General features: G+C 64.6%; 39 protein-coding genes (1 of these 39 cut by a window edge). 31 read left to right on the forward strand and 8 right to left on the reverse strand.

The features are described from left to right. Window positions 1–1,043, reverse strand: partial view of an ABC transporter substrate-binding protein gene (locus H8A95_RS02575; RefSeq protein ID WP_229181654.1) — the 5' portion only. The gene continues 169 nt to the left of window position 1, outside the view; only the first 1,043 of its 1,212 coding nucleotides appear in the window; it begins with the start codon at window positions 1,041–1,043; the stop codon falls past the left edge of the window. A 151-nt stretch (window positions 1,044–1,194) separates the two neighbouring features. Here H8A95_RS02575 and H8A95_RS02580 point away from each other — a divergent pair, with 151 nt between their 5' ends. From H8A95_RS02580 to H8A95_RS02590, 3 genes are read left to right on the forward strand one after another with little or no spacing between them, the layout of a single operon-like run. After that, window positions 1,195–1,896 carry a TetR/AcrR family transcriptional regulator gene (locus H8A95_RS02580; RefSeq protein WP_229181655.1) on the forward strand — a complete coding sequence of 234 codons (702 nt, stop codon included), beginning with the start codon at window positions 1,195–1,197 and terminating at the stop codon, window positions 1,894–1,896. Further along, a complete protein-coding gene (locus tag H8A95_RS02585) occupies window positions 1,874–2,431 on the forward strand; it encodes a carboxymuconolactone decarboxylase family protein (RefSeq protein ID WP_229181656.1) in 558 nt (185 codons plus the stop codon). The genes H8A95_RS02580 and H8A95_RS02585 overlap by 23 nt, the downstream gene beginning before the upstream one ends. Before the next feature lie 4 nt (window positions 2,432–2,435). Further along, window positions 2,436–3,299, forward strand: a complete 864-nt coding sequence (locus H8A95_RS02590) for an SDR family NAD(P)-dependent oxidoreductase (RefSeq protein WP_229181657.1) — start codon at window positions 2,436–2,438, stop codon at window positions 3,297–3,299. Window positions 3,300–3,555: 256 nt separating this feature from the next. On the opposite strand, the gene H8A95_RS02595 is transcribed toward H8A95_RS02590, so the two are convergent. After that, complete coding sequence (locus H8A95_RS02595) at window positions 3,556–4,551, reverse strand: LysR family transcriptional regulator (RefSeq protein WP_229181658.1); 996 nt, start codon at window positions 4,549–4,551, stop codon at window positions 3,556–3,558. 184 nt (window positions 4,552–4,735) lie between these two features. On the opposite strand from H8A95_RS02595, the gene H8A95_RS02600 reads away from it, so the two are divergent. The 11 genes from H8A95_RS02600 to H8A95_RS02645 all read left to right on the forward strand — a co-directional run bounded on the left by H8A95_RS02600 (window position 4,736) and on the right by H8A95_RS02645 (window position 17,962). After that, window positions 4,736–5,668, forward strand: coding sequence for an ABC transporter permease (locus H8A95_RS02600; protein WP_229181659.1), 933 nt, complete (start codon window positions 4,736–4,738; stop codon window positions 5,666–5,668). 75 nt (window positions 5,669–5,743) lie between these two features. Continuing rightward, entirely contained in the window at window positions 5,744–6,769 is a 1,026-nt protein-coding gene (locus H8A95_RS02605; RefSeq protein WP_229181660.1) for a sugar ABC transporter substrate-binding protein, read from the forward strand. Window positions 6,770–6,874: 105 nt separating this feature from the next. Next, window positions 6,875–8,191 carry an ABC transporter permease gene (locus tag H8A95_RS44055; protein WP_338027763.1) on the forward strand — a complete coding sequence of 439 codons (1,317 nt, stop codon included), beginning with the start codon at window positions 6,875–6,877 and terminating at the stop codon, window positions 8,189–8,191. Then, window positions 8,164–9,018 (forward strand): strictosidine synthase family protein, encoded by an 855-nt coding sequence (locus tag H8A95_RS44060; RefSeq protein ID WP_338027764.1) that lies wholly within the window; start codon window positions 8,164–8,166, stop codon window positions 9,016–9,018. Before H8A95_RS44055 ends, H8A95_RS44060 begins: the two co-directional genes overlap by 28 nt. Then, window positions 9,018–10,139, forward strand: a complete 1,122-nt coding sequence (locus H8A95_RS02615; protein ID WP_229181661.1) for an SMP-30/gluconolactonase/LRE family protein — start codon at window positions 9,018–9,020, stop codon at window positions 10,137–10,139. Before H8A95_RS44060 ends, H8A95_RS02615 begins: the two co-directional genes overlap by 1 nt. Window positions 10,140–10,150: 11 nt before the next feature. Beyond that, entirely contained in the window at window positions 10,151–11,674 is a 1,524-nt protein-coding gene (locus H8A95_RS02620; protein WP_420839318.1) for a sugar ABC transporter ATP-binding protein, read from the forward strand. Between the two features lie 411 nt (window positions 11,675–12,085). Continuing rightward, window positions 12,086–14,401: a bifunctional salicylyl-CoA 5-hydroxylase/oxidoreductase gene (locus H8A95_RS02625; protein ID WP_229181663.1), complete on the forward strand. Its 2,316-nt coding sequence runs from the start codon at window positions 12,086–12,088 to the stop codon at window positions 14,399–14,401. Further along, a complete protein-coding gene (locus H8A95_RS02630; protein ID WP_229181664.1) occupies window positions 14,398–15,177 on the forward strand; it encodes an SDR family NAD(P)-dependent oxidoreductase in 780 nt (259 codons plus the stop codon). Before H8A95_RS02625 ends, H8A95_RS02630 begins: the two co-directional genes overlap by 4 nt. 10 nt (window positions 15,178–15,187) lie before the next feature. Then, window positions 15,188–16,027 carry an enoyl-CoA hydratase family protein gene (locus H8A95_RS02635; protein ID WP_229181665.1) on the forward strand — a complete coding sequence of 280 codons (840 nt, stop codon included), beginning with the start codon at window positions 15,188–15,190 and terminating at the stop codon, window positions 16,025–16,027. A 1-nt stretch (window position 16,028) separates the two neighbouring features. After that, a complete protein-coding gene (locus tag H8A95_RS02640) occupies window positions 16,029–16,424 on the forward strand; it encodes a RidA family protein (protein WP_229181666.1) in 396 nt (131 codons plus the stop codon). A 296-nt stretch (window positions 16,425–16,720) separates the two neighbouring features. Continuing rightward, window positions 16,721–17,962 carry a flavin-dependent oxidoreductase gene (locus tag H8A95_RS02645; RefSeq protein ID WP_229181667.1) on the forward strand — a complete coding sequence of 414 codons (1,242 nt, stop codon included), beginning with the start codon at window positions 16,721–16,723 and terminating at the stop codon, window positions 17,960–17,962. Between the two features lie 364 nt (window positions 17,963–18,326). Here H8A95_RS02645 and H8A95_RS02650 read toward each other — a convergent pair whose 3' ends face one another. Both H8A95_RS02650 and H8A95_RS02655 read right to left on the reverse strand, forming a co-directional pair. Continuing rightward, complete coding sequence (locus H8A95_RS02650; protein ID WP_163152590.1) at window positions 18,327–18,779, reverse strand: cupin domain-containing protein; 453 nt, start codon at window positions 18,777–18,779, stop codon at window positions 18,327–18,329. 80 nt (window positions 18,780–18,859) lie between these two features. Beyond that, on the reverse strand, window positions 18,860–20,026 hold the full coding sequence (locus H8A95_RS02655; RefSeq protein WP_229181668.1) for an ABC transporter substrate-binding protein: 1,167 nt from the start codon (window positions 20,024–20,026) through the stop codon (window positions 18,860–18,862). 293 nt (window positions 20,027–20,319) lie between these two features. Here H8A95_RS02655 and H8A95_RS02660 point away from each other — a divergent pair, with 293 nt between their 5' ends. The 3 genes from H8A95_RS02660 to H8A95_RS02670 all read left to right on the forward strand — a co-directional run bounded on the left by H8A95_RS02660 (window position 20,320) and on the right by H8A95_RS02670 (window position 23,444). Further along, window positions 20,320–20,814, forward strand: coding sequence for a MarR family winged helix-turn-helix transcriptional regulator (locus H8A95_RS02660; RefSeq protein WP_163152594.1), 495 nt, complete (start codon window positions 20,320–20,322; stop codon window positions 20,812–20,814). Between the two features lie 3 nt (window positions 20,815–20,817). Further along, a complete protein-coding gene (locus tag H8A95_RS02665; protein ID WP_229181669.1) occupies window positions 20,818–21,633 on the forward strand; it encodes an alpha/beta hydrolase in 816 nt (271 codons plus the stop codon). Window positions 21,634–21,800: 167 nt separating this feature from the next. Beyond that, window positions 21,801–23,444: a benzoate-CoA ligase family protein gene (locus H8A95_RS02670; protein ID WP_229181670.1), complete on the forward strand. Its 1,644-nt coding sequence runs from the start codon at window positions 21,801–21,803 to the stop codon at window positions 23,442–23,444. 36 nt (window positions 23,445–23,480) lie between these two features. Here the strand turns inward: H8A95_RS02670 and H8A95_RS02675 are convergent, their stop codons facing one another. After that, on the reverse strand, window positions 23,481–25,082 hold the full coding sequence (locus H8A95_RS02675; protein WP_229181671.1) for an MDR family MFS transporter: 1,602 nt from the start codon (window positions 25,080–25,082) through the stop codon (window positions 23,481–23,483). A gap of 8 nt (window positions 25,083–25,090) precedes the next feature. Further along, entirely contained in the window at window positions 25,091–26,278 is a 1,188-nt protein-coding gene (locus tag H8A95_RS02680; RefSeq protein WP_229181672.1) for an HlyD family secretion protein, read from the reverse strand. 157 nt (window positions 26,279–26,435) lie between these two features. Here H8A95_RS02680 and H8A95_RS02685 point away from each other — a divergent pair, with 157 nt between their 5' ends. Continuing rightward, window positions 26,436–27,140, forward strand: coding sequence for a TetR/AcrR family transcriptional regulator (locus H8A95_RS02685; RefSeq protein WP_229181673.1), 705 nt, complete (start codon window positions 26,436–26,438; stop codon window positions 27,138–27,140). Further along, window positions 27,140–27,562, forward strand: coding sequence for a hypothetical protein (locus H8A95_RS02690; protein WP_229181674.1), 423 nt, complete (start codon window positions 27,140–27,142; stop codon window positions 27,560–27,562). The genes H8A95_RS02685 and H8A95_RS02690 overlap by 1 nt, the downstream gene beginning before the upstream one ends. A 10-nt stretch (window positions 27,563–27,572) precedes the next feature. On the opposite strand, the gene H8A95_RS02695 is transcribed toward H8A95_RS02690, so the two are convergent. Then, the gene (locus H8A95_RS02695; protein ID WP_420839317.1) at window positions 27,573–29,324 is read right to left on the reverse strand and encodes an ATP-binding protein; all 1,752 of its coding nucleotides are present in this window, start codon (window positions 29,322–29,324) and stop codon (window positions 27,573–27,575) included. Between the two features lie 94 nt (window positions 29,325–29,418). Then, on the reverse strand, window positions 29,419–30,345 hold the full coding sequence (locus tag H8A95_RS02700) for a LysR family transcriptional regulator (protein ID WP_229181675.1): 927 nt from the start codon (window positions 30,343–30,345) through the stop codon (window positions 29,419–29,421). Window positions 30,346–30,500: 155 nt separating this feature from the next. Between H8A95_RS02700 and H8A95_RS02705 the strand changes: the two genes are divergently transcribed. From H8A95_RS02705 to H8A95_RS02760, 12 genes are all read left to right on the forward strand, one after another. Continuing rightward, complete coding sequence (locus H8A95_RS02705) at window positions 30,501–31,532, forward strand: class 1 fructose-bisphosphatase (RefSeq protein ID WP_420839319.1); 1,032 nt, start codon at window positions 30,501–30,503, stop codon at window positions 31,530–31,532. A 10-nt stretch (window positions 31,533–31,542) separates the two neighbouring features. Further along, window positions 31,543–32,418 carry a phosphoribulokinase gene (locus H8A95_RS02710; protein ID WP_163152611.1) on the forward strand — a complete coding sequence of 292 codons (876 nt, stop codon included), beginning with the start codon at window positions 31,543–31,545 and terminating at the stop codon, window positions 32,416–32,418. After that, complete coding sequence (gene tkt / locus H8A95_RS02715; RefSeq protein WP_229181676.1) at window positions 32,415–34,439, forward strand: transketolase; 2,025 nt, start codon at window positions 32,415–32,417, stop codon at window positions 34,437–34,439. Before H8A95_RS02710 ends, tkt begins: the two co-directional genes overlap by 4 nt. Before the next feature lie 15 nt (window positions 34,440–34,454). Continuing rightward, complete coding sequence (gene fba, locus H8A95_RS02720; RefSeq protein ID WP_229181677.1) at window positions 34,455–35,537, forward strand: class II fructose-bisphosphate aldolase; 1,083 nt, start codon at window positions 34,455–34,457, stop codon at window positions 35,535–35,537. Between the two features lie 30 nt (window positions 35,538–35,567). After that, on the forward strand, window positions 35,568–37,031 hold the full coding sequence (locus H8A95_RS02725; RefSeq protein WP_229181678.1) for a form I ribulose bisphosphate carboxylase large subunit: 1,464 nt from the start codon (window positions 35,568–35,570) through the stop codon (window positions 37,029–37,031). A gap of 12 nt (window positions 37,032–37,043) precedes the next feature. Beyond that, window positions 37,044–37,469, forward strand: a complete 426-nt coding sequence (locus tag H8A95_RS02730; protein WP_163152619.1) for a ribulose bisphosphate carboxylase small subunit — start codon at window positions 37,044–37,046, stop codon at window positions 37,467–37,469. A gap of 110 nt (window positions 37,470–37,579) precedes the next feature. Beyond that, a complete protein-coding gene (cbbX, locus tag H8A95_RS02735) occupies window positions 37,580–38,500 on the forward strand; it encodes a CbbX protein (protein WP_229181679.1) in 921 nt (306 codons plus the stop codon). Beyond that, on the forward strand, window positions 38,497–39,213 hold the full coding sequence (locus H8A95_RS02740; RefSeq protein ID WP_229181680.1) for an HAD family hydrolase: 717 nt from the start codon (window positions 38,497–38,499) through the stop codon (window positions 39,211–39,213). The genes cbbX and H8A95_RS02740 overlap by 4 nt, the downstream gene beginning before the upstream one ends. Before the next feature lie 614 nt (window positions 39,214–39,827). Beyond that, entirely contained in the window at window positions 39,828–40,895 is a 1,068-nt protein-coding gene (gene chvE, locus H8A95_RS02745) for a multiple monosaccharide ABC transporter substrate-binding protein (protein WP_274617364.1), read from the forward strand. Between the two features lie 164 nt (window positions 40,896–41,059). Beyond that, window positions 41,060–42,640, forward strand: a complete 1,581-nt coding sequence (gene mmsA / locus H8A95_RS02750) for a multiple monosaccharide ABC transporter ATP-binding protein (protein ID WP_229181681.1) — start codon at window positions 41,060–41,062, stop codon at window positions 42,638–42,640. Next, the gene (gene mmsB / locus H8A95_RS02755; protein WP_229181682.1) at window positions 42,637–43,827 is read left to right on the forward strand and encodes a multiple monosaccharide ABC transporter permease; all 1,191 of its coding nucleotides are present in this window, start codon (window positions 42,637–42,639) and stop codon (window positions 43,825–43,827) included. Before mmsA ends, mmsB begins: the two co-directional genes overlap by 4 nt. Before the next feature lie 57 nt (window positions 43,828–43,884). Then, complete coding sequence (locus H8A95_RS02760; protein ID WP_229181683.1) at window positions 43,885–44,718, forward strand: inositol monophosphatase family protein; 834 nt, start codon at window positions 43,885–43,887, stop codon at window positions 44,716–44,718. Window positions 44,719–44,763 lie beyond the last annotated feature (45 nt).

The following is a 44,763-nucleotide window of genomic DNA, read 5'->3' on the forward strand; positions in this document are numbered from 1 at the left end:
GCGCGGGTAAGGTCGTTGCCGGCGGCCTTCAGCACCGCGACCAGCGTCTGCGCGATGGTGTAGCCGTAGACATTCAGCCAGTCGCTCTTGTTGGCGTCGGGCAGATACTTGTCCATGAAGGCGACCCATTCCTTGTAGCCGGCGTCGTCCTTCAGCGCCGGATCGGTCGAGTCCTTCAGGTACTGGCTCGAGATCACGCCAGTGGAATTGTCCTTTCCGGCGGGTTCGAGCACGCCGCTGATCGAGGCCGAGACATTGGAGATGATGGTAGTCGGCTTCCACCCGATCTCGCCGATCTTGCGGATCGCCTGCGCCGCGAATTTCGGCGTCGCCGCGACCAGCACCACGTCGGCGCCGCTGCTCTTGAGCAGCAGGATCTGCGTATCGACGGTGGGAGCGGTGGTCTCGTAGGCCGCCCGCGCCACGATGGCCTCGGTGCTGCCGAGGCCTTCGTCCAGCGCTTTTAGATAATCCTTGCCGAGGTCATCGTTCTGATAGAGCACACCGACCTTGGCGTTCGGGTGGCTCGCCTTGATGTATTTGGCGTAGGCGATTGCCTCGTCGCGATAGGTCGGTTGCCAGCCCACGGTCCACGGAAAATTCTTCGGGTCGTCCCACTTCGCCGCGCCCGAGCCGAGGAAGAGCTGCGGCACCTTCCTGTCGTTGAGATATTTGTGCACGGCGCTGTTGGTCGGCGTGCCGACGCCGCCGAAGATCAACAGCACCTCGTCGCTCTCGACCAGGCGGCGCGTCTGCTCCACCGTTTTGGGCGGGCTGTAGGCGTCGTCGGCGATCATCATCTGGATACGCCGGCCGTTGATGCCGCCCTCGTCATTCACCTTGCGGAAATAGGCCTCCGCCGATTTCGCGATTTGCGCGAAGGCCGAGACGGGGCCGGACAGCGGCGCGGTGGTTCCGATCTTGATCGTCTTGTCGTCGGCGCCTGAGTCATATTTCGGGCTTTCGGCTTGTACGGCGCCGGCGGCGATCAGCGGCAGCAGCAAGAGGGCCGCGCGCAAATGAGAGCGGACGAAGCACGCCATGACGGAATCTCCCCAGATTGCTCCCCGCCTCTTCGGGCGGAGTTGAAACGCGAATACTTCGCCCGCCGCTTGCGGGCCGGACCGCCGCCGTGCAGACGAACGATCGTTCGTACGGTTGACTAGCGAACGATCGTTCGTTAGTCAAGGCGCCATGGCGGCTTCCACATCCAGCGCGGCCGACGCGGTCGTGACCTCTACCCGCGAGCGCATCCTCAGCGAGGCGCTCAGTCTGTTCGCGCAAAGCGGCTATGGTGGCGCGTCGATGCGCGAGCTTGCGCGCCGCGTCGGCATCCGCGAGAGCAGCCTCTACAATCATTTTCCGGGCAAGGCCGCGATCCTCGAAGCGATCGTCAGCGAGCACGGTCCGGCGAGTTCGGCCGACCGGCTTGAGGCGCCGCGCTACCGGCAGCTCGCGCAGCAGCCGGCGGCGTTCTGCCGCCAGTTCGCGCTTGACCTCGTCGAACAATGGTCGGATCCGCGCGAGCATCAGTTCCAGAAGGTCATCACCGCCGAACGCAACCGTGTGCCCGGCATCCGCGCCAAGTTCGCCGACCACTTCTATGCGCGCGAACAGAATCTGATGACGGACTACTTCCGCGGCTTTGCGCTCGCCGGACTGATCACGACTACAGACCCGCGCGAGGCGGCGCGGCTGTTCGCCGCCGGCCTGATCTATGTCAGGCTCGAACATTATGTGATGGGCGCACAGGCCTCGCCGCGACCGAAGGTGATCGAGGCGATCGACCGCTATCTCGCATTCTTCCTGTCGCTGATTGCGGCAAAGGACGCAGACATCTCGGACAAGAAGCAACGAAAAAAGGGAGAGACGCGTGGCAAGGCTGCCTCTGATTGATCCGGACACCACGAGCGGCGATATCCGCGCCGCGTTCGACCGCATGCCGGTCAAGCTCAACATCTTCCGCATGATGGCCCATGCCGAGGCCAATGCGATGCCGCTGATGCGGCTCGGCAACTCGATCCTGCACATGCAGAAGCTGTCGGCGGTCAACCGCGAGCTTCTGATTCTGCAGGCCGCGCAGCTCGAGGGCGGCGCCTATGAATGGCGGCAGCACGTGCCGATCGCGCTCGGCGTCGGCGTTGCGCAAGCGCAGATCGATGCCGTCGAGCGCGGCAATTACGATGATCCCTCGCTCAACGCCGCCGAGCGCGCACTGCTCGGATTCGGCCGCGAGGTGGTCGAGAAGGTCCGCGTCGGCGATGCCGTCTTCGCAGGGGTGCGCGAGCATTTCAGCGATCAGGAGATCGTCGAGGCGATCGTCACGCTCGGCTTCTACATGATGATGGCGCGGCTGACGGAAGCGACCGAGACCGATCTCGATCCGGCCGCCGGCATGGTCGTGTACGAGGCCAGCAAGAAGCGGGGTTGATGGGATGTCGGAGACTCCGCAAGGGACCTCGCAAGACACGAAGCCTGACCGCCATGTCCGTCCGCTGAGCGCGGAGTCCTCAGGCACCGCGCCGGGCAGGGGCCGTCTCAACGGCCGCCGCATCCTTGTGGTCGGCGGCGGCCAGCGCGTGTTCGATGCCGCGACCGATCCGGTCGGCAACGGCCGCGCGATGAGCCTGCTGTTCGCCCGCGAGGGGGCGCATGTCGCGGTTGCCGACCTCAACCGCGGCTCCGCCGAGGACACGGTCGCGCGCATCGCGGCTGACGGCGGCCGCGGTTTCGCGATTGCCGCCGACGTCACCCGAGAGGCCGATGTCATCAGAATGATTGATGAAGCTCATCACGCCATGGGCGGGCTCGACGGCATGGTGCTGAACATCGGCACCTTCGGCAAGACCGGGCTCGACAATGTCAGCGCCGAGGAGTGGAACAGGATCTACGACGTCAACGTCCGCGGGCCGATGCTGTGCTGCCGCGCGGCGTTGCCGAAATTCGAAGACGGCGGCTCGATCGTCTTCATCTCCTCGATCGCGGCGCTGAAGGCGGGATCGCAGATGGCGGTCTATGATTCATCCAAGGCGGCGCTCGGCGGCCTGATGCGCAACATCGCGCATACCGGCGCGCGGCGCGGCATTCGCGCCAACCTGGTCTATCCCGGGCTGGTCGACACCCCGAACGGCCGCGAGGCCGGTGCGGGCCGGCCGTCGCGCGGCAAAAGCCATGTTCCGTTCGGCCGCCAGGCGACGGCGTGGGAGATCGCCTATGCGGTGCTGTTCTTCATGTCGGATGAGAGCGTCTACGTCACCGCGCAGACGCTGGCGGTAGATAGCGGCCTGAGCGGGATGTGAGCGGCGCGGCGCAAGCAGGTCGAATAGCGACGGTGCGCTCCCTCGCCCCGTTCTTACGGGGTCGAGACAAGCGAAGCTTGCTCTTAGAGGGTTGGGGTGAGGGGCTGTTTCCCCGCATACGGTGACAGCTGGAATCGCGGAAGCTCCCCCTCACCCGAAACGCATCTGACGATGCGTTTCGACCTCTCCCCGCAGGCGGGGCGAGGTGAAGTGGAGTCCGCTGCTCGCATCGGAGCAAAATTGACTGGTCGCTCCGCTATTCCGCAGCGAGGCTGGTCGGGACGGGGATGCCAACCTTGGGGCGCGTCTTCGCGGCGCGGCGGTTCTTCTTGCTGAAGCGGCTGCCCGCCAGCAACGCTGCGGCGGCGCGCAACTGCTCGCGCAGCCATTGATTGGTGGTGTCGCCCTCGGCGGTGGCGTGCCAGTAGAGATAATTGACGTGCGGGCTGATCGGGAACGGGCAGGGGAAGCACTGCAACAACCCGGGGTCCTCCAGCACCGAGGCGGCGCTCTCCGACGCCGTCAGCAGCATGTTGCTGCGGCTCACCACATGGCAGGCGGTCGCGAAATTCTGGCAGGTCAGGCGCACGGTGCGGGTCAGGCCGAGGCGCTGGAGCTGGAAGTCCTCGAATGACACGCCGCTGCGCCGCGATGTCACGCAGACATGCTCCATGCGCAGATAGGCCTTCTTGTCGAGCCGGGTGCCGAGCTCGGGATGACCGCGCCGGGCGAACACCGCGATATGCTCGGTCAGGATCTGCTCGCGCCGCACCTCGGTCGAGAGCGGCAGCAGCGTATCGATCGCGACATCCAGCGTGCCGGCGGCAAGCTCACGCTCCAGATTGTTGCGCTCGCTGCGCACGGTGGCGATCTCGACCAGCGGCGCGACGGCGCTGATCCGGTTGATCAGCGCGCTCAGCATCGGCGCCTCGAGATTGTTGCGCAGGCCGATCACGAACCGCTTCGGCGTTCTGGCCGGATCGAAGCGGTTGGTATGGGTCAGCGTCGTCTCGAGGCCATTGAGGGCCTGGCGCACGGTCGTGATGATCTGGCGCGCCAGCGGGGTCGGCGTCATCACGTGATGGCGGCGCACGAACAGCGGATCGTCGAACATCGCGCGCAGCCGGCCCAGCGCATGGCTCACCGCGGGCTGTGTCAGATTGAGGCGGAAACAGGCGCGGCTGACGCCGCCCTCGGTGTAGATCGCGTCGAACACCACGAACAGGTTCAGATCGACGTCGCGTACATGCATGGAAATAATCCATCCCTATCCGTCGAATGCATTTGACGAATATGAGTTGGCACTCTTAAAGTCTCAAGCAAAATAATACCTGGAGGAAACGATGAGCGTGCAATCGCCATCGCGCGGCGTTGCTGTCCCTGCGGCATCATCTCGCTCGGGCGCAATGTTTGCAAAACCGAGCCAGGAGCAGATCGTGCTCCTGATCACGATCGCGCTTCTGGTCGTGTTCGGCCTGACGTTGAACGGCTTTGCCACCGTCTCCAATCTCCTCAACCTGTTGCGGAGTATCTCGATCCTCGGCGTGCTCGGCCTCGGCATGGGGCTGATCGTGATCAGCCGCGGCATCGACCTCTCCGAGGTCGCGATCATGGCGGGTTCCTGGGCGATCGCGCTGATCTACATGCAGAACGGCATGCCTGTTTTCACGGCAGTGCTGCTGGCGCTGGCAATTGCGGTGCTGATCGGCGTCGTCAACGGCGTGATGGTCGCCTTTGTCGAGGCGCCGGCGCTGTTCGTGACGCTGGCCGCCGGCTTCGTGATCTATGGCCTCGCGTTCTGGATCGCGCCGGCCTGGGTGGTCTATGCGCCGAAGGATGCGCCGGGCCTGATGTATCTCGGCGCCGGACGGTTGTTCGGCATTCCGGTTCCGATCCTGGTGTTCGCAGTCGCAGCGATCGCGATGCATTTGTTCCTGTCGCGCACCTCGATCGGCCGCTTCATCTACGCGCAGGGCGACAATCCGGAGGCCGCGCGGCTGACCGGCATCCCGCTGCGACCGCTGATCGTGCTGGAGCACGTGCTGGTTGCGTTGCTCGCCTGGATTGCAGGCCTGGTCTGGGTCGGCACCACAGGCAGCATGCAGATGGCGATCACGCAGGGCACCATGATCTTCGACGTCGTGCTGGTCGTCGTGATCGGCGGCATCAGCCTGATCGGCGGCCGCGGCAGCGTGTTCAGCGTCGTGGTCGGCTGTATCCTGATCGGTACGCTGCTCAACGCCTTCACCATCATGGACGTCAACAGCGAGGTGCAGAACATCGTCAAGGGCGTGGTGCTGCTGGCCGCGATCGTGCTCGACAACTGGCTGCATCCCCGCGACGAGGAGACCGCGCGGCAAGGCGACTGAAAAAGGCGACTGAGCGCGTACCCTTCGCGCCAATCAATTCCAAATCAATCAAAAGAATTTCTTGTGGAGGAGACGATGAAGACGACCAAGTTCTGGACGATCCTGCTCGCCGGTGTAGCGGTTGCCGCGATGCCCTTCGCGGCGTCGGCGCAGGAGGAAGGTACCAAGGCCGGGCGCGAATTGCGCGCCGCCTACGACAAGTCGCTGCAAGGCAAGACCGTCGCCTATCTGCCGATCGCGCTCGGCGTTCCGCTGTCCGACGAATGGGGCCGCGTGGTGCAGGAAGAGGCCGAGTGGCGCGGCATGAAATACGTCGTGCGCGACCCCAACAACAATCCGTCGGCGATGCAGCAGGCGCTGACCGCGCTGGTCGACCAGAAGCCCGACGTCCTGATCGTGCAGAATCCGAGCGTGACGCTGCTGATGAAGGACCTCAAGCGCGCCGAGGCCCAGGGCACGCATGTGATCCAGGTCAACATGGCCTCGAATTACAAGTCCGGCGCCTTTGTCGGCGTCGACTGGCGCGAGATCGGCCGGATGCTTGCGAACGAAACCGTCAAGGCCTGCGGCACCGGTTCGGGCAAGTCCGGCAAGGTGCAGATCGTGCAGGGCGAATTGACCGCAGCCGCCAGCGTCGACCAGGTCGGTGCCATCATGGATGTCCTGAACAAGGATCCCAATATCAAGGTGGTGTCGAACCAGGCGGCGAACTGGGATGCCAACACCGCGCTCAACGTCACCGCCACCGTAATCCAGCAGCATCCCGATCTCTGCGCCTCGATCGGCTTCTGGGGCATCATGGAATCGGGCGCCGCGCAGGCGATCCGCAATGCCGGTAAGATCGACGATGTGAAGGTGTTCGCCTCGGGCGAGGGCTCGCAGCTCGATTGCGACCAGGTCACCTCAGGCAACTTCAGCAAATTCCTCAGCTACAAGGCGACCGAGCAGGGCCACGACCTGATGTTCGCAGCCGAGACGCTGCTGATGTCCGGCGACAAGCCCGGCACGAAGAACCTGTCCTACTACACGCGGCCGATCTGGATCGACAAGTCGAACGCCTCGCTCGGCGGCACCTGCTTCGCGCTACCCAAGAAAAACTAACAAGGCGCGAGACAGCCGGCGCGGGGGGCATTCCCGCGTCGGCTGTATCAAGGATCAGAATCCGGACGCGTGAAACCGGATCGAGGGAGTGCTTTGGCGATGTCGATGGCAGTTGATTCGTTTTCCGCATCGGTGCGGCGGTTTTCACCCCGGCTCCTGCTGTCGGAGCTGTTGCTGAAACAGTGGTTCGAGCCGGTCGTTCCGTTCACCGTGATGATCGGGCTGTGGGCGTATTTCGCGCTCACCATTCCCGACTACGCCTCGGTGCAGAACTCGGTGTCGCTGCTGCGGCTGTTCGCCGAATTCGGCTTCGTCGCGCTTGCGATGGGCTTCTGCCTCGTCACCGGCGGCATCGACCTGTCGGTCGGCGCGATCTTCGCGCTGTGCAATTTCGCGGCGCTGTACTTCCTGCTGGTGCGCGAATGGCCGGTCGGCCTCGCCATTCCGGCAACGCTACTGGTCGGCGCGCTGCTCGGCAGCATCAACGGCTTCCTGATCGGCTTCCTCAAGACGCGGCCGTTCCTGACCACGCTGGTGACGCTGATCATCCTGCGCGCCTCGGTCAATCTGCTCAACACCAGCTACGCCCAGGTGTTCGCGACCAACTCGGTCGAGAGCGACGCCTGGGACTTCGTCGGCGGCGGCAGCGTGCTCGGCATTCCCGTCAATGCGGCGACGCTGTTCGTGGTGCTCCTGATCTGCCACATCTTCCTGTCGCGCTCGCGCTACGGCTGGCATCTCACCGCGATCGGCGCCAGCCGCAAGGCGGCGCGTCATGCCGGCATCCGCGTCCGCCTGATGCTGTTCATGACCTATGTGCTGTCGGGCACGCTGTGCGCGGCGAGCGGCATCTTCTACGCGGCACGTCAGGCCTCGACGGATTCCACCACCGGCGTGGGCTGGGAATTCCAGGCGCTCACCGCCGTGGTGCTCGGCGGCGTGTCGCTGGCCGGCGGCAAGGGCACGGTGTGGCGGGCGATGATCGGCGCGCTGATCATCTTCCTGCTGATCAACGGCCTCGTCCGCATGGGCATCCCGGGCTACGTCACCTCGGCGGTGACGGGCATGATCCTGCTCGCGGCCGTCGGCATTGACGTCAAATGGTCGAAGAACCGCGGCAAGGCGATTCAGAAGATCTATGTCAATCCGGCTTTCGTGCCGCTGGCCTCGGCGCCGGCGGTGCAGCCCGGCGCGGCGTCGCCCTACGCGCAGAATGATCGGCTGATCAAGGCGCAGGCGATCGGCGTCGATCAGGTCGAGGGGCCCGAGGACGTCATCCTCGATCGCCAGGGTCGGCTCTACGGCTCGACCCGCGACGGCAACGTGATCCGTTTCTCCGGGCCGAACTTCGAAACCCGCGAGGTGTTCGCCCATATCGGCGCCGGCCGCTCGGCATGCAGTTCGATCGCGACGAGAACCTGATCGTCGCGGTCGCCGGCATGGGCGTCTACGGCGTCGCGCCCGACGGCCGCATCTTCAAGGTCACCGACGAGACCAACCGCACCTGGTACAAGCTGAACGACGACAGCCGCCTGCGGATGGCCGACGATCTCGACATCGCGCCCGACGGCAAGATCTATTTCAGCGACTGCACCACGCGTTACGAGATGACCACCAACACCCTCGACATCCTCGAGGGCCGGCCGAACGGCCGCGTGGTCTGCTACGATCCTGCGACCAAGACGACGCGGACGGTGATCAACCACTTCTATTTCCCGAACGGGATCTGCGTCTCCCATGACGGCAAGTCGATCCTGATTGCGTCGACCTCGCTGTGCAAGGTGTTCCGGCACTGGATCGATGGCCCGAACAAGGGCAAGACCGAAGTGCTGATGGATCAGCTGCCGGGCAACCCCGACAACATCAACCGCGCCTCCGACGGCACCTATTGGCTGGCGCTGGTCGGCATCCGCACGCCGACCTTTGATCTTGCGGCGCGCAAACCAGGATTCCGCCTGCGCATGGTCAAGCAGGTGCCGACCGACGAATGGCTGGCGCCCGCGCTCAACCATGGCTGCGTGCTCAAGTTCAACGAGAAGGGCGAAGCGCTGGAGTCCTGGTGGGATCCGACCGGCATTTCGCATTCGACCCTGACCTCGATGCGCGAGCATCAGGGCTACCTCTATCTCGGCGGGCTCGAGAACAACCGGATCGGCCGCATCAAGCTCGACGGCGTCGACGACAGCTGGACGGGCTACGACGCGTACTGGGGCGCCAAGAGCCGCGTAACAGGCAGGGTGACGAAATAATGGGATTCTTCGATCATCTGCTGCGCGACATCCGCAGCGTCATCGACCGCGACGGCGGCCAGAACGCGATCCCGCCGCTCGACGGCGCGATGAGCCCGAACGACCGGCTCGATTCGGCTGTGCCGATCGGCGAGCCTTTGCCCGGCGTCGACGATGTGATCGCCGCCGGCGACGGCGCGATCTATGTTTCTGCCGGCCGACAGGTGCTGAAACTCAGCGGCGCGGATTTCGCGACACGTACGGTCGTCGCCGAATTCGAGGACGATGCCGGCGGGCTCGCGCTGCATCCGGACGGCCGACTGCTGGTCTGCGTCGCGGGCAGGGGTCTTGCCGCGCTCGATCCCGCCAAGCCCGCGCCGCGCTGGCTGGAGACTGCCGGCGGCAGCGCGCTCACCGGGCTGTTGTCGGTGACCGCGGCGCCCGACGGCCGCATCTATGCCGTGGAAGGCAGTGCCGGTCGCCGCCCGAGCGAGTGGCGGCACGATCTGATGGAGAAGCGCGCCGGCGGCCGCCTGATCAGCTGCGGCGCGGGCCTCGACAATGCGCAGGTGCTGCTGCGCGACCTGCCATATCCCTACGGTGTGATCGTCTCCGACGATGGCAAGAGCCTGTGGCTCACCGAAAGCTGGGCGCATTGCCTCAGCCGATTCGCGGTCGCGACTAACGGACTTGGCCCGCGCGAGACCATAGCCGCCAACATGCCGGGCTATCCGGCGCGGCTGCATCCGGACGGCCATGGCGGGCTGCTGCTCGGCATGTTCGCGCGCCGCACCCATCTGATCGAGTTCGTGCTCAAGGAAGACGACTTCCGCGAAGAGATGATGGCGACGATGCCGCCCGAATATTGGGTGGCGCCGGCGCTGGTCGGCGGCAGCGATTGCCTGGAGCCGATGCAGATCGGCAGCGTCAAGGCGCTCGGCATCCAGAAGCCCTGGGCGCCGCCGCGCTCCTACGGCCTGCTGGTGCATCTCGATGCCGAGGGCGATGCGACTGACAGCCTGCACAGCCGCGCCGGCGGCCGCTTCCACGGCATCACCGCCGCCTGCGCCATGCCTTCGGGTATCGTGATCGCCGCGCGCGGCGCCGGACGCCTACTGCGCACTACGGGAGACCTGCGATGAATGACGGTGTGATGCAGGCAGCGCCCGCGACCCAGTCGGCAGCCCGCGAACCGGTGCTGCTGATCAGCAACGGCTCCAAGATCTATGGCGGCGTCCACGCCATCGAGGGCGTCAATTTCGATCTCTATCCCGGCGAGGTGCACGCGCTGGTCGGCGAGAACGGCGCCGGCAAGTCGACGCTGTGCAAGGCGATCGCGGGCGCGATCAATCTCACTTCCGGCGACTATCTGCTCGACGGCAAGCCGGCCAATTTCGAGCAGCCGCGCGACGCGCTCGATGCCGGCATCTGCATGGTCTATCAGGAGACCAGCCTGGTGCCGACCATGACCGCGGCGCAGAACATCGAGCTCGGCAACGAGAAGCTCTTGACGCGCTTCCGCACCCTGAACATCCAGGCCCAGCAGCTGTTGCAGTCGCTCAATTTCCACGTCGACCCGGCAACGCCGGTGGCGCTGCTCGGCACCGCCAAGAAGCAGATGGTGGAGATCGCGCGCGCGATCTACAACAAGGCGCGCATCATCATCTTCGACGAGCCGACCGCCTCGCTGACGCCGGAGGAGATCGTCCACTTCTTCCATCTGGTGCGCGATCTGCGCTCCCGCGGCGTTTCGATCATCTACATCTCGCATGCGCTGGAAGAATCGCTGCAGATCGCCGATCGCATCACCGTGCTGCGCGACGGCAAGCTGGTGATCACGGCGCCCGCGAAGCAGCTCACCCGCGACGCGCTGGTGCAGCACATGGTCGGCCGCGAGGTGGCGCAGGCGGTCTATGGCGGCAAAGCGAAGACCCATCAGCGCCGCGAGAAGGTGCTGACGGTCGAGAACGTCACCATGGGCATGGCGGTCAAGAACATGTCGTTCTCGGTCTATGCCGGCGAGGTGGTCGGCATCGCCGGCCTGATCGGCTCCGGCCGCACCGAGATCGCCAAGATCATCTACGGCGCGCTGAAGCGCAACCTGGTCAATGGCGGCACCATCCGCCTGCGCGGCAAGCCGATCCGCTACCGCGTGCCGCGGCAGGCGATCAACGACGGCATCGCCTACATCACCGAGGACCGCAAGGCCAACGGCTTCTTCGAGACCATGGTGGTCGACGACAACGTCTATCTCGGCAGCCTCGCCACGCGGAAGGGCTGGAGCTTCCTGCTGTCGCGTGCCAGGCGCAGCAAGCTCGCCAATTACTGGGTCGATCGGCTCAAGATCAGCGCGTTGCAACGCAAGGCGCGGATCATCGAGCTGTCCGGCGGCAACCAGCAGAAGGTGGTGCTCGCCAAGACGCTGGTGCAGGAGCCCTCGATCATCTTCTTCGACGAGCCGACCCGCGGCGTCGACGTCGGCACCATCCCGCACATCCACGGCGAAATCCGCCGTCTCGCCGACGAGGGCAAGGCGGTGGTGGTGATCTCGTCCTATCTGCCGGAAATCCTCGCGGTGTCCGACCGCATCCTGGTCGCCCGCACCGGCCGCATCGTCGCCGAGTTCGACGCGGCGGACGCGACGCAGGACAAGATCCTGTACGCCGCGGTGCATTGAGCCGTCATCGCCGCACGTGAGGCGAGCACGCCTCTCTGGCTCCCCCTCCCACAACGGGAGAGGGAGCGGCTCGCTGGTGCGTCCCTCACGCCTTGAAGCTCGGGCGACTTGCGTCGCGAGTACGCGCGTCAGCCACTGGCCGCGCAACAAGATCGGTGTCGTCCCTGCCTAGTGCGCAATTGCGCACGGGAGCAGGGACCCATAACCCCAGGCCCTTGTTGTTGAAATGGGCTGCGGCCCCGGCGCTGCAAACCAACAATAATTGGTGGTTATGGGTCCCCGCTTTCGCAGGGACGACAGCGGTGGGTGTGGCGCATCCCACCCTTGACAATTATTTTAAGTATAAAATAATATGCCTCATCGGCTAACGGGAGGAACCTGCCCGGCCGCCGAAGCCAATGGGAGAACGCCATGCGTATCGTTTGCATTGGAGGCGGGCCGGCCGGGCTTTATTTCGGCATCCTGATGAAGATGCTGGATCCGACGCACGTCATTTCCGTGGTCGAGCGCAACCGGCCCTACGACACCTTCGGCTTCGGCGTGGTGTTTTCCGATGCGACCATGGACAACATGCGCAAATGGGACCCGGTCACCGCTGATACGATCGAGCAGGCGTTCAATCATTGGGACGATATCGAGGTCCTGATCAAGGGCCGTCGCATGCGCACCACCGGCCACGGCTTCGTCGGCATCGGCCGCAAGCGGCTGCTCAACATCCTGCAGGCGCGGGCCGAGGAGCTCGGCGTCGAGCTGATCTTCGAGCGCGAGGTCAATTCGGACCTCGAGTTTCCCGATGCCGATCTGATCGTGGCGTGTGACGGCGTCAACTCGAAGATCCGCGCCAAATACACCGAGGCCTTCGAGCCCGACATGCTGATGCGGCCGAACCGCTACATCTGGCTCGGCACCGTCAGGCCGTTCGATGCCTTCACCTTCGATTTCCGCAAGACCGAGCACGGCTGGTTCCAGGCGCACATCTACAAATTCGAGGAGGGTGCGGCGACCTTCATCGTCGAGACCACCGAGGAGGCGTATCTCGCCCACGGCCTCGACAAGATGGAGCAAGGCGATTCCATCGCGTTCTGCGAGAATGTGTTCGCGGAAATCCTCGAGGGCCATCATCTGGTCTCCAACGCGCGGCATCTGCGCGGCTCGGCCTGGCTGTCATTCCCCAGGCTGATCTGCGGCAAGTGGACCGCGTTCAACGGCAATAGTCATGTCGTGCTGATGGGCGATGCCGCCCACACCGCGCATTTCGCGATCGGCTCGGGCACCAAGCTGGCGCTGGAAGATGCGATCGAGCTGACCAACCAGTTCAAGATCCACGGCGCGACCAAGGACAGCATTCCCGCGGTGCTGAAGGCCTACGAGGAGCTGCGCCGGGTCGACGTGGCGCGGATTCAGAACGCCGCGCGCAATGCGATGGAATGGTTCGAGGTGGTCGGCTCGCGCTATGCGGATACGCTCGAGCCAGAGCAGTTCATGTATTCGCTGCTGACCCGTTCGCAGCGCATCAGCCACGAGAACTTAAGGCTGCGCGACAAGACATGGCTCGAAGGCTATGAGCGCTGGTTCGCGGAGCGGAATGGCGTGCCCGCCACTAACGACCGCGTCACGCCGCCGATGCTGACGCCGTTCCACATCCGTGGCCTGTCGCTGCATAACCGGATCATCGTCTCGCCGATGGCGATGTATTCGGCGGAGGAGGGCGTGCCGAACGACTTTCATCTGGTGCATTTCGGCTCCCGCGCGCTCGGCGGCGCCGGCCTTTTGTTCACCGAGATGACCTGCGTCTCGCCGGAAGCGCGGATCACGCCCGGTTGCTGCGGGTTGTGGAATGACGCGCAGGCGGCAGCCTACAAGCGCATCGTCGACTTCGTGCATCGCAATTCGGAAGCGAAGATCGGCATCCAGCTCGGCCATGCCGGCCGCAAGGGCTCGACCCGCGTCGCCTGGGAGGGCATGGACGAGCCGCTGCCGGACCATAACTGGCCGCTGGTGTCGGCCTCGTCGGTGCCTTATCTGCCCGACGGCCAGGTCCCGGAGCCGATGAGCCGCGCCGAGATGGACGAGGTACGCGACCAGTTCGTTGCCGCCGCGAAGCGCGCTGCTGCCGCGGGCTTCGATATTCTGGAGCTGCACTGCGCCCACGGCTATCTGTTGTCGAGCTTCCTGTCGCCGCTGACCAACCGCCGCACCGACGAGTATGGCGGATCGATCGAGAACCGGGCGCGTTATCCGCTGGAGGTGTTCCGCGCCGTCCGCGCGGTGTGGCCGGAGGCCAAGCCGATGTCGGTCCGCCTGTCCTGTCACGACTGGGCCGAGGGCGGCAACACGCCCGAAGACGCGCTTGCCTTCGCGAAACTGTTCAAGGAGGCCGGCGCCGATCTGATCGACTGCTCATCGGGGCAGGTCTGGGCCGACGACCATCCGATCTATGGCCGGCTTTACCAGACGCCGTTCGCCGACAAGATCCGCAACGAGGTCGGCATCGCCACCATTGCGGTCGGCGCGATCTCGGAGGCGGATCATGCCAACTCGATCATCGCTGCCGGACGTGCCGATCTCTGCGCCATTGCGCGGCCGCATCTCGCCGATCCGGCCTGGACGCTGCACGAAGCCGCCAAGATCGGCGTCAAGCAGATCGCGTGGCCGAAGCAATATGTGTCGGGCAAGTCGCAATACGAGGCCAATCTCGAACGCGCCACCGCGGGAGGGAAGGCATGACACGCTTCTGGCCTAATGCACATGCGCTGGTGACCGGTGCCGGTTCCGGCATCGGCGCCGCGACGGCGATCGCGCTGGCGAAGGCCGGCGTGCGCGTCAGCGTTGCCGGGCGCCGCATCGATGCGCTGCAGGCGACTGCGGCGTCGCTCGGCCAGCACGCCGGCGCCGTTGTTTCGATCGACGTGACCGATGAAGCTGCTGTGGCCAAGGGTGTCGCGCGGATCGAAGCCGAGGCGGGCCCGATCGATATCCTCGTCAACAATGCCGGGAAGGCCGGCAGCGCGGCGTTCGACAAAACCAACGCGGCGCTGTGGGCCGACATGCTGGCGAGCAATCTCTCCAGCGTGTTCCTGGTGACGCAGGCCGTGCTATCAGGGATGGCGCAGCGCGGCCGCGGCCGCGTGATCAACGTGGCTTCGACTGCGGGCCTCACCGGCTATGCTTACGTCTCGGCCTATGTCGCCGCCAAGCACGGCGTCATCGGGCTGACGCGCTCGCTGGCGCTGGAATATGCGCGGCGCGGCGTCACCGTGAATGCAGTCTGTCCCGGCTACACCGATACGCCGCTGGTGGCGGATGCCGCGGCCAACATCGTCGCCAAGACCGGCCGCAGCGAACAGGAAGCGCGGGCCGCGCTCGCAAAAGTCAATCCGATGCAACGGCTGGTGACGCCGGAGGAGGTCGCCGACACCATCCTCTGGCTCGCCTCCGAGGGCGCATCGTCAATCAACGGACAAGCCGTCGCGGTTGCCGGCGGCGAAGTCTTTACCGGGTGAAGGAAAAATCATGTCCGAGATGAAAGCAAAGCTCCGGCCGTTCAAGGATTATCCCGCAAAGCACTTCCGCTGGTCGACGGATGCGAGCGGCCGCGTCGCGACCATCACACTGAACCGGCCGGACAAGAAGAACCCGCTGACCTTCGAGTCCTATGAGGAGCTGCGCGACCTCTTCACCAACCTCAAATATGCCTCCGATGTCCGTGCCATCGTGCTGACCGGCGCCGAGGGGAATTTCTGCTCCGGCGGTGACGTGTTCGAGATCATCAAGCCGTTGACCCGGATGGCGATGCCGGACCTGCTCGCCTTCACCCGCATGACCGGCGAGGTGGTGCGCGCGATGCGCAAATGCCCGCAGATCATCGTCGCCGCGATCGATGGTATCTGCGCCGGTGCCGGCGCGATGCTGGCGCTGGCGTCCGACCTGCGGCTGGCGACGCCGCAGGCCAAGACCGCATTCCTGTTCACCCGCGTCGGCCTTGCCGGCGCCGACATGGGCGCGTGCGGATTGCTGCCGCGCGTGATCGGGCAGGGCCATGCCGCCGATCTGCTCTATACGGGGCGTGCGATGAGCGCCGACGAAGGTTTCGCGTGGGGTTTTCACAACCGTCTGGTACCGCCGGCCGAGCTCGCCGCTGCCGCGCAGGAAATGGCACGCTCGCTCGCGGATGGGCCGTGGTTCGCGCATGGCGTGACGAAAACGATGTTCAACCAGGAATGGGCGATGGGCGTCGATGAGATGATCGAGTCCGAAGCGCAGGCGCAGGCGATCTGCATGGTCACCGGCGATTTCCGCCGTGCCTTCGAGGCCTTCGCCGCCAAGCAGAAACCCGCCTTCGAGGGCAATTGAGATGATCGAGATCCTGCAACCGGAAGGGTGGGCCAAGCCGATCGGCTACGCCAACGGCATGGCCGCGCGCGGCAAACAGATCTTCATCGCCGGTCAAATCGGCTGGAACGGGCAGTGCGTGTTCGAGACCGATGATCTCGTGGCGCAGATCGGCCAGACCCTGCGCAACATCGTCGCGGTTGCCGCCGCCGGCGGCGCCGGGCCCGAGCACATCGTGTCGATGACCTGGTACCTGCTCGACCGCAAGGAATATTCCGCGCGGCTGAAGGAGATCGGTGCCGTCTATCGCGACGTGATCGGCCGGCGCTTTCCGGCGATGACCGCGATCCAGGTTGCCGGCCTGATCGAGGACCGCGCCAAGGTGGAAATCCAGGCGTTCGCGGTGGTGCCGGATTGACCGTGAGCCGTCATCCCCGCGCAAAGGCTTCGCCTTTGTCGCTGGAGGAGCCGCGAAGCGGCGTCTCGAAGGATGCACGGCCCGGCTGGTGGCCGTCGACCCTTCGAGACGCGCGTTCCGCGCTCCTCAGGGTGACGGACATAGAAGGGAATACGCTGAAGCAATGTTAAGCCTAAGGCAAAACAGCGTGGATTGGACAAGAGCGGGGGCGACAAACCCGCTTGCGGCCGGGCAACGGGCCATGCGACCCTAGGCCAAAGCGTAAAAACGTCCTGTTGTGAGTGGAGTAAGGGACGATGAAGGCGATTATCGTCGGAGGCGGAATCGGAGGCCTCACCACCGCATTGATGCTGCGCTCACGCGGCATCGCTTGCGAGCTGTACGAGCAGTCGGAGACGATCCGCGAGCTCGGCGTTGGCATCAACACATTGCCGCATGCGATCCGCGAGCTGGCGGGGCTCGGTCTGCTCGACAAGCTCGACGAGGTCGCGATCCGCACCTATGAGCTGTTCTACCTGACGCGGCATGGCCAGCAGGTCTGGCATGAGAAGCGCGGGCTCGATGCCGGCCACGACGTGCCGCAGTTTTCGATCCATCGCGGCCGCCTGCAAAGCGTGATCCATCAGGCGGTGATCGACCGGCTCGGCGCGGATGCGATCCGCACCGGCTGCCGGCTCGGCTCCTTCACGCAGGATGAGGGCGGCGTCTCGGCCTATTTCTTCGACCGCAGTGGCGCCCATGTGCACACCGCGCGCGGCGACATCCTGATCGGCGCCGACGGCATCCACTCCAAGGTGCGGCAGACGCTGTTTCCGGACGAAGGTGGTCCGTGCTGGAACGGGCTGATGCTGTGGCGCGGCGCCACTGACTGGCCGGCGTTCCTGACCGGACGCTCGATGATCATCGCCGGCGGGCTCAACGCCAAGGCCGTGATCTATCCGATCGCGCCGGGCTCGAGCCCGGCGAGCCGTCTCACCAATTGGGCGGTGCTGGTGCGGATCGGCGACGGCTCCTCGCCGCCGCCGCGCCGTGAGGGCTGGTCCAATCTCGGCCGGCGCGACGAGATGATGCCCTATGTCACGAGCTTCACGATCCCGCAGGTCGATTTCACCGGCCTGATCAACGCGACGCCGGAGTTCTGGGAGTATCCGTGCTGCGATCGCGATCCGCTGCCTTATTGGTCGAGCGGCCGCGTCACGCTGCTCGGTGACGCCGCGCATCCGATGTATCCGGTCGGCTCGAACGGCGCGTCGCAGGCCGTCCTAGATGCGCGCTGCCTCGCCGACATGCTGGCGCGAGCGGAGCATCCGCGCCAGGCGCTGGCGGCCTATGAGCGGCAACGGCTGCCGATGACCGCCGACATCGTCGCCTCCAACCGCCGCGGCGGGCCGGAGGGCGTGATCGACGCTGTCGAGCAGCTTGCGCCGCAGGGTTTCACCGACGTCGATACCATTCTCAATTACGAAGCGCGCGAGGCGATCGTCCGCGGCTATGCCGCCAAGGCCGGCTTCGCCGCGCGCGTGGTGGCGCGGCAGTAGGAGCGGCTTCCGACCCGTCACCCTGAGGAGGCCGCAACGCGGCCGTCTCCAAGGGTCGACGGCCACCAGCCGGGCCGTGCATCCTTCGAGACGCGCGCAAGGGCGCGCTCCTTAGGATGACGGAGAGAGGCGGGCCTTGTCGTACGCGTGGTGGCGCGGCAGTAGGGCGAGCCGACACGATTGCTCCTCATGGTGAGGAGACAACGTCCGATCCGTCACCCTGAGGAGGCCGCAGCGCGGCCGTCTCGAAGGGTCGACGGCCACTAGCGGGGCCATGCATCCTTCGAGACGCTGCTTCGCAGCTCCTCCAGCGACAAAGGCGAAGCCTTTGCGCGGGGATGACGGGTTGCAAACGGCGCCTCCGTTACGCCGGAGGCGGCGGCAGAAAGTGGATGTTGTGCTCAGCGGCGAGCCGCACCACGTCCTCCGGGTTCTGCTCCTTCATGTTGTGGATCGCCCAGAACAGGTCGTAGAGCCTGCGCGTCGGTGACACCCAGAACAGCGTCTTGGCCGTCTGCTGCGACTTGTTGAAGATGCCGTGCGGCTTGCCCGCCGGCAGCCGCACCAGATCGCCTGGCGTGGCTGATTCATCGGCGCCGTTCAGCATGAAGTCGAGCTTGCCCTCGAGGATGTAGAGATACTCGTCCTGGTCGGGATGGATATGCGGAGGAACGAAGGTGCCTGGCGGGAAGGTGGCGTGCCAGGAGAAGGAATGTTCGGTGCGGCTCTTCGGCACGTAGGTCTGGCCAAGGATGCTCCAGGAAATGCCCTGCATGCCTTCATTGGCGCGGGTGATGCCGGCGATCTCGTCTTTCATCGTCATGTTTCCCTCTCTTTTGTTTGACGCGGTTTCTTCACGCGAACCGGTGTCCTCTTCGCGTGAAGACGCTTTGTGACTTACTTGGCGGCGCAGTCCTTGGCGTAGCGATCGCCGTAGTTCGAAAACACCTTTTCGACGATCTCGGTCTGGAATTTGCCGTCCGGCCGCTTCGCGACCTTGGTGAGGTAGAAATCCTGGATCGGATAGCCGTTGTTGTTGAACTTGAAGTTACCGCGCAGCGAGGTGAAGTCGGCCTTCTTCAGCGCCGCCGCGACCGCGTCCTTGTTGGAGAGATCGCCCTTCACGGCTTTGACCGCGCTGTCGATCAACAGCGCTGTGTCATAAGCCTGCATGGCGTAGGTGCCGGGCACACCGTTGTAGGCGGCCTCATAGGCCGCAACGAACTTCTTGCTTTGGGGATTGTCGAGGTTCGGTGCCCAGTTCGCGCCGCCGAACATGCCGACCGCGGCGTCCTGTTGCGCGGGCAAAGTGGATTCGTCGACGGTGAAAGCGGAGAGCACCGGCACGGTGGCGCCGGCCTGCTTGTATTGCTTCACGAGGTTCACGCCCATGCCGCCCGGCATGAAGGTGAACAGCGCGTCCGGCTTCTGCGCAGCGATCTTGGAGAGCTCGGGCTGGAAATCCAGCGTGTTCAGCGGCGTATAGGATTCCTCTGTTATCTCGCCCTTGTAGTCGAGCTTGAAGCCGGCGACGGAGTCGCGGCCGGCCTGGTAGTTCGGCACCAAGAGGTAGACGCGCTTGTAGCCGCGGTCCTGCGCCACCTTGCCGAGGATCTCGTGCACCTGGTCGTTCTGGTACGAGGTCACGTAGAAGAACGGGTTGCACTCCTTGCCGGCATAGCTGGAGGGGCCGGCATTCGGGCTGATCAGGAAGGTCTTGCTGTCGGTGACCGGGCGATGGATCGCCAGCAGGATGTTGGAGAAGATCGGGCCGACCACGAAATCGACCTTGTCGCGCTCGAGCAGGCCGCGCACCTTGACCACGGCAGCATCAGGCTTCAGCTCGTCGTCGGCGTTGACGATCTCGACATCGCGGCCGGCCATCTTGCCGCCGAGGTCTTTGATCGCGAGCGCAAAGCCGTCGCGGACCTGCTGGCCGAGCGCCGCGGCCGGACCGGAGGTCGTCACCAGCACGCCGATCTTGATCTTGTCCTGCGCTGCCGCCGGCGTGATCGCGATACCCAGCAGCGCCGCCAATCCCACGAGCTTCGTCGATTGCTTCATCTCACTCCCCCAACCATTGCCTTGATGACCTGGTCTCAGCCTGTTTTGCCTCAGCTTAATCTGACGCGCGCGACCGCTGCAAGCGATGTGGCAATGCGTCAGGGCGATCGTCGCGCAGCATGCAAGTGCTGCACATGCAAGCGCCGCGCCAATTGCTTGAAGTTTAAAGAAATTGCAGGATCGGCCCGGCGCACCAGCCGGGATTCGCAATTGTCCTTGCGGCGCGCCGCGAATTGCTTGAAGCTCAAAGTAACCGGTCCGACAGGAATCCGCCGCGGAGGCACGATCGCCGCATGAACCTCGATTCTGAAACCAAAGCCGTCGAACTGCCTGACGATCACGGCACCGAGCTCAGGCTGTGGCTGCGCCTCTTGACCTGCACCACGCTGATCGAAGGCGAGGTCCGCAGCCGGTTGCGCGAGAAATTCGACGTCACGCTGCCGCGCTTCGACCTGATGGCCCAGCTCGACAAGGTGTCCGACGGCATGACGCTGTCGGACCTGTCGAAGCGGATGATGGTGTCCAACGGCAACGTCACGGGGCTCGTCGAGCGCCTGGTTGAATCAGGCCATCTCGATCGCCGCACCTCGGAGACCGATCGCCGCGTGCAGTTCATCCGGTTGACCAAGCTCGGCCGCGCTGAATTCCGCAAGATGGCTACCGAGCACGAGAAATGGATCGCTGATGTCTTCGGCGACCTGTCGCCGAAGGATATCCGCGAGTTGATGCGGCTGCTCGCCAAGGCAAAGGGTTCGGCGCAGCGTTCCGCCAAGGCGAGGTCAGCTTAAGCCGTGACCGGAATCGATTACGAGGTCGAATACAACAACCGGGCACGGGTGCCGGAAAACCCGGTGCTGATGGCGGGCTGGGCGAGGGACGCCGCGGCCTATCGCGAGCAGCACCCGCCGCGGCGCCTGACCTATGGTCCGGGCGCCCGCAACGTCATCGACCTCTTTGAAGGCGACCGTGGCGGGCCGCTCGTCGTCTTCATCCATGGCGGCTACTGGCAGGCGCTCGACGGCTCGTCCTCGAGCCACTGCGCGCGGGGTCTCAATGGCCACGGCATCAGCGTCGCGGTGCCGAGCTACGACCTATGCCCCAGCGTCTCGGTCGACGACATCATCGGCGAGATGCGCGCAGCGTGCCGTGAACTTGCAAAACTCGGCCGGCCGCTGGTCGTGTCGGGGCACTCAGCGGGCGGGCACCTTGCCGCATGCATGCTCGCGACCGATTGGCCGGCCTTCGACGCGTCGTTGCCGAACAAACTGGTCAGGGCTGCTTACGCGATCTCCGGCCTGTTCGAGCTTGAGCCGCTGGTCGGCACCACCATCAACAAGGCACTTGGCCTCGACCGCGACGCTGCAAGGGCGGCGAGCCCGCTGCTCTGGAAAGCCCCCGCCGGTGCGACACTTGATGCCGTCGTCGGTGGCGCCGAGAGCGCCGAATATCATCGCCAGAGCCGTACTATCGTCGATGTCTGGGGCCAAGCGGGCGTGGCGACGCAGTTCGGCACCGTGCCCGATGCCAATCATTTCACCGCGATCGCGCCGCTTGCCGACCCGGCGTCGGACATGGTCGCGCGGCTGAAGCAACTCACGCAGATCTGAGGTTCTATGGGGGTGCGAACGGCTCAACGCGATTTCCACCCTTGCGCCAAATTATTTTAAGTATAAAATGATTGGCGATCGGAACGCTGCCGGGCGTCCTCGATACGATGTTGGTCTTCTCGATATTTGGTCTTGGCCTTTCTGGATAGAAAGCGAGGGGCAATCGAATGTCAGGTGAATTTCCCGCGCTCGGCCCATCCGGGCATGTCGACGATTTCGCGCGGCGTAACCTGCCGCCATCAGAGCAATGGCCGCAGCTGCTGCTCGACCGTCCGGAATTCAAATATCCCGATTATCTCAACGCCGCGGTCGAACTCACCGACCGCATCGTCGAGCAAGGGATGGGCGATCGCATCGCGCTGATCGGCAACGGCCGGCAACGCACCTACAAGGAATTGACCGACTGGTCGAACCGCCTGGCGCATGCGCTGGTGGAGAATTACGGCGTCAAGCCCGGCAATCGCGTCCTGATCCGTTCGGGCAACAACCCGGCGCTGGTTGCGGCGTGGCTCGCGGCGACCAAGGCCGGCGCCGTCGTCGTCAACACCATGCCGATGTTGCGCGCCGGCGAATTGGCCAAGATCGTCGACAAGGCCGAGATTGCCCTGGCGCTGACCGACAGCCGGATCGCGGATGAGCTGGTGGCCTGCGCCAAGACCAGCAAATTCCTCAAGCAGGTCGTCAATTTCGACGGCACGCAAAATCACGATGCCGAGCTCGACCGGATCGCGTTGAACAAGCCGGTCAAGTTCGATGCGGTGAAGACCGGCCGCGACGACGTCGCGCTGCTCGGCTTCACGTCGGGCACGACGGGCGAGCCCAAGGCGACGATGCACTTCCACCGCGATCTCCTGATCGTCGCGGACGGCTATGCGAAGGAAGTGCTCAAGGTGACGCCGGACGACGTCTTCGTCGGCTCGCCGCCGCTCGCCTTTACGTTTGGTCTCGGCGGGCTCGCGATCTTCCCGCTGCGCTTCGGCGCGACCGCGACGCTGCTGGAGAACGCGGCGCCGAGCGAGATGATCCGGATCATCGAGACCTACAAGGCGACGATCTGCTTCACCGCGCCGACCGCCTATCGCGCGATGATGGCCGCGATGGACAAGGGCGCCGATCTTTCCTCGCTTCGGCTCGCGGTCTCGGCCGGCGAGACGCTGCCGGCGCCGGTGTTCGAGAGCTGGACCAAAAAGACCGGCAAGCCGATCCTCGACGGCATCGGCAGCACCGAGTTGCTGCACATCTTCATCACCAACCGCACCGGCAGCGCGGTCGGCGGCACCACGGGCACGCCCGTTTCGGGCTACGAAGCCCGGATCGTCGACGAGGACATGAACGAGCTGCCGCCGGGCCAGGTCGGCAAGCTTGCGGTTCGCGGCCCGACCGGCTGCCGCTATCTCGCGGACTCCAGGCAGACCAAGTATGTCCGCGACGGCTGGAATATCACCGGCGATGCCTTCGTCAGCGACGAGAGCGGTCGGCTGTCGTTCGTGGCGCGTGCCGACGACATGATCATCTCGGCGGGCTACAATATCGCCGGTCCCGAGGTCGAGGCGGCGCTGCTCGGGCATCCCGATGTCGCGGAATGTGCCGTGATTGGCGCACCGGACGAGGAGCGCGGGCAAATCGTGTCCGCCTTCGTCGTGCTGAAGCAGGGTGCGCGCACCGACGATGTCGAGGTCAAATTGTTGCAGGATCACGTCAAGGCGACGATCGCGCCGTACAAATATCCCCGCGCGATCGCTTTCGTCGAGGCGCTGCCCAAGACCCAGACCGGGAAGATCCAGCGCTTCAAGCTGCGCGAGGCGAGCTGAGGGGCAGGGCGACGGCCACGGCTGCCGCCCTCGAGTTCAATGCGCGCCGGCGCCGCCCGCCGCGCTCTTCGGCTTGCCGGTCAGAACGATCGCGATCGCAGCGAGCACCAGCACGACGCCGATCACCGCGAAGGCGTCACTGAAGCCAAGCACCAGCGCCTGACGCTTCACGATGTTGCCGATCGCCACGATCGCTTGGTTGTGTGCGGTGGCGGGGTCCGAGATGCCGTGGCTGAGGAAGTAGTTGGTGACCTCGGCGATCCGGGTCCGTACCTCGTCGCGGCCGAGATGAACGGACTGGCCGATGATGTTGGAGTGGAACTGTTCGCGCTTGGTGACGATGGTCGAGAGCAGCGCGGTGCCGATCGCGCCGCCGAGGTTGCGCATCATGTTGGAGATGCCGGAGGCCGCCGGAGCATCCTGCGGCGCGACGCTGCCGAGGCTGATGGCGGACAGCGGCGCCAGCGTAATCGCCTGGCCGACAGCGCGAACGATGTTCGGATAGAAGAACTGGTCGCCTGAATAGTCGAGCGACATCTGGATGTTCATGAAGGAGGAGACCGCGAACAGCGCCATGCCGGTGAAGGCGATCAGGCGGGCATCGAAGCGCTGCATCAGCTTCGGCACCAACGGGATCAGGATCAGCTGCGGCAGGCCGGTCCAGGCCAGCACCTGGCCGATCTGCTCGGCATTGTAGCGCTGCACCTGGCCGAGATAGGCGGGCAGCAGATAGACCGAGCCGAACAGCGCAAAGCCGACGAACACTGCCGAGATGGTGCCGAAACCGAAGCTGCGCTGGGTCAGCAGCCGCAGCCGCAGCAGCGGCTTCTCGACGACCAGCTCGATCCAGATGAACAGGGTCAGGCTGACCGCGGCTATCACCGCGAGCTTGACGATGAAGGGCGAGCCGAACCAGTCGTCCTTGTTGCCTTCCTCCAGCACCGCCTGCAGCGACGACAAACCAATCGCCATCGTGATGATACCGAGCCAGTCACCCTCGCGCAGCAGATGCAGCTGCATCGGCTGGCGCTCCAGAGTGAAAGAGAGGGTGGCGACCATGACAGCGGTCGGGATCACGTTGACGAAGAAGATGGTCTGCCAGCCGTAATTTTCGGTCAGGTAGCCGCCGATGGTCGGGCCGATCGCCGGCGCGAAGGTCACCGCGAGCGCGAACATCGCCAACCCGATCGGCTGCTGCGGCTTCGGCAGCTTGGTGAAAACGAGCGTGAAGGCCATCGGGATCAGGACGCCGCCGAAGAAGCCCTGCAGGCCGCGCATCGCGATCATCGACGGCAGATCGTGGGTGAAGGCACAGGCGACCGAGAAGGCCGCGAACAGCGTGGCGAAGCTGATGATGATCTTGCGGAACGAGAACACCCGGCTGAGATAGTCGGTGAGCGGGATCACCACGATCTCGCCGATCAGATAGGACGTCGAGATCCAGGAGCCGTTGTCGACACCGGTTCCGATGCCGCCCTCGATGTTGAGCAGCGAGGCGTTGGTGATCTGGATGTTGAGGATCGCCATGAAGGCGCCGATCATGGCCGCCAGGATCGAGATCCAGACGGTCACACTGGCGCGATTGGGATCTACGGCGGCGCGGGGCGCGGCGGCGGAGGAGAGCGCGAGGTCGGACATGACATCACCTATTTGAATGAGGCGACAGCGAGTTTCGGCGTGGCTTTTGCGTGCGGAGCTTCCTCAGTCGGACGCGACAGCGTCGCGATGGAGGGGATCACCGACATGCCCGGCCGCAGGTCGACATTGGTCGCGTCGAGCACGATCTTTACCGGGATGCGCTGCACCACCTTGGTGAAGTTGCCGGTGGCGTTATCCGGCGGCAGCAGCGCGAACTCCTGGCCGCTTGCCGGCGCCAGGCTGTCGACATGGCCGCGCACGACCTGACCGGGGAACATGTCGACCTCGATCTCGACCGGCTGGCCCTTGCGAACATTGGTGAGCTGCGTCTCCTTGTAGTTCGCGATCACATAGGCGCCGGTGGCCGGCACCAGCGACATCAATTGCGTGCCGGCCTGGACGAACTGGCCGGTGCGCAGGGTGCGGTTGCCGACCACACCGTCGATCGGGGCGATGATGGTGGTGTAGCCGAGATTGAGCTCGGCCTGATGCTGGAGCGCGGTCGCCCGTGCCTGCGCCGCGACGGCCTGGGCGATGTCAGCCTTGAGCAGTTCCACCTGGCGCTCTGCGGAGGCAAGGTTTGCGGTGTCGCGGGCGATGGCGGCCTGTGCGCTGGCGTAGCGAGACTGCGCCTGCTGCGCGTTCTGCACGCTGCCGTAGCCGGTGCCGGCGAGGTCGGTGTAGCGCTTGTTCTCCTGCTCGGCGAAGGTCTGGTTCGCGGTATCCACGGCGAGCGTTGCGCGCGCCGCTTCGATCACCGAGTGCTGCACGTCGAGCTGCGCGCGCTTGCTGGTGATCGCAGCTTCAGCGGCGGCGACGTCGGCCTTGGATTGATCCAGCGCGACCTTGAAATCGCGATCGTCGATCCGCGCCAGCATCTGGCCGGCACGCACATGCTCGTTGTCGCCCACCAGCACCGCGCTGAGATAGCCGGAGACCTTGGGCGCGATGGTGGTGTTGTCGGCCTTCACATAGGCGTCGTCGGTCGAGACCTGAAAACGGCCGACCGTCCAGTAATCCCAGCCGTACCAGGCGCCGCCCGCGAGCAGCGCGAGCGCAGCCCCGGTCAGCAGCAGGCGTCGAAGCTTGCCCTTGGCGGCAGCCGGCTTGGCGGCTTCCGGATTTGCGATCAATTGCTTGGCGGTCTCGGCCGGAACCTGGCTTTCGGCTTTGAATGATGTCTCATGCTGGCTCATGGCAGGCGCTCCTGATCTGCTCTATCCCGTTGGAAAACCTTGCTAATCTCGGCATCCGGTCACGGGATAAATTAGGAAACTTGATGTTTTCCAAAATAGAGCCCATATTGGGACTGTCAATAGAATGACAGTCATCATCTAAAAGCATGGCTCGCGGATGAACCGGAACGACAAAGTCCAGACTGAGCAAAGCGTGCCGGAGCGGCGCGGTCGCGGGCGGCCGCAGCTTCGTTCCGACGATGAGACGCGTGCGCTGATCTATGAGGCGGCGCGGCGCGAGTTCTCCGAGCGCGGCTTCGCGGCGGCAAGCATCGCCGACGTGGCCTGCCGGGCCGGCGTCTCCACCAAGACGCTCTATCGTTTGATCCCGACCAAGCTGGCGCTGTTCGAAGGCATGGTGACCGACAGGGTGGACCGGTTCGTGTCCATCGTGAATCTCGGCGCCTGCGACGGTCGCAATGTTGCGGCGGCGCTGGAGATCGCCTTGCAGACTTGCGCCGAGCTCATTCTCGATGCCGAGGTGATCGCGCTGCAACGGATCATCCTAGCGGAGAGCGACAAATTTCCCGACATTGCCGAGACCTTCTACGAGAAGGCCATGCGGCGGACCATCGCGGCGCTGGCGAGTTGGCTGGGCGTGCAGCAGCGGCGAGGGCGGATCGTGCTTGATGATACTGAGGCGGCCGCAGGCATGCTGCTCGGCATGTTCGTGTTCAAGCCGCAGCGCGACGTGATGTTCGGGCACAAGCCGGTGCTGACGCGCAGCGAGATCGAAGCGCGCGCCAAGGCCTGTGCGGCGCTGTTCCTGTCGGGATGCGCTGCGCCGGCCGACCAGATCAAAATGCAGGGCGGAGACGCGTGATGCCGGAGGCGGCCGCGACCTACACCGTCGAGGCGAAAATTTCGCACGACGACGAGGTCAAATGCCAGGATGTGCTGACGCGCTGGATGGCGGCGCTCAATCGGTATGACGCGTCAGCCGTGGATGCGCTGATGCATTTCCCGCATGTGCGGATCGCCGGCGGCGTGGTCACCGTCTACCAGCAGAGCGGCAGCAATCCGATGGACCTGTTCGAGCGGCTGCGCAAGCAGGACGGCTGGCACCACAGCGCCTGGAATGAGACCAGGCTGGTCCAGTCCTCGCCGGCCAAAGCCCACTACGCCGTCCGCTACACGCGCTATCGCGAGGACGGATCGATCATCGGGGTCTACGATTCCCTCTATGTGCTGAGCCTGCTCGACGGCGCCTGGAAGATCCAGAGCCGCTCGAGCTTTGGACCCTAGGTGAGCCGCTTTACTTGGCTGCTACCGCCGCTGCGGGAGACTGCGCCAGCACTTGCCGGATCATTCGGGCGAGATCGGATTTGCGGTAGGGTTTCGGCAGCAGCGTGACATCGGGGTCGAGACGGCCGTGGTGGAAGATCGCGTCCTCGGTGTAGCCCGACGTGAAGAGCACGCGCACCGAGGGCAGCTTGGCGATCACGGCATCGGCCACCTGCCGGCCATTCATGCCGCCGGACATGATGACGTCGGTGAACAGCACGTCGCAGACGAACCCCTTGTCGATCGCAGCCAGTGCTTCCGGGCCGTTGGCGGTGACCATCGTGTGGTAGCCGAGCTGTTCGAGCTGGGCGCTGACGTAATTGCGGACCAGCGGATCGTCCTCGACGACAAGGATCGTTTCGTTGCCGCCACGCGTGTCGACTGGGGCGGGCGGTTCGACGTCGACCATGTCGCCCGTGCTGCGCGGCAGATAGAGCTTGATCGATGTGCCGTGACCTTCTTCGGAATAGATCTTGAGATGCCCGTCGGACTGCTTGATGAAGCCGTAGACCATGCTGAGCCCAAGGCCGGTGCCCTTGCCGGTGTCCTTGGTGGTGAAGAACGGTTCGAACACCTTGTCGCGAATTGCCGAGGGGATTCCGTCTCCGGTGTCGCTGACGGCGACCATCACGTATTCACCCGCCCGCACATCCGGGTTGGCGGCGGCATAAACCTCGTCGAGGATGACGTTGCTCGTCTCCAGCATCAGCTTGCCGCCATCGGGCATCGCATCGCGGGCATTGACGGCGAGATTGAGCAGCGCGGTCGCCATGTGATTGGGGTCGATGAAGGCCGTCCAGGCGTCGGGTTCGAGCGCGGTATCGATTTCGATCTGCTCGCCGAGCGAGGGGCGCAGCAACCGCGCGGTGTCCTGCACCAGCGTGTTGAGATTGGCTTCACGCGGTTGCAGTGGCTGCAGCCGCGAGAAGGCCAGCAGGTGCTTGGTCACTTCGGCACCGCGAAATGCGGCGTCGGTGATCATCTTGGCGACAGACGATAGCGCGGCATCATGTTCGACGGCCTCTGCGAGAATGTCGATCAGGCCGGTGATGACGGTCAGGATATTGTTGAAGTCGTGGGCAATGCCGCCGGAGAGGTGCCCGACCGCCTCCATCTTCTGCACCTGGCGCAGCTTCTGTTCGGTTTCGAGCTGTTCGCGCGCGGCTTCGACCTCGCGGGCGCGCATGAAGATTTCAGCCTCCATCTGCTCGGTGCGCTCGCGCAGCCGGTCGGTCAGCTCAGCCTGCTCGGCGCCGCGCTGCCTCAGCTGAATGAAGCTGGTGACGTCTTCCACCCGATGGATGATGTAGATGAACTGTCCGGTCGGCCCGAACACCGGCGTATTGCGCGGGCTCCAGTAGCGCTCCTCGAATCCACCGCCCTCCGACTCGGGCTTGCGGATATCGTATTTCTGCACAGACATGGTGTCGGGGCGGCGGAACTGGACCACGCGCTCGAGTGAGGCGCGCAGGTTCCGCACGCCGTCGGCGGCAGGATCGTCCGGATTGTCGGGAAAGATCTCGAACAGGTTGCGCCCGAGGACCGCCGCGCGCTCGGTCCTGGTGGCGCGCAGATAGGCGTCGCTTGCTGCTACGATATGGAAGTCGGGCTGGGTCAGCACCAGATAAAGGCCGGGCGCCGCCTCGAATAACGCCTTGAAGTCAGGCATCGGCGGGGACTGGTTTTGCAGTGCATCCTCCCTCGCAGGGATACGGTCCGCCACTGACCGCACTCAAGATGTGACATGCGTTCGCCGGAACTTCAATGGTTAACACACGGCACCAGCTCGATTTTCTCGATCCGTCGATGGCTTGGCACTAGTGCGAATTCGGCAGGTACCGCCAGCCCTCCTTGCCCAGGAATTCCAGCATCGCCTGCGCGGGCGGCAGCAGGATCTTGTCGATGCGCCGGATCGCGTGCCACTGCCGGACGATCGGCAGGCCCTTCACCTTGAGCACCACCAGGCGGCCATCCTCCAGCTCATGGAACACCGTATGCTGGGAGATGAAGGCGATGCCGAGCCCGGCCATGACCGCCTGCTTGATGGTCTCGTTGCTGTCCATCGCCATGCCGAGCTTCGGCTCGAGCCCGACCCGCTCGAAATATTGCTGCATCAGCATCCGCGTGCCTGACCCTTGCTCGCGGGTGATGAAGGTTTCATTGGCGAGCTCCGACGGGGCGACGTGCCGGCGCCGCGCCAGTCGATGATCGGGGGCGGCGATGATGAAGTGCGGATGCCGGCCGAGCGGCTTCATCTCGACCTCGACATCGGCCGGCGGCCGGCCCATCACGGCGATGTCGAGATCGTAGCCGCGCAACGCGTCGCGGATCTCCTCGCGGTTGCCGATTCGCAGCGTGACCTCGATCTTGGGGAAGCGGCGCGAGAACGCCGCGATCGCGAACGGCACGAAGTATTTCGCGGTAGAGACCGCGCCCATCGCGACGCGGCCGCCGCTGCGGCCGGCGATCATGTCGAGCGATTGCTCGCAATCCTTCAACGCGGCTTCGATCCGCTCGACCAGCGTCAGCACATGCGCGCCGGCATCCGTCAGCGCCATGCCATCACCGGTGCGCTGAATCAGCGGCAAACCCGCGAGCGCCTGGAGGTTGCGAAGCTGCAGTGTCACCGCCGGCTGCGTCAGGTTCAAGCGGTTGGCCGCGGACGTGATCGAGCCGGCCTCGTGCAAGGTCGACAATGCGCGCAGTTGGCGGATGGTGAGATCCCGCGAGAAGTTGCCGGCCATGACAAGCTCCATAAGAAATACTTTGCCCGGACCAAAGATAATAAAATTTCCCTAATTGGGCAATTCGCGCGTTGATACGGCGAAGGCGACTCCCCTGAGGTCGCCTCTCGAAGCCTCGGGACAGAGGGCGCGATCATAGGGAGAGGCCGGTGGAGATTCGTCCTGCATTACATGCCCATCTGGAGTGGCCGACGCAGCACAACCCGTTGCGTGCCGCGACCGTTGTGGTGATCGAAGCGCTTGCCGGTGCCGCGATCGAGCTGTCGCGCATCATTGCCGTCGGGCCGCTCGCCGGCATCGGCGGCGAGAGCGGCGGCGTCAATCCCGACGGTGATCGTCAGAAGACCATCGACATCGTCGCCGACCGCCTGATGCGCGACGCGCTGCGGGCCGCGCCGGTCGCTGCGGTTTTGTCCGAGGAGGTCGAGCTGCCCGAGACGCTCGATCCCGACGCGCCGCTCTGTGTCGCGATCGATCCGCTCGATGGCTCCGCCAATCTCGAAAACAATATCTCGATCGGCACGATCTTCTCGATCCGGCCGAAGGGCAACGACGTCATCTCGACCTTCTTCGAGCCCGGCACGGCGCAATGTGCCGCCGGCTGCTTCATCTACGGTCCGCAGACCGTGCTTGTGCTGGCGCTCGACCAGTGCGTCGACTGTTTCACGCTCGACCCGCGAACCGGCGAGTTCGTCCTGACTGCGCGTGACCTGCGGGTGCCGCAGGGCGCGTCGGAGTTCGCCATCAATGCCTCGAACCGGCGGCATTGGAGCAGCCCGGTGCGCAACTACATCGACGACTGCCTTGCCGGGGTGAATGGCGAGCTCGGGCAGGACTACAACATGCGCTGGATCGGTTCGCTGGTGGCGGAAGCCTACCGAATCCTGATGCGGGGCGGCGTGTTCCTGTATCCGGCGGATGCGCGCCAGGGTTACCGCGAAGGCCGGTTGCGCCTGTTGTACGAGGCGCATCCGATCGCACTGATCATGGAATGGGCGGGCGGCGCCGCGTCGAGTGGCCGGGCGCGCATCCTCGAACTATCGGCACGTACGCCGCATCAGCGGGTGCCGCTCATCATGGGATCGGCGCGCGCCGTGCGCGACGTCGATGCGATCCACCTGACCGTCGAGCCGTTGTTCGAGAGCAGCGATGCCCCGCTGTTCGCGCGGCGCGGCCTGTTCCGCTGAGGGGGAACGCATGTCTCGTCGACATCCCATCATCTCGATCACCGGCTCGTCCGGCGCCGGCACCACCTCGGTGAAGAAGACGTTCGAGAACATCTTCCGCCGCGAGAACGTGGTTGCGGCCTACATCGAGGGCGACGCCTTCCACCGCTACGACCGCGCCGAGATGCGCAGCATGATGTCGGAGAAGGCCGAGCGCGGCAACAAGCACTTCAGCCATTTCAGCCCCGAGACCAATCTGTTCGAGGAACTGGAAAAGCTGTTCAGCGACTATGCCGAGACCGGCACCGGAACGACGCGGCACTATGTGCACGACGAGGAGGAATCGCGGCTTTACGGCGCCAAGCCCGGCACCTTCACCGCCTGGGAAGCGCTGCCGGAGAATTCCGACCTGCTGTTCTACGAGGGCCTGCATGGCGCCGTGGTCACGGACAAGGTGAATGTCGCGCAGCACGCCGACCTCAAGATCGGCGTCGTGCCGGTCATCAATCTCGAATGGATCCAGAAGCTGCATCGCGATCGCAGCCATCGCGGCTATTCCACCGAGGCTGTGACCGACACCATCCTGCGCCGCATGCCGGACTATGTGAATTACATCTGCCCGCAATTCACCGAGACCGACATCAACTTCCAGCGTGTGCCGACCGTCGACACGTCGAATCCATTTATCGCGCGCTGGATCCCGACGCCCGATGAATCGATGGTCGTGATCCGCTTGAAGAACCCGCGCGGCATCGATTTTCCCTATCTGCTCTCGATGATCCCGAACAGCTTCATGTCGCGCGCCAACTCGATCGTGGTGCACGGCGCCAAGCTCGACCTCGCGATGCAGCTGATCCTGACCCCGCTGATCCTGCAACTGATCGAACGAAAGAGGCGAACGATATGACGACCGCACTTGCGTCCGTTGCCAGCCGCCCTGACGTCGCACACAACGAGATGGCCAACGCCATCCGCTTCCTCGCCATCGACGCGGTGGAGCAGGCGAAATCCGGCCATCCCGGCATGCCGATGGGCATGGCCGATGTCGCCACCGTGCTGTTCACCGACTTCCTGAAATTTGATCCGGCGGATCCGGCCTGGCCCGACCGCGACCGCTTCGTCCTGTCGGCCGGCCACGGCTCGATGCTGCTCTATGCGCTGCTTTATCTCACCGGTTACGAGAGCATGACGCTCGATCAGCTCAAGGCGTTCAGGCAGTGGGGCTCGCAGACCCCGGGCCATCCCGAATATGGCCATACCCCGGGAGTCGAGACCACCACCGGGCCGCTCGGGCAGGGCATTGCGACCGCGGTCGGCATGGCGCTGGCCGAGCGCTTGATGAACGCCCGTTTCGGCGACGACCTCGTCGACCACTACACCTATGTGATCGCCGGCGATGGTTGCCTGATGGAGGGCCTCAGCCATGAGGCGATCTCGCTCGCAGGCCATTTGCGGCTGAACCGCTTGATCGTGCTGTTCGACGACAATCGCATCTCGATCGACGGCGCGACCTCGTTGTCCTGTTCGGACGACCAGACCGCGCGGTTTGCGGCCAGCGGCTGGAACGTCTGCCGCATCGACGGCCACGATCCGCAGGCAATCTCCGCGGCGATCAGGCAGGCACGGTCAAGCGATCGTCCGTCGCTGATTGCCTGCCGCACGGTGATCGGGTTCGGTGCGCCGAACCGGCAGGGCAGCGAGAAGGCGCATGGCGCGCCGCTCGGTGCCGATGAGGTGGCGAAGACCCGCAGCGCGCTGCGCTGGCCGTATCCGGCGTTCGAGATCCCCGATGTGGTTCTGGCCGAATGGCGCGAGCTCGGCGGCCGTGGCCGCGACGCGCGGCGGGCGTGGATCGAGCGTTCGCGTGCCGCCTGCAAGGCAGACAAGGGCGAACGGTCACCGTTCCACGATGCGCTGAACCGGAGACTGCCCTGCGCCTATACCAAGGCGATGGCGACGCTCGTTGAGCGCTTTGCAACCGAGCGGCCGAAGCTCGCGACGCGACAGGCCTCGCAGCAGGTCATCGACGTGATCGCGGAGGCGTTGCCGAATCTGCAGGGCGGCTCGGCCGACCTCACGCACTCCAACCTGACGCTGGCGAAGTCGCAGGTTTCGGTGCGGCCGGAAACGCTCGACGGCAGCTATATCCACTACGGCATCCGCGAGCACGGCATGGCCGCGGCGATGAACGGCATCGCGCTGCATGGCGGGTTCATTCCCTATGGCGGCACCTTCCTCAGCTTCGCCGATTACAGCCGGCCGGCGATCCGTCTCGCGGCGCTGATGGGGATCCGCGTCATCCATGTCATGACGCATGACTCGATCGGGCTCGGCGAGGACGGGCCGACGCATCAGCCGGTCGAGCATCTGGCCGCGCTGCGCGCGATCCCGAACGTCTTGGTGTTCCGCCCGGCCGATGCGGTCGAGACGGCGGAGGCCTGGGACTGCGCGCTGAAGGCGGAGACCGCGCCGTCGATCCTCTGCCTGTCGCGGCAGGCGCTGCCGACGGTCCGCACCGATATCAAGGACAACCAGGTTGCGCTCGGCGCCTACGTTCTCGTCGAGCCGGCCTTCGCGCGTGACGTCACCCTGATTGCAACGGGTTCGGAGGTGGCGATCGCGCTCGAAGCCGCAAAGCAGCTGGCGGAAGACGGGGTACAGGCCGCGGTCGTCTCGGCCCCGTGCTTCGACCTCTTCCGCCAGCAGCCGCGCGATTATCGCACGAAGGTGCTGGGCAGCGCCCCGCGCGTCGGCGTGGAAGCCGCAGTCGAAGGCGACTGGGCGCGTTGGCTCGGCGACGACGGTGCGTTCGTGGGCATGACCGGCTTCGGCGCCTCGGCGCCGGCCGACGTGCTCTACCGCGAATTCGGCATCACGCCAGCGGCGGTCGCCGCCAGCGCAAAACAGCTCATTCAACGAGCGAATTGAAAGGAGGACGCCACGATGGCGCGGATCACACTGAGGCAATTGCTGGACCACGCCGCCGAACGCGGCTACGGCGTGCCGGCCTTCAACATCAACAACATGGAGCAGGGCCTCGCCATCATGGAGGCGGCGGCCGCCTGCGATGCGCCGGTCATCATCCAGGCTTCGCGCGGCGCGCGGTCCTACGCCAACGACATCATGCTGGCGAAGATGATCGATGCGCTGGAGGAGATGTATCCGCAGATCCCGCTCTGCCTGCATCTCGATCACGGCAACGAGGAGGCGACCTGCGCCACCGCGATCCGCTACGGCTTCACCTCCGTGATGATGGACGGCTCGCTGAAGGCCGACGCCAAGACCGCGGCCGACTATGACGACAACGTCGATATCACCCGCCGGGTGGCCGACATGGCACACTGGGTCGGCGCGTCGGTCGAAGGCGAGCTCGGCGTGCTGGGCTCACTCGAGCATGGCGGCGGCGAGCAGGAGGACGGTCACGGCGTCGAAGGCACAGTGAGCCACGATCAGCTGCTCACCGATCCCGACCAGGCTGTCGATTTCGTTCGCGCGACCAAGGTCGATGCGCTCGCGATCGCGATGGGCACCTCGCATGGCGCCTACAAGTTCACGCGCAAGCCCGACGGTGAGATCCTGGCGATGCGCGTGGTCGAGGAGATCCATGCGCGCCTGCCGAACACGCATCTGGTGATGCACGGCTCGTCTTCGGTGCCGCAGCCGCTGCAGGACATGTTCAACCAGTACGGCGGCGAGATGCCGCAGACCTGGGGTGTGCCGGTCGAGGAGATCGTCCGCGGCATCAAGCATGGCGTGCGCAAGGTCAATATCGACACCGATTGCCGGCTGGCGATGGCCGCAGCCTTCCGCAAGGTCGCGACGCAGTCGAAGAGCGAGTTCGATCCGCGCAAATTCCTCAAGCCGGCGATGGATGCGCTGCGCGAACTCTGCCGCGACCGCTTCGAGCAGTTCGGCACGGCCGGTAATGCCGCCAAAATCAAGGTCGTGGCACTGCCTGAAATGGCCCGTCGCTATCGCGCCGGCGCGCTCGACCCGCAGATTGGAAAGATGACCCAGGCCGCCTGAGCAATGGCCAGCGAAAGACAGGAGATTCAGATGAACATTCAGCAATCGATGACCGTGCGTGGCAAGGATCGCTACAAGTCCGGCGTGATGGAATACAAGCGGATGGGCTATTGGGAGCCGAATTACGAGCCCAAGGACACCGACGTCATCGCGCTGTTCCGCGTCACGCCGCAGGACGGCGTCGATCCGACCGAGGCCTGCGCTGCGGTGGCCGGTGAATCCTCGACCGCGACCTGGACCGTGGTGTGGACCGATCGGCTGACCGCCGCGGAGAAATACCGGGCGAAGTGCTATCGCGTCGATCCGGTGCCGAACTCGCCGGGCAGCTACTTCGCCTATATCGCCTACGACCTCGATTTGTTCGAGCCGGGCTCGATCTCGAACCTGACCGCGTCGATCATCGGCAATGTGTTCGGTTTCAAGCCGTTGAAGGCATTGCGGCTCGAGGACATGCGGCTGCCGGTCGCCTATGTGAAGACGTTCCAGGGCCCGGCAACCGGCATCGTGGTGGAGCGCGAGCGGCTCGACAAGTTCGGCCGTCCTTTGCTCGGCGCCACCGTGAAGCCGAAGCTCGGTCTGTCCGGCCGCAACTACGGCCGTGTCGTCTATGAAGCGCTGAAGGGCGGGCTCGACTTCACCAAGGACGACGAGAACATCAACTCGCAGCCCTTCATGCACTGGCGCGAGCGCTTCCTGTACTGCATGGAAGCGGTCAACCGTGCACAGGCCGCGACCGGGGAGATCAAGGGCACCTATCTCAACGTCACCGCGGCGACCATGGAGGACATGTACGAGCGCGCCGAGTTCGCTCATGAGCTCGGCTCCAACATCGTCATGATCGACCTCGTGATCGGCTACACCGCGATCCAGTCGATGGCGAAGTGGGCGCGCAAGAACGACATGATCCTGCATCTGCATCGGGCCGGTCACTCGACCTACACCAGGCAGCGCAGCCATGGCGTCTCGTTCCGCCTGATCGCGAAATGGATGCGGCTCGCCGGCGTCGATCACATCCATGCCGGCACTGTTGTCGGCAAGCTCGAGGGTGATCCGAATACCACGCGGGGCTATTACGATATCTGCCGCGAGGACTTCAATCCGATGCAGCTCGAGCACGGTGTGTTCTTCGACCAGAACTGGGCGAGCCTCAACAAGCTGATGCCGGTGGCCTCCGGCGGCATTCATGCCGGTCAGATGCATCAGCTGCTCGATTTGCTCGGCGAGGATGTCGTGCTGCAGTTCGGCGGCGGCACCATCGGCCACCCCCGCGGCATCCAGGCCGGCGCCACCGCGAACCGCGTCGCGCTGGAAGCCATGATCCTCGCCCGCAACGAGGGACGCGACTACGTCCACGAGGGGCCGGAGATCCTGGCCAAGGCGGCGCAGACCTGCACGCCGCTGCGCGAGGCGCTCGATGTCTGGAAGGACGTCACCTTCAACTACGAATCGACGGACGCCCCCGATTTCGTTCCCACGCCGAGCATGGCGGTCTGACAGGAGTTTCTCATGCGCGTGACCCAAGGCTGCTTCTCTTTCCTGCCCGATCTCACCGATGAGCAGATCGCTGCGCAGGTGCAATACTGTCTCGACAAGGGTTGGGCGGTGAACATCGAGTTCACCGACGATCCGCATCCCCGCAACACCTATTGGGACATGTGGGGCCTGCCGATGTTCGACCTGCGCGATGCGGCCGGGATCATGAAGGAGCTCGCCGATTGCCGGCGGGTCTATGGCGACCGCTACATCCGGATCTCCGGCTTTGATTCCGGTCACGGCTGGGAGTCGGTTCGCATCTCCTTCATCGTCAACCGGCCGCGCGAGGAGCCGGGCTTCCGGCTCGACCGCTCGGAGGCTGCCGGACGCAACCTTCGTTACGCGACGCATTCCTATGCGGCGGATCGCCCCGAGGGCGAGCGTTACGCAGATCAGTGACCGCGTCCGGTTGACAAGCCAGGCGGGTTGCTCCCTCGACCGTCTGGTCCGGATGCACTTCTCCGTCGTCGCCGCAGCGGCGACGGAGCTTTTCTGAAAGCGAGAGGATAATGACGCAAGCGCAAGAACAGATCAGCGAGACCCCGCTCCAGACCATCGACCTCCGGCATGAATTCGCCGACCTCGGCATCGGTGACGTGCTCGACCAGCTCGATTCCGAACTGATCGGCCTCAAGCCGGTGAAGACCCGTATCCGTGAGATCGCATCGCTCCTGCTGGTCGAACGCATCAGGCAAAAGATGGCGCTGGCGACGACATTCCCGACCTTGCATATGTCGTTCACCGGCAATCCCGGCACTGGCAAGACCACGGTTGCCCTCAGGATGGCAGGCATCCTGCACAAGCTCGGTTTCGTGCGCCGCGGCCACGTCATCAGCGTCACGCGCGATGATCTCGTCGGGCAATATATCGGCCACACCGCGCCGAAGACGAAAGAAATCTTGAAGAAGGCGATGGGCGGCGTGCTGTTCATCGACGAGGCCTATTATCTCTATCGTCCCGAGAACGAGCGCGACTACGGGCAGGAGGCGATCGAGATCCTGCTGCAGATCATGGAAGCGCAGCGCGAGGATCTGGTGGTGATCCTGGCGGGCTATGGCGACCGCATGGAGAAATTCTTCCAGAGCAATCCGGGTTTCCGGTCGCGCATCGCGCACCACATCGACTTCCCGGACTATTCGGACGGCGAGCTGCTTTGGATCGCCGAGCTGATGTTGCAGCAGCAGAATTATCGTTTCTCTCCGGAGGCGCGCGAGGCCTTCACCCGGTACATCGGCATCCGCAAGGAACAGCCGCTTTTCTCCAATGCACGCTCGATCCGCAACGCGCTGGACCGCATCCGGCTGCGCCAGGCCAACCGGATCGTGGCGAAGCTCGACCGCACGCTGACCGCCGACGACGTGATGTCGATCGAGGCCGGCGACGTGCTGGCCAGCCGCGTGTTCGCGAAAGGGGCGGGCGAGGGACGATGAACCAGGCGCTCGCGATGATCCGGTCCGCCGGGATACGCGGCATCATCGCAAGCGCGCGCGCCTTGATCTTCGATGTCGACGGCACGCTGGCCGAGACCGAGGAAGTGCATCGCCGCGCCTTCAATGAGGCGTTTGCCGAAGCAGGGCTCGATTGGTTCTGGGATCAGGTCACCTACGCGCGGCTGCTTCGAACTGCCGGGGGCAAGGAGCGCATCCGCGCCTTCGACCAGCGCAACGCGGTTCCCTCGCTGACATTCGCCGAGATCGCCGACTTGCACCGGATCAAGACCGGGCGTTACGCAGCGCTGATCGCGGGAGGCGGTTGCCCGTTGCGGCCGGGCGTCCGGGCCTGGCTTGCCGGCGCGCGCCGCCGTGGCCAGCGCCTGGCGATTGCCACGACGACCTCGCATGGCAATATCGAGGCGCTGCTCTCGGTTGCGCTTGGGGTGGACTGGGTCGATCTGTTCGAGGCGATCGTCGCCGGCGACGACGTGCCACGCAAGAAGCCGGCGCCGGATGTCTATGTCGAGGTGCTGGCGCGGCTCGGGCTCGGGCCGGTGGATTGCATCGCGGTCGAGGATTCCGGCAACGGCCTCGTCGCCGCGGCACAGGCCGGCATTCCCGTGGTCATCACCCGCAGCACCTATTTCAGCGATGACGATTTTGCCGAGGCGCTGCTTGTCGTCGATGATCTCTCTGACCTCGACGCCTGAAGGCCGCTGCCGCCGCCAAGCGACAGTCCAGATCAATTTATTCGCATAGTGAAATAAATGGCCCTTGCGTCCCTAGCAGGGTAAGGGCACAATCCCACCGAAGGTTGCCAGAAGCAGCAGCGCCACCTAGTTGAAGGTGGGCCTGCCAGCCAATTCCGGGAGTTTGCACCCCATGATCCTCCGCTTTCCGATGGATTTATTCGGATGGTGAAATAAATGGTCGTCGGTGCTTGTATCCATGGGGGCGCCATCCACCAAAAGTTGCCGGAGGCACGTGCCGTACCACCAGACGCGCTCTGGCGGACGCTGGCGCTCGCCAACGATTCCGGGAGACAGGCGCCTCATGGTCCTCCACCTCATCCGTCCCACGACGTGACTCGCAGGCGAACCCGGCATGGCAGGATCGACTTGGCTGATCGACGTGGCTGATCGTGCGGAGCGAGCATTGGCGCTGTTGACGGGTTCAATCGACATCCCGCAATTTCGGTTGGTGGCGGTCCCGGCGCAAATCCGACATCGCCATAGATCGGCGGCCAGCCTACGAATGATAGCGGTCGATTGACGCTGTCCACGACAACGGTAATCCAACTCAAAAAAAATCGAGGGAGCGAAGCATGTTCAGATTGAAGACCGCCTTGTTTGCGCTGGCGTTAACAGGTCTCTCCGCGGCCGCATCGGATGCGCTGGCCCAGAGCAAGCCGACCATCGGCATCGCGATGCCGACCAAATCCTCGGCGCGCTGGATCGACGACGGCAACAACATGGTCAAGGTGCTGAAGGAGCGCGGCTACGGCACCGATCTGCAATATGCCGAAGACGACATTCCGAACCAGCTCTCCCAGGTCGAGAACATGGTGACCAAGGGTGCCAAGGTGCTGGTCATCGCGGCCATCGACGGCACCACGCTGTCCGATGCCCTGAAGCAGGCCAAGGCCCAGGGCATCACGGTGATCGCCTATGATCGCTTGATCCGCGACACCCCCAACGTCGACTATTACGCGACGTTCGACAATTTCCAGGTCGGCGTGCTGCAGGCGAGCTCGATCGTGAATGCACTGGGGCTGAAGGACGGCAAGGGTCCCTTCAACATCGAGCTGTTCGGCGGCTCGCCCGACGACAACAACGCCTATTTCTTCTACGACGGCGCGATGTCGGTGTTGAAGCCATATATCGACAGCGGCAAGCTCGTGGTTGCCAGCGGCCAGACCGGCATGAACAAGGTCGCAACCCTGCGCTGGGACGGCGCGACCGCGCAGGCGCGGATGGACAATCTGCTGAGCGCCTTCTACGGCAAGAAGCGCGTCGATGCGGTGCTGTCGCCGTATGACGGCCTCTCGATCGGCATCATCTCCTCGCTGAAGAGCGTCGGCTATGGCAGCAAGGACCAGCCGATGCCGTTCATCAGCGGGCAGGATGCGGAAGTGCCTTCGGTCAAGGCGATGCTGCGCGGCGAGCAATATTCGACCATCTTCAAGGACACCCGCGATCTCGCCAAGGTCACGGCCGACATGGTCGATGCCGTGCTGAGCAAGAAGGAGGTCAGCGTCAACGACACCAAGACCTACAACAACGGGGTCAAGGTGGTTCCGTCCTATCTGCTCAAGCCGGTCGTGGTGGACAAGACCAATTGGGAGAAAGTCCTGATTGACAGCGGCTACTATAAGCGCTCGCAATTCGACTAGAGCGTTTTCGAGCGAAGTGGGTACCGGTTCGCGCGAGGAAAACGCGTCAGAACATGAATCTGGAGCCCCGTTCCGATTTGATCGGAACGGGGCTCTAGGCCGGATCGCCGGGGGAGCGGCGGCGCACCGTGCCGGGGCCGATCGACGCTGCAGGACATGATCCGATGACGGCAATGCTTGAGATGCGCGGCGTCCGCAAGAGCTTTGCCGGCGTGCAGGCGCTGCGCGACGTCAGCTTCACTGTCGAGGCAGGGCAGATCCATGCCTTGGTCGGGGAGAACGGTGCCGGCAAGTCGACCTTGATGAAGGTGCTGAGCGGGGTCTACCCCGCCGGCAGCTATGACGGGTCGATCGTATTCGACGGCGAGGAACGGCGGTTCCGCGACATCAATGACAGCGAGGCGCTCGGGATCATCATCATCCATCAGGAACTGGCGCTGATCCCGCTGATGTCGATTGCCGAGAACATCTTTCTGTCGCATCCGCCGTCGCGCTTCGGCGTCATCGACCGCCACGCGGTGCATCGGCGGACTGCCGAGCTGCTGGCGCAGGTCGGCTTGCGGGAGTCTCCGGATACGCTGATCACCGACCTCGGCGTCGGCAAGCAGCAGCTGGTTGAGATCGCCAAGGCGCTGTCCAAGCGGGTGCGCCTTTTGATCCTCGACGAGCCGACCGCAAGTCTGAACGAGGCGGACAGCGCTGCCTTGCTCGAACGGCTCCTGGCCTTCCGCGAGCAGGGCATCGCCTCGATCCTGATCTCGCACAAGCTGAACGAGGTCGCGCGGGTTGCCGACCGCATCACGGTGCTGCGCGACGGCCGCACCGTCGACAGCATCGACTGCCGCACCGAGCGGATCGAGGAAGACCGCATCATCCGAAGCATGGTCGACCGCGATCTCGCGCATCGCTTTCCGAAGCGAAGCGCCGAGATCGGCGAACCCGTGATGAGTGTGGAGAACTGGTCGGTGTATCATCCGCTGCATCCAGAGCGGCAGGTGATCAAGAACGTCGACTTCAAGCTGCGCCGCGGCGAGGTGGTCGGCATCGCCGGCCTGATGGGCGCCGGTCGCACTGAGTTCGCCATGAGCCTGTTCGGCCGCGCCTGGGGCACCAACGTCTCCGGCAAGGTCCGCCTCGAGGGACACGAGGCCGATCTCTCCAGCGTGCCGGCGGCGATCGCTGCCGGACTTGCCTATGTCACCGAAGACCGCAAACAGCTCGGGCTGATCCTTGCCGCCGACGTCCGCAAGAACGTGACGGTGGCGAGCCTCCGCAAGGTGTCGGAGCGCGGCGTGATCGACGATGTCGTCGAGCTGAGGGCCGCGAGCGACTATCGCACCCGGATGCGGATCCGCTGCTCCGACGTCTACCAGGCAACCGGTGACCTCTCGGGCGGCAACCAGCAGAAGGTCGTGCTGTCGAAATGGCTGATGACCGATCCGAAGGTGCTGCTTCTGGACGAGCCGACGCGCGGGATCGACGTCGGGGCAAAGTACGAGATCTATTCCATCATCAACGAGCTCGCCGAGGCGGGCAGGGGCGTCGTCGTGATCTCGTCGGAGATGCCCGAGCTGCTCGGCATCTGCGACCGGATCTGCGTGATGAATGACGGCGCCTTCGTCGGCGAGTTCGACAAGGACGATGCGACCCAGGAGAAGATCATGCGCGCCATCATGCGCAATGTCAGAATGTCCGGAAGCCGCGCCGATGACGGCGTGGCACGTGCCGGAGGAGAGGCGCGATGACCGACAAGACGGTGTCACTTCCCGAATCTCCCAGGCATTCCGGCTTCATCAAGAACAATCTGCGCAACTACGGCATGCTGCTGTCGCTGCTCGCGATCATGCTGTTCTTCGAGATCGTCACCGACGGCACGCTGTTGCAGCCGCTCAACCTCACCAATCTCGTGCTGCAGAACAGCTACATCGTCATCATGGCGCTCGGCATGCTGCTGGTGATCGTCACCGGGCATATCGATCTTTCGGTCGGCTCGGTCGCGGGCTTCGTCGGCGCGGTCGCGGCGGTGCTGATGGTGCGCTACCATGTCGGCTATCCCATCGCATTCATCGCCTGCCTCCTGCTCGGCGGCGCGATCGGCGCAGCCCAGGGTTACTGGGTCGCCTATTTCAAGATCCCGTCCTTCATCGTGACGCTGGCGGGTATGCTGGTGTTCAAGGGGCTTGCGCTCGCGGTGCTGCAAGGGCAGTCGCTCGGGCCGTTCCCGTCGACCTTCCAGAAGCTGTCGTCGGGCTTCATTCCCGAACTGTTCCCCAGTGCAGGCACGCTTTACCCGACGTCGCTCCTGATCGGCGTCGTGCTGGCGTTCGTGCTGGTGCTGGCGAGCGCCAAGAGCCGGGCGCGCGAGCAGGCGCACGGCATCGAGGTCGAGCCTTATGCATTCTTCATCGTCAAGAGCGTCGCGCTGGCGGGGGCCGTGCTCTACTTCACATACCTGATCGCCTCGCATCGGGGTCTGCCGAACGTGCTCGTGATCATGACGGCCTTGATCGCGCTCTATGGCTTCGTCACGCGGAGGACCGTGGTCGGCCGGCATATCTATGCGGTCGGCGGCAACGCCAAGGCGGCGAAACTGTCGGGGGTCAAGACCGAGCGGCTGACCTTTCTCACTTTCGTCAACATGGGCGTGCTCGCCGCGCTCGCCGGGCTGGTGTTCGCAGCCCGGCTCAACACCGCGACGCCGAAGGCCGGCCTCGGCTTCGAACTCGACGTGATCGCCGCCTGCTTCATCGGCGGCGCGTCGGCCTATGGCGGCGTCGGCCGGGTCGGTGGCGCTGTAGTCGGTGCCATGATCATGGGTGTGATGAACAACGGCATGTCGATCCTCGGTATCGGCATCGATTATCAGCAGGTGATCAAGGGTCTCGTCCTGCTTGGCGCCGTCTGTATCGATGTCTACAACCAACGCCGGTGACTGCCGCGCAGTCATGATTCCACGACAGGATACTGACGCAACGCAGGAGAATGCCGCGTGAAACTGTCCCATGCCGATGCGCTGACCATCGGAAACATCCTCGCCGAGGTCGGCCGCACCGAGATCATGCCGCGCTTTCGCCGCGTGCGGGAGATCGAGGTCCGCACCAAGACATCGGCGTTCGACGTCGTCACCGAAGCTGATGAACTCGCCGAGCAGGCGATATCGGCGGCGCTGCTGCGGGCATTTCCGAATGCTGCCGTAATCGGCGAGGAGGGCACGGCGCGTGACCCGGCCGCGCTCGATCAGGTCGGAACTGCGGAGCTTGCCTTCATCATCGATCCGATCGACGGCACCCGGAACTTCACCTCCAGCCTGCCGCTGTTCGGCAGCGTGGTGGCCGCCACGATGCGCGGCGAGGCCGTGTTCGGCGCGATCCATGATCCCGTCAGCAACGATACTGCATTCGCGCTGCGCGGCGAGGGCGCGTGGCTCGAGCTGCCGGACGGCAGGCGGCATGATTTGAAGGTGGCGCCGGCGGTGCCGGTCAAGCAGATGGACGCGGTGGTCGGCGTCAACTTCCTGCCCGAGCCGCTGCGCGCAATCGTTGCCGGCAATCTGTCCAAGCTCGGCGCCAGCGCCTGGCTCCGATGCGCAGCGCACGAGTATCGCATGGCGGCGTCAGGCCATTGCCACCTGCTGTTCTACAACAAGCTGATGCCGTGGGATCATGCCGCCGGCTGGCTGTTGCATCGCGAGTCCGGCGGCTACAGCGCACATTTCGACGGATCACCCTACAGGCCGGTCAATCTGACCGGCGGCTTGTTGTGCGCGCCCGACGAAGAGAGCTGGCATGCGGCGCAGCGGGCGATCCTGACGCCCGCCGGATAGGTTCTGATTCAACAGTCTTGCCCCACGTCGTCCCTGCGAAAGCAG

Source organism: Bradyrhizobium oropedii, assembly GCF_020889685.1.
GTDB lineage: Bacteria > Pseudomonadota > Alphaproteobacteria > Rhizobiales > Xanthobacteraceae > Bradyrhizobium > Bradyrhizobium oropedii.

Excerpts from the sequence above, each read along its gene's own strand:
- H8A95_RS02580 (WP_229181655.1), top strand. The coding sequence starts at position 1,195 with ATGGCGGCTTCCACATCCAGCGCGGCCGACGCGGTCGTGACCTCTACC.
- H8A95_RS02590 (WP_229181657.1), top strand. The coding sequence starts at position 2,436 with ATGTCGGAGACTCCGCAAGGGACCTCGCAAGACACGAAGCCTGACCGC.
- H8A95_RS02595 (WP_229181658.1), bottom strand. The coding sequence starts at position 4,551 with ATGCATGTACGCGACGTCGATCTGAACCTGTTCGTGGTGTTCGACGCG.
- H8A95_RS02605 (WP_229181660.1), top strand. The coding sequence starts at position 5,744 with ATGAAGACGACCAAGTTCTGGACGATCCTGCTCGCCGGTGTAGCGGTT.
- H8A95_RS44055 (WP_338027763.1), top strand. The coding sequence starts at position 6,875 with ATGGCAGTTGATTCGTTTTCCGCATCGGTGCGGCGGTTTTCACCCCGG.
- H8A95_RS44060 (WP_338027764.1), top strand. The coding sequence starts at position 8,164 with ATGCAGTTCGATCGCGACGAGAACCTGATCGTCGCGGTCGCCGGCATG.
- H8A95_RS02615 (WP_229181661.1), top strand. The coding sequence starts at position 9,018 with ATGGGATTCTTCGATCATCTGCTGCGCGACATCCGCAGCGTCATCGAC.
- H8A95_RS02620 (WP_420839318.1), top strand. The coding sequence starts at position 10,151 with ATGCAGGCAGCGCCCGCGACCCAGTCGGCAGCCCGCGAACCGGTGCTG.
- H8A95_RS02625 (WP_229181663.1), top strand. The coding sequence starts at position 12,086 with ATGCGTATCGTTTGCATTGGAGGCGGGCCGGCCGGGCTTTATTTCGGC.
- H8A95_RS02630 (WP_229181664.1), top strand. The coding sequence starts at position 14,398 with ATGACACGCTTCTGGCCTAATGCACATGCGCTGGTGACCGGTGCCGGT.
- H8A95_RS02635 (WP_229181665.1), top strand. The coding sequence starts at position 15,188 with ATGTCCGAGATGAAAGCAAAGCTCCGGCCGTTCAAGGATTATCCCGCA.
- H8A95_RS02640 (WP_229181666.1), top strand. The coding sequence starts at position 16,029 with ATGATCGAGATCCTGCAACCGGAAGGGTGGGCCAAGCCGATCGGCTAC.
- H8A95_RS02645 (WP_229181667.1), top strand. The coding sequence starts at position 16,721 with ATGAAGGCGATTATCGTCGGAGGCGGAATCGGAGGCCTCACCACCGCA.
- H8A95_RS02650 (WP_163152590.1), bottom strand. The coding sequence starts at position 18,779 with ATGAAAGACGAGATCGCCGGCATCACCCGCGCCAATGAAGGCATGCAG.
- H8A95_RS02655 (WP_229181668.1), bottom strand. The coding sequence starts at position 20,026 with ATGAAGCAATCGACGAAGCTCGTGGGATTGGCGGCGCTGCTGGGTATC.
- H8A95_RS02660 (WP_163152594.1), top strand. The coding sequence starts at position 20,320 with ATGAACCTCGATTCTGAAACCAAAGCCGTCGAACTGCCTGACGATCAC.
- H8A95_RS02670 (WP_229181670.1), top strand. The coding sequence starts at position 21,801 with ATGTCAGGTGAATTTCCCGCGCTCGGCCCATCCGGGCATGTCGACGAT.
- H8A95_RS02675 (WP_229181671.1), bottom strand. The coding sequence starts at position 25,082 with ATGTCCGACCTCGCGCTCTCCTCCGCCGCCGCGCCCCGCGCCGCCGTA.
- H8A95_RS02680 (WP_229181672.1), bottom strand. The coding sequence starts at position 26,278 with ATGAGCCAGCATGAGACATCATTCAAAGCCGAAAGCCAGGTTCCGGCC.
- H8A95_RS02685 (WP_229181673.1), top strand. The coding sequence starts at position 26,436 with ATGAACCGGAACGACAAAGTCCAGACTGAGCAAAGCGTGCCGGAGCGG.
- H8A95_RS02690 (WP_229181674.1), top strand. The coding sequence starts at position 27,140 with ATGCCGGAGGCGGCCGCGACCTACACCGTCGAGGCGAAAATTTCGCAC.
- H8A95_RS02700 (WP_229181675.1), bottom strand. The coding sequence starts at position 30,345 with ATGGCCGGCAACTTCTCGCGGGATCTCACCATCCGCCAACTGCGCGCA.
- H8A95_RS02710 (WP_163152611.1), top strand. The coding sequence starts at position 31,543 with ATGTCTCGTCGACATCCCATCATCTCGATCACCGGCTCGTCCGGCGCC.
- tkt (WP_229181676.1), top strand. The coding sequence starts at position 32,415 with ATGACGACCGCACTTGCGTCCGTTGCCAGCCGCCCTGACGTCGCACAC.
- fba (WP_229181677.1), top strand. The coding sequence starts at position 34,455 with ATGGCGCGGATCACACTGAGGCAATTGCTGGACCACGCCGCCGAACGC.
- H8A95_RS02725 (WP_229181678.1), top strand. The coding sequence starts at position 35,568 with ATGAACATTCAGCAATCGATGACCGTGCGTGGCAAGGATCGCTACAAG.
- H8A95_RS02730 (WP_163152619.1), top strand. The coding sequence starts at position 37,044 with ATGCGCGTGACCCAAGGCTGCTTCTCTTTCCTGCCCGATCTCACCGAT.
- cbbX (WP_229181679.1), top strand. The coding sequence starts at position 37,580 with ATGACGCAAGCGCAAGAACAGATCAGCGAGACCCCGCTCCAGACCATC.
- H8A95_RS02740 (WP_229181680.1), top strand. The coding sequence starts at position 38,497 with ATGAACCAGGCGCTCGCGATGATCCGGTCCGCCGGGATACGCGGCATC.
- chvE (WP_274617364.1), top strand. The coding sequence starts at position 39,828 with ATGTTCAGATTGAAGACCGCCTTGTTTGCGCTGGCGTTAACAGGTCTC.
- mmsA (WP_229181681.1), top strand. The coding sequence starts at position 41,060 with ATGACGGCAATGCTTGAGATGCGCGGCGTCCGCAAGAGCTTTGCCGGC.
- mmsB (WP_229181682.1), top strand. The coding sequence starts at position 42,637 with ATGACCGACAAGACGGTGTCACTTCCCGAATCTCCCAGGCATTCCGGC.